At 36.1% G+C, this 57,671-nt stretch carries 43 protein-coding genes (1 of these 43 running past the window's edge); 29 read left to right on the top strand and 14 right to left on the bottom strand.

What is annotated here, in order from left to right; genetic code table 11:
• On the bottom strand, nucleotides 1–670 hold the 5' portion of the coding sequence (locus tag DWB61_RS12985; RefSeq protein ID WP_125031340.1) for a radical SAM protein. It extends 107 nt beyond the left edge of the window; only the first 670 of its 777 coding nucleotides appear in the window; the start codon lies at nucleotides 668–670; its stop codon lies beyond the left edge, outside the window.
• 357 nt (nucleotides 671–1,027) lie between these two features.
• On the opposite strand from DWB61_RS12985, the gene DWB61_RS12980 reads away from it, so the two are divergent.
• Both DWB61_RS12980 and gltX read left to right on the top strand, forming a co-directional pair.
• Nucleotides 1,028–1,984 carry an HU domain-containing protein gene (locus DWB61_RS12980; protein WP_125031339.1) on the top strand — a complete coding sequence of 319 codons (957 nt, stop codon included), beginning with the start codon at nucleotides 1,028–1,030 and terminating at the stop codon, nucleotides 1,982–1,984.
• Nucleotides 1,985–2,192: 208 nt separating this feature from the next.
• Nucleotides 2,193–3,719: a glutamate--tRNA ligase gene (gltX, locus tag DWB61_RS12975; RefSeq protein WP_125031338.1), complete on the top strand. Its 1,527-nt coding sequence runs from the start codon at nucleotides 2,193–2,195 to the stop codon at nucleotides 3,717–3,719.
• 75 nt (nucleotides 3,720–3,794) lie between these two features.
• Here the strand turns inward: gltX and DWB61_RS12970 are convergent, their stop codons facing one another.
• The 3 genes from DWB61_RS12970 to ileS form a co-directional block, all read right to left on the bottom strand.
• Nucleotides 3,795–4,412, bottom strand: a complete 618-nt coding sequence (locus tag DWB61_RS12970; RefSeq protein ID WP_125031337.1) for a lipoprotein signal peptidase — start codon at nucleotides 4,410–4,412, stop codon at nucleotides 3,795–3,797.
• Nucleotides 4,413–4,603: 191 nt separating this feature from the next.
• Nucleotides 4,604–4,984: a TraR/DksA family transcriptional regulator gene (locus tag DWB61_RS12965; protein WP_125031336.1), complete on the bottom strand. Its 381-nt coding sequence runs from the start codon at nucleotides 4,982–4,984 to the stop codon at nucleotides 4,604–4,606.
• A 38-nt stretch (nucleotides 4,985–5,022) separates the two neighbouring features.
• Nucleotides 5,023–8,463, bottom strand: a complete 3,441-nt coding sequence (ileS, locus tag DWB61_RS12960) for an isoleucine--tRNA ligase (protein WP_125031335.1) — start codon at nucleotides 8,461–8,463, stop codon at nucleotides 5,023–5,025.
• A gap of 411 nt (nucleotides 8,464–8,874) precedes the next feature.
• Here ileS and DWB61_RS12955 point away from each other — a divergent pair, with 411 nt between their 5' ends.
• The gene (locus DWB61_RS12955; RefSeq protein WP_125031334.1) at nucleotides 8,875–9,285 is read left to right on the top strand and encodes an OsmC family protein; all 411 of its coding nucleotides are present in this window, start codon (nucleotides 8,875–8,877) and stop codon (nucleotides 9,283–9,285) included.
• Between the two features lie 100 nt (nucleotides 9,286–9,385).
• Complete coding sequence (locus DWB61_RS12950) at nucleotides 9,386–10,390, top strand: NAD-dependent epimerase/dehydratase family protein (RefSeq protein ID WP_125031333.1); 1,005 nt, start codon at nucleotides 9,386–9,388, stop codon at nucleotides 10,388–10,390.
• A gap of 33 nt (nucleotides 10,391–10,423) precedes the next feature.
• On the opposite strand, the gene DWB61_RS12945 is transcribed toward DWB61_RS12950, so the two are convergent.
• On the bottom strand, nucleotides 10,424–10,738 hold the full coding sequence (locus DWB61_RS12945; protein ID WP_125031332.1) for a hypothetical protein: 315 nt from the start codon (nucleotides 10,736–10,738) through the stop codon (nucleotides 10,424–10,426).
• A gap of 610 nt (nucleotides 10,739–11,348) precedes the next feature.
• Between DWB61_RS12945 and DWB61_RS12940 the strand changes: the two genes are divergently transcribed.
• The 11 genes from DWB61_RS12940 (at nucleotide 11,349) to DWB61_RS12890 (ending at nucleotide 23,356) form a co-directional block, all read left to right on the top strand.
• Complete coding sequence (locus DWB61_RS12940) at nucleotides 11,349–12,251, top strand: 4Fe-4S dicluster domain-containing protein (RefSeq protein WP_125031331.1); 903 nt, start codon at nucleotides 11,349–11,351, stop codon at nucleotides 12,249–12,251.
• Nucleotides 12,252–12,308: 57 nt separating this feature from the next.
• Entirely contained in the window at nucleotides 12,309–13,634 is a 1,326-nt protein-coding gene (gene nrfD, locus DWB61_RS12935) for an NrfD/PsrC family molybdoenzyme membrane anchor subunit (protein ID WP_125031330.1), read from the top strand.
• Between the two features lie 4 nt (nucleotides 13,635–13,638).
• Nucleotides 13,639–14,541 carry a c-type cytochrome gene (locus DWB61_RS12930; RefSeq protein ID WP_158614420.1) on the top strand — a complete coding sequence of 301 codons (903 nt, stop codon included), beginning with the start codon at nucleotides 13,639–13,641 and terminating at the stop codon, nucleotides 14,539–14,541.
• Nucleotides 14,542–14,706: 165 nt separating this feature from the next.
• Nucleotides 14,707–17,496 (top strand): nitrate reductase catalytic subunit NapA, encoded by a 2,790-nt coding sequence (gene napA / locus DWB61_RS12925; RefSeq protein ID WP_125031328.1) that lies wholly within the window; start codon nucleotides 14,707–14,709, stop codon nucleotides 17,494–17,496.
• A 93-nt stretch (nucleotides 17,497–17,589) separates the two neighbouring features.
• Nucleotides 17,590–18,366 carry a ferredoxin-type protein NapG gene (gene napG / locus DWB61_RS12920; protein WP_197091195.1) on the top strand — a complete coding sequence of 259 codons (777 nt, stop codon included), beginning with the start codon at nucleotides 17,590–17,592 and terminating at the stop codon, nucleotides 18,364–18,366.
• 89 nt (nucleotides 18,367–18,455) lie between these two features.
• On the top strand, nucleotides 18,456–19,319 hold the full coding sequence (gene napH, locus DWB61_RS12915) for a quinol dehydrogenase ferredoxin subunit NapH (RefSeq protein WP_225423392.1): 864 nt from the start codon (nucleotides 18,456–18,458) through the stop codon (nucleotides 19,317–19,319).
• A 35-nt stretch (nucleotides 19,320–19,354) separates the two neighbouring features.
• On the top strand, nucleotides 19,355–19,921 hold the full coding sequence (locus DWB61_RS12910) for a nitrate reductase cytochrome c-type subunit (RefSeq protein WP_158614419.1): 567 nt from the start codon (nucleotides 19,355–19,357) through the stop codon (nucleotides 19,919–19,921).
• Between the two features lie 40 nt (nucleotides 19,922–19,961).
• Nucleotides 19,962–20,306 carry a chaperone NapD gene (locus DWB61_RS12905; RefSeq protein WP_125031324.1) on the top strand — a complete coding sequence of 115 codons (345 nt, stop codon included), beginning with the start codon at nucleotides 19,962–19,964 and terminating at the stop codon, nucleotides 20,304–20,306.
• A 191-nt stretch (nucleotides 20,307–20,497) separates the two neighbouring features.
• Nucleotides 20,498–22,039, top strand: coding sequence for a YjjI family glycine radical enzyme (locus DWB61_RS12900; protein ID WP_125031323.1), 1,542 nt, complete (start codon nucleotides 20,498–20,500; stop codon nucleotides 22,037–22,039).
• Entirely contained in the window at nucleotides 22,014–22,871 is an 858-nt protein-coding gene (locus DWB61_RS12895; protein WP_125031322.1) for a YjjW family glycine radical enzyme activase, read from the top strand. Before DWB61_RS12900 ends, DWB61_RS12895 begins: the two co-directional genes overlap by 26 nt.
• 59 nt (nucleotides 22,872–22,930) lie before the next feature.
• Nucleotides 22,931–23,356, top strand: a complete 426-nt coding sequence (locus DWB61_RS12890) for a hypothetical protein (RefSeq protein WP_125031321.1) — start codon at nucleotides 22,931–22,933, stop codon at nucleotides 23,354–23,356.
• Between the two features lie 15 nt (nucleotides 23,357–23,371).
• On the opposite strand, the gene rnhA is transcribed toward DWB61_RS12890, so the two are convergent.
• The 6 genes from rnhA to DWB61_RS12860 all read right to left on the bottom strand — a co-directional run bounded on the left by rnhA (nucleotide 23,372) and on the right by DWB61_RS12860 (nucleotide 30,141).
• Nucleotides 23,372–23,827 carry a ribonuclease HI gene (gene rnhA / locus DWB61_RS12885; RefSeq protein ID WP_125031320.1) on the bottom strand — a complete coding sequence of 152 codons (456 nt, stop codon included), beginning with the start codon at nucleotides 23,825–23,827 and terminating at the stop codon, nucleotides 23,372–23,374.
• Between the two features lie 144 nt (nucleotides 23,828–23,971).
• Complete coding sequence (locus tag DWB61_RS12880) at nucleotides 23,972–26,152, bottom strand: S46 family peptidase (RefSeq protein WP_125031319.1); 2,181 nt, start codon at nucleotides 26,150–26,152, stop codon at nucleotides 23,972–23,974.
• 351 nt (nucleotides 26,153–26,503) lie between these two features.
• Nucleotides 26,504–27,106 (bottom strand): ribonuclease HII, encoded by a 603-nt coding sequence (locus DWB61_RS12875; RefSeq protein ID WP_125031318.1) that lies wholly within the window; start codon nucleotides 27,104–27,106, stop codon nucleotides 26,504–26,506.
• Nucleotides 27,107–27,198: 92 nt separating this feature from the next.
• Nucleotides 27,199–28,266, bottom strand: a complete 1,068-nt coding sequence (locus DWB61_RS12870; RefSeq protein WP_125031317.1) for a hypothetical protein — start codon at nucleotides 28,264–28,266, stop codon at nucleotides 27,199–27,201.
• Nucleotides 28,267–28,310: 44 nt separating this feature from the next.
• Nucleotides 28,311–28,985: a DUF4956 domain-containing protein gene (locus DWB61_RS12865; RefSeq protein ID WP_125031316.1), complete on the bottom strand. Its 675-nt coding sequence runs from the start codon at nucleotides 28,983–28,985 to the stop codon at nucleotides 28,311–28,313.
• 7 nt (nucleotides 28,986–28,992) lie between these two features.
• The gene (locus tag DWB61_RS12860) at nucleotides 28,993–30,141 is read right to left on the bottom strand and encodes a metallophosphoesterase (protein WP_125031315.1); all 1,149 of its coding nucleotides are present in this window, start codon (nucleotides 30,139–30,141) and stop codon (nucleotides 28,993–28,995) included.
• A 140-nt stretch (nucleotides 30,142–30,281) separates the two neighbouring features.
• Here DWB61_RS12860 and DWB61_RS12855 point away from each other — a divergent pair, with 140 nt between their 5' ends.
• The gene (locus DWB61_RS12855) at nucleotides 30,282–30,734 is read left to right on the top strand and encodes a DUF4268 domain-containing protein (RefSeq protein WP_125031314.1); all 453 of its coding nucleotides are present in this window, start codon (nucleotides 30,282–30,284) and stop codon (nucleotides 30,732–30,734) included.
• Nucleotide 30,735: 1 nt separating this feature from the next.
• On the opposite strand, the gene DWB61_RS12850 is transcribed toward DWB61_RS12855, so the two are convergent.
• Nucleotides 30,736–32,511: a chloride channel protein gene (locus DWB61_RS12850; RefSeq protein WP_125031313.1), complete on the bottom strand. Its 1,776-nt coding sequence runs from the start codon at nucleotides 32,509–32,511 to the stop codon at nucleotides 30,736–30,738.
• Nucleotides 32,512–32,619: 108 nt separating this feature from the next.
• Between DWB61_RS12850 and DWB61_RS12845 the strand changes: the two genes are divergently transcribed.
• The 5 genes from DWB61_RS12845 to DWB61_RS12825 all read left to right on the top strand — a co-directional run bounded on the left by DWB61_RS12845 (nucleotide 32,620) and on the right by DWB61_RS12825 (nucleotide 40,086).
• Nucleotides 32,620–33,201 carry a HutD/Ves family protein gene (locus DWB61_RS12845; protein ID WP_125031312.1) on the top strand — a complete coding sequence of 194 codons (582 nt, stop codon included), beginning with the start codon at nucleotides 32,620–32,622 and terminating at the stop codon, nucleotides 33,199–33,201.
• Between the two features lie 216 nt (nucleotides 33,202–33,417).
• Nucleotides 33,418–34,545 (top strand): DUF4249 domain-containing protein, encoded by a 1,128-nt coding sequence (locus DWB61_RS12840; RefSeq protein ID WP_125031311.1) that lies wholly within the window; start codon nucleotides 33,418–33,420, stop codon nucleotides 34,543–34,545.
• A gap of 11 nt (nucleotides 34,546–34,556) precedes the next feature.
• The gene (locus DWB61_RS12835; protein WP_125031310.1) at nucleotides 34,557–35,243 is read left to right on the top strand and encodes a hypothetical protein; all 687 of its coding nucleotides are present in this window, start codon (nucleotides 34,557–34,559) and stop codon (nucleotides 35,241–35,243) included.
• 5 nt (nucleotides 35,244–35,248) lie between these two features.
• Nucleotides 35,249–37,969, top strand: a complete 2,721-nt coding sequence (locus DWB61_RS12830; RefSeq protein ID WP_125031309.1) for a TonB-dependent receptor — start codon at nucleotides 35,249–35,251, stop codon at nucleotides 37,967–37,969.
• Nucleotides 37,970–37,974: 5 nt separating this feature from the next.
• Nucleotides 37,975–40,086, top strand: coding sequence for a hypothetical protein (locus DWB61_RS12825; protein ID WP_125031308.1), 2,112 nt, complete (start codon nucleotides 37,975–37,977; stop codon nucleotides 40,084–40,086).
• Between the two features lie 74 nt (nucleotides 40,087–40,160).
• On the opposite strand, the gene DWB61_RS17685 is transcribed toward DWB61_RS12825, so the two are convergent.
• Nucleotides 40,161–40,418, bottom strand: a complete 258-nt coding sequence (locus DWB61_RS17685) for a hypothetical protein (protein ID WP_156190252.1) — start codon at nucleotides 40,416–40,418, stop codon at nucleotides 40,161–40,163.
• 408 nt (nucleotides 40,419–40,826) lie between these two features.
• On the opposite strand from DWB61_RS17685, the gene DWB61_RS17900 reads away from it, so the two are divergent.
• From DWB61_RS17900 to DWB61_RS12790, 8 genes are all read left to right on the top strand, one after another.
• Nucleotides 40,827–40,949, top strand: a complete 123-nt coding sequence (locus DWB61_RS17900; RefSeq protein ID WP_262702099.1) for a hypothetical protein — start codon at nucleotides 40,827–40,829, stop codon at nucleotides 40,947–40,949.
• 101 nt (nucleotides 40,950–41,050) lie between these two features.
• The gene (locus DWB61_RS12820) at nucleotides 41,051–41,935 is read left to right on the top strand and encodes an ABC transporter ATP-binding protein (RefSeq protein WP_125031307.1); all 885 of its coding nucleotides are present in this window, start codon (nucleotides 41,051–41,053) and stop codon (nucleotides 41,933–41,935) included.
• 11 nt (nucleotides 41,936–41,946) lie between these two features.
• Nucleotides 41,947–45,294 carry a golvesin C-terminal-like domain-containing protein gene (locus DWB61_RS12815; RefSeq protein ID WP_125031306.1) on the top strand — a complete coding sequence of 1,116 codons (3,348 nt, stop codon included), beginning with the start codon at nucleotides 41,947–41,949 and terminating at the stop codon, nucleotides 45,292–45,294.
• 52 nt (nucleotides 45,295–45,346) lie between these two features.
• On the top strand, nucleotides 45,347–46,819 hold the full coding sequence (locus tag DWB61_RS12810) for a TolC family protein (protein ID WP_125031383.1): 1,473 nt from the start codon (nucleotides 45,347–45,349) through the stop codon (nucleotides 46,817–46,819).
• A 41-nt stretch (nucleotides 46,820–46,860) separates the two neighbouring features.
• Nucleotides 46,861–47,910 (top strand): efflux RND transporter periplasmic adaptor subunit, encoded by a 1,050-nt coding sequence (locus DWB61_RS12805; protein WP_158614418.1) that lies wholly within the window; start codon nucleotides 46,861–46,863, stop codon nucleotides 47,908–47,910.
• 70 nt (nucleotides 47,911–47,980) lie between these two features.
• Nucleotides 47,981–51,085, top strand: coding sequence for an efflux RND transporter permease subunit (locus DWB61_RS12800; protein WP_125031304.1), 3,105 nt, complete (start codon nucleotides 47,981–47,983; stop codon nucleotides 51,083–51,085).
• Nucleotides 51,086–51,132: 47 nt separating this feature from the next.
• Nucleotides 51,133–55,857, top strand: a complete 4,725-nt coding sequence (locus DWB61_RS12795) for an efflux RND transporter permease subunit (protein ID WP_125031303.1) — start codon at nucleotides 51,133–51,135, stop codon at nucleotides 55,855–55,857.
• A 148-nt stretch (nucleotides 55,858–56,005) separates the two neighbouring features.
• Complete coding sequence (locus tag DWB61_RS12790; RefSeq protein ID WP_125031302.1) at nucleotides 56,006–56,713, top strand: hypothetical protein; 708 nt, start codon at nucleotides 56,006–56,008, stop codon at nucleotides 56,711–56,713.
• Nucleotides 56,714–56,839: 126 nt separating this feature from the next.
• On the opposite strand, the gene DWB61_RS12785 is transcribed toward DWB61_RS12790, so the two are convergent.
• Nucleotides 56,840–57,352: a hypothetical protein gene (locus DWB61_RS12785; RefSeq protein ID WP_125031301.1), complete on the bottom strand. Its 513-nt coding sequence runs from the start codon at nucleotides 57,350–57,352 to the stop codon at nucleotides 56,840–56,842.
• Nucleotides 57,353–57,671 lie beyond the last annotated feature (319 nt).

Here is a 57,671-nt window from a genome sequence, read left to right as displayed (position 1 = left end):
ATATCGTATAAATCATCACTTCACGAGGTTGTATTTTTTTCAAATGCTCCAACCACAAATCAATCTCTTCCTGAGAAGTATTATCAATGCTTTCACCCTTATATTCACCTTTAATGAATAAAGTCTGAATAGTAAGATTTCCATTGAATTTTGACAACAGGTCGACCGTTTTTTCTAAGTTGAAAGTACCAACCGGTTGATCTAAAGCAATAATAGTTTCTTCTTTTCCGCCATCTAGTTTTAAGATATTATCCTCAACCTTATTCAAGGCATCAAAAACATCAGGCTTATGAATCATCGTGGCATTTGAAAGAACCGCAATTCTAGCCTCAGGAAAAATCAGGTTTCTAATTTCAATGGTATCATCAATAATACCCGCAAATTCAGGATGCATACATGGCTCGCCGTTTCCAGCAAAAGTAATCACATCAGGTGCTTCACCTTGGTTTTTCATCTCATTCAACTTTTGCTCTAGTTTTTCTTTAACCACTGCCCTAGGATGAAAATTAACCTTATAAGTTTCCTCAGGATTCCAACCACATTCACAATAGATACAATTGAAACTACATAACTTACTATCGTTAGGCAATAAGTTAATTCCCAAAGAAACACCCAAACGTCTGCTCTTTACTGGGCCAAATATGATTTTATCAAAAAGAAAAGTTGCCATATACTTTGAATTTTAGAGGGCAAAGCTATAGAAATATTGCCATTCGGCAAGACTCATGAGCTGATTTAAACTTAAATTACTCAAATAATCCCAATCACTCTTTAAACGAATTATTAATGATTTAACCATTCTTGAATGGATATAGATTTTCATTAGAAAGATTTAAAAACCAAACACCTCGACAGATATTTTATCTGTGAAAACATAAAGAGATAATCATCAAGAATTTCAAAATAGCTTATGTTTCCAATTATCTAAAAAAAAATCACTTTTTTTTACTTTTGATTACTAAGCTTTTAGTATATTTCTGCTGCTATTCAATTTTAATTAGAGTTTAGAATTTTTATCTTTGCTTTCATGCTAGAAATATCAAGATATATTAAGGATTTATTATTCATTCATGATTGTGTGATTCTTCCTGGATTAGGTGGCTTTGTGGCTAACTATTCTCCAGCTATAGAGAATCCATTGACTAATGAAATGCTTCCTCCATCAAAGGCTGTTAGTTTCAATCGAAATCTAAAACAGAATGATGGCTTACTTATAAATTGTTTAGCAGAATCTGAAAAATTAACTTATCCAGAAGCAGAACGAGCGGTTGAGCTTTATATAGAAGACATTAGTGTTCGTTTACGCAGAAGCGAAAGAGTTATTTTTAATGAACTTGGTGATTTGTTTTTCAACAAACGTCATAAATTACAATTCGAGCCAGCTAAAAACATTAATTTTCTAGCTGATCTCTTTGGAATGGAAAGTTTTGAACTACCAGATCTAATTATTGAGGAAAATCCTCAGATTCGATCACTAATTATCAAAGAGAACATCTGGAACCGTTTTAGCCTTAAACGTAAAGTTTATGCCGCCGTTACAATTCCATTCTTCATAGGACTAGCCCTAATCCCAGTAAATCTGAGCAATAATCAACATCAGTCAACGGCTTCGTTTAGCATAATGGAGAGTTTGCCAGATGTTCAGAAAACGAAGTCTGTTAAAGTAAACGAGAAGATCTCACCTAATAACGAATTGGTTAGTTTTGAGCCTAGAATTATTTATGCCAAGCCAAAGAATGCTATTAAGAACAAATCCGTCAAGGGAAAGTATTACTTGATTGCTGGAAGTTTCTCGAATATCGAAAATGCTAAAATTCTTAAAACAGTCATTGAAGCCAATTCATATCCCGCAACTATCATAAAGAACAAAAATTTGTTTGCTGTTGCCTTGAATAAATTCAGCTCAAAAAAAGAAGCTGATCGCTTCCGAAGAAAAGTATTACAAAAAAATCCCAATGCATCTTGTTGGGTTTTACAAAAATAAAAATCACCTCGGTTAAAAATATTTCAAGGAGTTTCCATAAATGGAGGCTCCTTTTTCATTTCTATCAAGATCTATGTCAAATATTTCTTTAATAGAAGCCTCATGTATAAAAGAAGCGAACACAGATGATGCAATAATTATTATCTTTGTCGAAATTTGAATGATCATCCCTGAGAGTCAGGAATTAAAATATTATAAGGATAAAATCATGAGCGATAATAAAGTCAGAGTTCGATTTGCCCCTAGTCCAACAGGACCTTTACATATGGGAGGTGTTAGAACAGCCCTTTTCAACTATTTGTTTGCCCGTAAGCACGGAGGAGATTTCCTATTGCGTATTGAAGATACCGATCAGACACGTTATGTACCGGGTGCTGAAGATTATATTGCTGAAGCCCTAAAGTGGTGTGGCATTACAATAGATGAAGGTGCTACAGTAGGTGGAGAGTATGGTCCTTACCGTCAATCTGAAAGAAAGCCTTTATATCGCGAGTATGCTGAGAAATTAATTGCCTCAGGTGATGCTTACTATGCTTTTGATACAGCGGAAGAACTGGATGCTATCCGTAACCAATACGAGGCTGAGAAAAAGACCTTTACTTACAATCCTGAAACACGCGGGAATTTAAATAACTCTTTAGCCTTATCTGCTGAAGAAGTTCAAGCAAAAATTGAAGCTGGAGAAGCTTATGTCGTTCGTTTTAAAATGCCAGTTAACGAAGAGCTTCATCTTAATGATGAAATTAGAAAGCATGTTGTGTTCAACTCTTCGGCTCTTGACGATAAAGTTCTTTTCAAGTCAGATGGGATGCCAACCTATCATTTAGCTAATGTGGTTGACGATTATTTGATGAAGATTTCTCACGTCATTCGTGGCGAAGAATGGTTACCATCTATGCCTCTTCATGTTTTATTATACCGCAAATTGGGCTGGGAAGCTGACATGCCAAAGTTTGCTCACTTACCACTTATTCTTAAACCAGTTGGAAAAGGAAAACTAAGCAAACGCGATGGTGACAAGCTTGGATTCCCAGTATTCCCACTTCTTTGGACAGATCCAAAAACACAGGATATCTCATCGGGTTACCGTGAAGATGGTTATTTCCCTGAAGCATTTGTGAACATGCTGGCTTTCTTAGGTTGGAACCCAGGAACTGAGCAGGAAATCTTCTCAATGGAAGAACTATCACAGGCTTTTTCTTTGGAAAGAGTTGGGAAATCGGGTTCTAAGTTCGATCCCGATAAAACTAAATGGTTCAATCGCCAATATCTGATGTCTAAATCAGACGATGAAATTGGTCAGCTATTCAACCGAGAAGTTTTAGCTAAAAAAGGAATTGAAGCAGATCAAAATAAAGCGAGTCGTGTATGTGGCATGGTTAAAGATCGTGTAGACTTTATCTCTGAGCTTTGGGAGCATGTGAATTTCTTTTTCGAAGCACCCAAAGAATTCGATGCCAAAACAGCTAAGAAAGCTTGGAAAGAAGATGCTCCAGAACTAATGCAAGAGCTTAAAACAATTTTAAGTGATATATCCGACTTCTCTTCAGCCAATACAGAAGCTATCGTAAAAGAATGGATTACGGCTAAAGAGATTGGCTTTGGGAAGGTAATGAACCCATTCAGATTGGCTATGGTTGGAGCTGGTAAAGGTCCACATATGTTCGATATTATAGAGCTATTGGGTAAAGAAGAAACTTTATCTCGTATCGATTATGCTTGCGAAAACCTATAAGCAGAATTAATAACATACAAAAATAGCCTTGGAATTTCCAAGGCTATTTCTATATCCACTTATTTGAATTTTTTTCTAATTTTTAGTTTTTTCTTCTACAAAATACTTCTTGTGAAACAGAAGAATAAAGATCACTCCAATTGTAATGTATGAATCTGCAACATTAAATACAGGACGGAAAAATACAAAGTGCTCACCTCCCCAAACTGGAACCCAAGATGGGAAATTACCATCAACCAAAGGGAAATAAAGCATATCAACGACTTTACCATGAAGAAATGACGAATAGCCTCCTGCCTCGGGCATAAAGCTTGCTACTTGATAATAACTATCGTTGAAAATCATCCCATAAAAGGCCGAATCGATAATATTACCCATTGCTCCAGCAAAGATTAAACCGATAGATAAAATCAAGCCCTTAGGGGCTTTCTTCTTACAGATATCATTTAGATACCACCCAATTCCACAAATAGCAACAATACGGAACAAGCTTAATAGAATCTTTCCCCACTTACCCTCTAACTCCATACCAAAAGCCATCCCATTGTTCTCGATAAAGTGAATGATAAACCAATCACCAAATATTGAAAACTCTTCTCCGAGCATCATATGGGTTTTAATCCAAATTTTAAAAATCTGGTCGAGTATTAAAAGCACAACAATAAAGAGTGCTGACTTTTTTATTAATGACATGCTATTGTTTTAATGTTAAAATCTTAATTGCAATTACTCCTGAGTTTTATACACACTCACGCAATTGAAAAACAAAATCACTGTTAACAAAACTGAATCCTATTTTTACTTACAGCACTAACAGCCTCCGAATATAAACAAAAATGATTGGAAGACTTCTCTTCCAATCATTTTCTGTATGTTATAATTTGTTATAAATCTTGCTTGTTCTTTGCTTCAATACTAAGTGTAGCATGAGGAACTGCACGCAATCTTTCTTTAGAAATCAAATTACCTGTATCACGACAAACTCCATAGTTCTTATTCTCTATTCTAATTAGAGCAGCTTCTAAATGAGTTATAAACTTAGCCTGACGCTGTGCCAATCTTCCCGCTTCTTCTTTCGACAAAACGGAAGCTCCTTCTTCAAGAACTTTAAAAGTTGGAGAAGTATCTTCGATGTCGTTTCCCGAGCTATTTGAAATAACAGCTTTCAACGTTTCATAATCCTTTTTAGCTTTTGCAAGTTTTTGAGAAATCAATTCTTTGAACTCCTGCAATTCTTCGTCTGTATAGCGTTTTTTTTCAGTCATAGATTTTGGATTTGATCCTAAAGATAACAAAAAAAGTATTACTTACTAAGCTTTTTAATTCGAATAAAAGTTTCAATTCCAGCCTCGATTTCAACGTCTTTAGCACCTTCCCCATCGATTTTTTCAACCAAACTTACTGATTCAGCGAGAGTTTGACTTCCAATATAATCTTTATGAGTTACAACTGCTTCGTTTATCGCATCGTGCATCACAATTTCCAATGCAATTTTATCTGTTACATCAAAATCACTATCCTTACGCAAATTTTGAATTCTATTGATAAATTCACGGGCAATACCTTCTTGACGTAATTCATCAGAAATGTTAACATCAAGCGCAACAGTTAATTTACCTTCGTTAGCAACTAACCAGCCTGGAATATCTTCCGAAATAATCTCAACATCCTGAAGTGTAAGAACAATATTTTCTTCATTTACAACAATTGTAAATTCTGCTGCTTTCTCAAAATTCATGATATCGTCCTGATTCATTTTGGCAATTTCACTAGCAATTTGCTTCATGATCTTACCATGCTTAGGTCCAAGAGTTTTGAAATTTGGCTTGATATTCTTAATCAATACACCTGATGTGTCGGTAATGAATTCCATTTCCTTCACATTAATCTCAGAAAGGATAATGCCTTTTACAGCTTCCAACTGAGGAATCATGCTTTCGTCAAGAATTGGCACCATAATCTTGCTCAATGGCTGACGTACACGAATCTTTACCTTACGACGTAGACCTAAAACCATAGAAGAAATCTTCTGAGCCATATCTTGTCTTTCCTCAAGAGATTTGTCAATTATAGACTCATCAGCTACAGGAAAATCAACTAGATGTACAGAATTCTCACTATAACGATTCGTTACTGAATTTAAATCTAAGAACAAACGATCCATAAAGAATGGAGCAATTGGTGATCCCAAAATAGAAATCGTTTCAAGACACTTATAAAGTGTTTGGTAAGCCGAAATCTTATCAGTCGAATAATCGCCACCCCAATATCTCTTACGACATAAACGTACGTACCAATTTGATAAGTTTTCGTTTACGAAATCCTGAATAGCACGACCAGCACGAGTTGGCTCGTAAGCATCGTAACATTCCTCAACTTCTTTCACTAAAGAGTTTAGAAGAGAAAGAATCCAACGATCAATTTCAGGACGTTTTTCCATTGGAACATCCGCTTCTGAATAAGTAAATCCATCAACATTAGCATACAATTGGAAGAAACTGTAGGTATTATATAGTGTTCCGAAGAATTTACGACGAACCTCTTCAACCCCTCCTAAATCAAATTTCAAGTTATCCCATGGCTGAGCATTGGTAATCATATACCAACGTAATGGGTCAGATCCATATTTCTCAATAGTAGAGAAAGGATCAACTGCATTACCCAAACGCTTCGACATCTTATTTCCAGATGCATCAAGAACCAATCCATTTGAGATAATATTTTCGAAAGCCACACCATCGAATACCATAGTAGCAATGGCATGTAGGGTAAAGAACCAACCTCGAGTTTGATCTACACCTTCCGCAATAAACTGTGCAGGGAACATCTCATCGAAATTTTCTTTGTTTTCGAATGGATAATGTTGCTGTGCATAAGGCATAGCTCCAGAATCGAACCAAACATCAATAAGGTCAAGCTCACGGAAAAGTTTTTGTCCCGACTCACTTACCAATACAATATCGTCAACATATGGACGGTGAAGATCAAACTTCTCGTAGTTTTCCTTTGTATTATCGCCTTCAACATATTTCTCGAGCATGTTTTCGCCCATGAAACCTGTCGCAATAGATTTCTCTATTTCACTCTTTAATTCTGCAACAGAACCAATACATTTCATTTCGTTACGGTCTTCACTCACCCAAATAGGTAGCGGTGTTCCCCAGTAGCGAGAACGAGAAAGATTCCAGTCCTGTAAATTCTCTAACCATTTTCCAAAACGACCTTCACCTGTTGATTTAGGTTTCCAGTTAATGGTTTTATTTAATTCGATCATACGATCGCGAACCTTTGTCGTCTTGATAAACCACGAATCCAATGGATAATATAAAATTGGCTTATCAGTTCTCCAACAATGTGGGTAGTTGTGAATATGCTTCTCAACCTTAAATGCCTGACTCCCCTTCTTCAATTCCACAGAAATATCAACATCCAAAGTAGGATCCTTCTCTGTTAAACTAGAATCGAATGCATTCTTCACGTAACGACCTGCATAAGGAGCATACAGCTCAACATTCACATAGTTCTTTACGAATTCCTCATCAAGTTCTTCAATTTTGAAGAATTTACCAGTGCGGTCAACCATTGGTTGCATCTTACCTTCCTTATCGCGGAAGATAAGTGGAGAAATACCAGCAGCCTTTGCTACTCTATCATCATCAGCACCAAAAGTAGGAGCAATATGAACGATACCTGTACCATCCTCAATGGTAACAAAATCAGCAAGAATTACACGGAAAGCATCACCTTCTGGCTTCACCCATGGCAACAATTGCTCATATTTGATTCCTTCAAGATCAGTTCCAGCACACTCAGAAAGTGGCTTATATGGAATTTTCTTATCTCCAATTTTATATTCGCTTAACTCTACGTCTTTAAGATTAGTATCGAAGAAATTATTAAATAACTCCTTAGCCAAAACCACAACACAATCCTTACCTGTGTATGGATTGAAAGTACGTACACGTACATAGTTGATTTTGGGCCCAACAGCTAAAGCGGTATTCGATGGCAAAGTCCAAGGTGTAGTTGTCCAAGCCATGAAATAGGCATCACAGTCGATCCCTTCGAAAAGGAAATTACTTTTCTCGTCTTTTTCAATCTTAAATAGACCAACTGCTGTTGTATCTTTTACATCCTTATAGCAACCAGGCTGATTCAACTCATGAGTTGATAATCCAGTACCTGCAGCCGGTGAAAATGGCTGAATAGTATAACCTTTATACAAGAATCCTTTCTCGAATAACTGTTTTAGCAACCACCATAGTGATTCAATATATCGGTTATCGTAGGTAATATATGGCTCATCCATATTCACCCAGTATCCCATTTTCGAAGTCAAATCTTCCCACTCACGTGTGTATTTCATCACGTTTGTTCTACAAGCCTCGTTATATTCGTCAACAGTAATTTTCTTACCAATATCTTCTTTAGTAATACCCAATTCTTTCTCAACACCCAACTCAACTGGAAGTCCGTGGGTATCCCAACCTGCTTTACGGTCAACTTTAAAACCCTTAAGCGTTTTATAACGACATACGATATCTTTTAACGCACGGGCCATCACATGGTGTATACCAGGCATTCCGTTTGCTGATGGGGGTCCTTCATAGAAAACAAACGATGGATTTCCGTCTCGAGTTTCTAAACTCTTGTCGAAAGTCTTGTTTTCTTCCCATTCTTTTAAGATATCTTTATTGATCTGCGAAAGATCTAAGGTCTTGTAATCTGGAAATTTTGTGCTCATATTTTTGTTTTGATACTTGACAATTTATCCCGTAAACCAACGGGTTGAAAAGAATGTAAATAACTGAAACAATTCAGCTTACACCAATCATAAATTATGGAGTGAACTAGATAGTTATCAATTAGGATACGATACTTCTTCTCAAAAGTTCACAAATATAGAAAAAATACAAGACATGATAACGATACTAAGCACTTAATCAAAGGAATATGAGTGTGCAGATTAGCATCGTAATGAACAAATATTAAGCTCAATTGGGAAAAAGCTTATAATCCGAAATTAATAAATATATTTAGCTTTGGATTCATTAAGAATTCAGTTAAAAACACTAACCACAGATTTTCTCAAATGATACTTAAACTTGAGTAAGTTGTGGATAATAATAAATGACAACTATTAATTTTTAATATCATGACAACAGTAAAAACAACTTACTTAGGCGACCTAAGAACTGAAAATATTCATTTACAATCAGGAAACAAGATCTACACTGATGCTCCTGTTGATAATCAGGGGAAAGGGGAAGCTTTTTCGCCTACCGATTTGATGGCAACTTCATTCGGATCATGTATTATGACCATAATGGGCATTGTAGCTCGCGATAACAATATTGATATTGTTGGTACAGAGTTAAACATTACTAAAATAATGGCTGCCGATCCTCGTCGTGTTTCTGAAGTGGTTGCCGAGTTTGTATTTCCTAACAAAGCCTATACGGATGATGAGAAAAAAATCATCGAGTCAGTAGCAGGAACAAGTCCAGTGCCTTTAAGTGTTAGTCCAAATATGACGCAAAGCATTAAATTGGTTTGGAAGAAATAGTGAATGAGATTTGAGTTAATGAGTTAAGTCCGACTCATTAACTCTTTCATTAATGCATTAACTCTTTCACACATTTACTCATTTACACATTCATTAAATCATGATTCTAGTTACTGGAGGTACCGGTCTGGTCGGTTCACATTTGCTTTTCGATTTGACTAAAAAAGGCGAAACCATTCGTGCTCTGAAAAGAGAGAACAGCTCTTTACAAGATGTGCGTGATTGCTTTGCGTATTATTCTGATAAGGCTGATGAACTCTTTGATAAAATTGAATGGGTAAATGGCGATATGCTTGATACCGATTCTCTGGATGATGCACTTAAGGGAATCACTAAGGTGTATCATTGTGCAGCTTTAGTTTCTTTCAAAAAAGCAGATAAGAAACAAATGAAGCAGATTAATGTTGAGGGCACAAGAAATATTGTTGACGCTTGCATTGAACACAAAATCCAGAAGCTATGCTTTGTTAGTTCGGTTGCTGCTTTAGGAACCCCCGAAGAGAAAGACGATATTGTATCAGAAACAACCCCATGGAGTCCTGAAGATAAAAGATCGGGATATTCAATAAGCAAATTTAATTCTGAACTTGAGGTTTGGCGAGGTATAGAAGAAGGCCTTGATGCGGTTATTGTTAACCCTTCAATTATTCTTGGTCCAGGATATTGGCATAAGGGTTCATCAATGCTTTTTACTACAGTGGCAAAAGGCATGAAATATTTCACCCTAGGCATTACGGGTTATGTAGATGTAAGAGATGTCAGCAAAGCGATGATTCAACTTATGGATTCTGATATCAAAAATGAACGCTTCCTTTTAAATGCTGATAATTACAGCTACGAATTTATCTTCAAAAGTATTGCAAAAGCGTTGAATTTACCTGAACCAAGCAAATATGCATCTCCATTATTAACCGGAATTGGATGGCGACTGGCTTATTTGAAGAAAATATTCTTATTCCAGGAACCTAGCTTCACACGTGCCACTGCTCGATCATCACACAATCGCACCTATTATTCTAATCAGAAAATTAAGGATAGATTGAACTTCGATTTCATTAAAATTGAAAATAGCATTAAGGATACAGCTAAGCATTATCCTCAGTAGTTAGCTTCAGTAAACCAAGCTTCATTCCATCCACTAACTCCCACTACCCAACAATTTTATCACCTCTTTCAAGGTTTTGTTTTCGGCTTTTAGGGCTTCTTTCTCTTCATCGATAAAGAGCTGTTCTGAATTGTCAATTTGCAACTGATTGGATAAAATATGAAAGAAGTTAATTTGCAGAACTTCACATATTTCCCAAAGCCTATCGATTTGAATGGTCGGTCGGCTTAAAAGATAATAGGTCGAAGAATTACTCAAATGTAATCTTCGGGCTAAATCAGGGCATCTAAACCCCTGCTTCTTCATTTCAAGATGAATCAACTCATTTATAGGTCTATGTTTTTTCATAATAGATCGATATTAAAAGATATTTGAACTAATCTTATCTAAAAATAGAAAATTAAACTTCAATTATTCAGCACTTTATCGGTTTTTTTAGTAATCCTTATGGTATCTTTCGGTAACTTACTGGTAAAATTCGGCTTTTAATAGAAAAATACCACTTACTAAGCGAAAAGTGCCGCTTAAAAATAGAATAATACTACTGACATGGCGTATTCTCCTGTAATATTTCCGAATTATTAGTAACAATATAGCATTGATCAAATTAAAACACCCTTTCAATTCGTTTATCGTATCATACAAATCTATTAATCTGGTAGATAAATAGGTTCTTTTAAGAGCCAAGGACGACTAACTAGCTTCCCTTAACCTTGGGGCAATAATTCATCACGCGAAACGGCTAAGTATATTTATTCTAAATACAAACAGCATATTCCGATGAAATTATCTTTATATCTTTTATTGTTCGCAAACGATTGAATTTCAACACATAGAAACACGTTCTTGAATTTAACATCCTTTAACACACCTCATGCACGAAACATAATCCATCGTGTAGAAGCCTAGTTTTTATATATTTAGTAATCAGTTGATAATAACGATTAAGCATAAATATATGAGCAAGGCTAATAAAAACGACAAGTCCAGAAGGAAATTCCTGCAAAATTTAGGTTTAGCAGGTGTAAGTGCTGTAGGCGGAACAGCATTGCTACTTCAAAGCTGTTCTGATTCAAAGGATTCAGCATCTGGTAAAAAAGTAAAAGTCCTCACACAAGACAATCAATTGGTCGAGGTTGATGTGGCGAATTTAAAGCCCAGCGACAAGATAAAAGACTTGGATTATCTACAAGACAGAGGTCGTGAGGGTATCCCTGGAAAGAAATTTGTGATGGTGGTAGACTTGGCCAAATGTAAGAATGCTCGCAAATGTATGAGCGCTTGTCAAAATGCCCATCAGCTAAAGCCAGAGATGCATCATATTAATGTACTCGAAATGAACGATCCTGTTCGTAAAACGAGTTACTATATGCCTAAAACTTGTCAGCATTGCGATAACCCGCCTTGTGTTTCGGTTTGTCCTGTTGATGCAACTTTCAAACGTCAGGATGGTATTGTTTTAATTGACAACGAGCGTTGCATTGGTTGTCGTTTCTGTGTGGCTGCCTGCCCATATTCAGCACGTACCTTCAACTGGACTGAACCTAAAGATGCCAAAGAGTTTGCCGAAGTAACCTACGATATGGAACTGAATGTTCCTCAGAAAAAAGGTACCGTAACAAAATGTGCTTTTTCTGCAGATCGCTTACGAGAAGGTAAACTGCCCTATTGTGTATCAGCTTGTCCCAATGGCGTCTACTATTTTGGTGATTCCAATGAAGATTTGGTGACGAATGGTACAACAAAGAAAACGGTTCGTTTAAGTGAATTACTTGAAGAAAATGCGGCTTATACTTTAATGCCTGAACTAGGAACTAAACCCAGCGTTTACTACTTGCCTCCACGTCAAAACAAAGGCTAATCTAAAAAGGAACACTTTCAAAAAAACTATTGACTATTTACTAGCACTTATTGACTTATGAACGATACCCTATCAAAAGAGATTCTGACTGATGACCAAATCGAGCAGGATCTTTTAAAGAATATAAACTGGGGAAATAAATTTAAGCTATGGTTAGCTTTCCTAGCTGTCTCCCTAATAATATGCTTGTACTTTTACTATCAACAAATTGAACATGGACTTGGAGTAACGGGTCTTCACGACTACGTTTCCTGGGGTATCTACATTTCCAACTTCGTCTTTTTTGTAGCGACCAGTTTAATTGGGATGCTCATTTCATCAGTTCTTGGCTTGATGAATGTGAGCTGGGTAAAACCACTTGCTCGAATTGCCGAACTTGTGGCTGTTGCCTTTGCCATGGTAGCTGGCCTTATTATTATTACCGATATGGGACGCCCCGATCGCCTTCTAAATGTATTTATGCATGGTAGAGTTCAGTCACCAATAGTCTGGGATATTGCAGTGGTTGTTACCTATGTTGCCATCAGTATTCTGTTACTATATATCCCTTTACTTCCGGATATTGCACTTTGTAGAGATAAACTGAAAAATGTGCCCAAATGGCAACAAAAAATGTATAAAATTTTAGCCTTGGGATGGAAAGGAAAAGCGAAACAATTTAAATTGATGAATAATTATACGCGCATTCTGCTGATCTTAATTATCCCTATTGCCCTTTCAATACATACAGTAACATCCTGGTTGTTTGCCATGACCCTCCGTTCTGGATGGGATTCTCCTATTTTCGGTCCTTATTTCGTATCCGGAGCTTTTGTTGCTGGTTGTGCTGCCGTAATTATTACCATGTATTTCTTCCAAAAGAATTATAAACTAGATAAATACATTACCATCGACCATTTCGATAGAATGGGAAGACTACTCGTTCTAGTTGCATTAGTTTACGTTTATTTCAATATCAACGAGATTATTGTACCTGCATATAAAACGAATACAGCAGATGCCAAGCACGTTCAAGAAATGTTATCAGGACACGAATCTATCATGTTTTGGATGGTTCAACTAGGTGGATTAATTATTCCATTCTTATTGATTCTTTTCAGACCTATGAGAAGACCCTTGCCACTAATGCTCATCTCTATTGTGATTTTGACAGGTGCATGGTTTAAGCGTGTTTTAATTGTAGTTCCTACTCAATTGGCACCTTACTATCCTATTCAAAACGTACCTGAAAAATGGACACATTATATGCCAACTGTACCTGAAATAGCAATTACTACGGGCTCATTTATATTGGTGCTGATTATTATGTCTGTATTAGCCAAGCTTTTCCCTGTTATTCCAATTTGGGAGATAAAAGAAGAAATTAACCACAACAAGAACTAGCATGATGAACTACTTTAAATACTACAAGTCGATTATTCTGATATGCCTTTGTTCGCTAGTTATGGCAAACGTTCAGGCGCAAAACGAGTGGGAAGTTACCACTGAGCAGGATAAAAACCTAAGTCCTTTCATGTTCGACGATGAAATGGTTTTGGAAGGCAAGATTTCTTACGAAAACTCATGTACCTCATGCCATGGTATGCCAGGACAAGCAGATTATACACCTATGGCCCCTCCACCAGGCGATCCAGGATCTAATCAGTTTCAATTGCAAAATGATGGCGCCTTATTCCATAAAATAAAATTGGGACGTGGAGCCATGCCTAAGTTTGAGGATGTATTTGCGGATGACGAAACTTGGAATATCATTGCCTACATCAGAAGTTTTAATGAAAACTACAAGCAACCTATTCCCGATTTAGGGGGCGTAGAAATACCTAAATATGATTTAAAGCTAGCCTTCGACGAAAATGTGGATAAATTGGTTGTAAAAGTATTCTCAAAAGAGATTCCTCAGCCTGAGGTTGAAGTTTCAGCTTTTGTAAAGGGCACATTTGGTAAACTGCTTCTAGGTAAAATACAAACCAATGAACTGGGAATTGCCTACTTAGATGTTGACCCCAAATTACCCGGTGATGCCGAAGGGAAACTGCATATAATGGTAAAAGCAACCAAAGGTTATGCTTTGGCTAAGTTGAATCAGAAGATGAAAATAGTGCAACCAACTATTAGAAAATCAGCGATTGAAGGTCGTCACATTTGGAGTACCGACAAAATGGCTCCCATCTGGCTAAAGGTGAGTTTCTTTATCACCATTTTTGGTGTTTGGGCCGTCCTATTTTTCATCGTGTTTGGCTTCCGAAATATTAAAAAAGCAGGTCGCGAAGACGATGTGATGATTGAGTGATATGTTGATGTGGAAATGAGATGAATACTGTGTGAAATAGAAATACAAGCACTCTAAGCTCTATCCTTTTTCACTTTATCCTTTATCCCTCCAGCTTTGCTGCCCCCCGAGAATCGGGATTACCCTTATAATAACCTTATCCTTGAATATTTTAACCTTACACATATGAAACTAGCTAGGCGTGATTTTTTGAAGAGTTCGGCAGCCATTGCTGCTGCTACAGCCGTTGGCGTTGCGATTCCCGAAACTTTAAAAGCAGAAGCTCGTGAAGCCGAAAAGGGATGGAAATGGGACAAAGCTGTTTGTCGTTTTTGTGGAACAGGTTGTGGTATCATGATTGCCACAAAAGATGATAAAATACTTGCCGTTAAAGGCGATCCTTTGGCACCCGTAAACCGTGGTTTGAATTGTATAAAAGGCTATTTCAATGCTAAAATCATGTACGGTGCTGACCGTTTGAAAAAACCATTGCTAAGAGTGGATGAGAATGGTAACTTCTCTAAGCAAGGAAAATTCAAAACGGTGAGCTGGAAACGAGCATTCGACGAGATGGAAACTCGAATGAAGGCTACCATGAAAGAATTGGGACCAACAGGAATTGGTATTTTCAGTTCCGGACAATACACCATTATGGAAGGTTATGCTGCTGCCAAGCTAATGAAAGCCGGTTTCCGCTCAAATAATATAGACCCCAATGCCCGTCATTGCATGGCTTCGGCTGTAGCCGGATTTATACAGACTTTTGGTATTGATGAGCCTGCAGGAAACTACGACGATATGGAAATTACCGATACGGTAGTTACCTGGGGAGCCAATATGGCCGAAATGCACCCCATTTTATGGTCGCGTATCACCGCAAATAAATTAAGTCATCCCAAAAGAACACAGATTGTTAACCTTACAACTTATACCAATAGAACATCCGACCTGGCTGATATCGAAATTGTTTTTAAACCCAATACGGACTTGGCAATCTGGAACTATATAGCCCATGAAATTGTTTATAATCAACCTCAATCTATCGATTGGGAGTTTGTTAAAAAATATACAGTATTTGCAACAGGTTTTGTCGATATCGGTTACGGTATGCGCAAGCCTGATCACCCTAAATTTACCGATAAGGAAAAAGAAATCGTACGTAACGAGGTCGCTAAAAAATTAAGCGGTGATGAAGGAGAGTCGTTGGCCTACCTAGGTTATAAAGAAGGTGATACCCTTGAGATGACGCATCGCGATAAAGCAGCAAATCATTGGATTATCGGTTACGAAGATTTCAAGAAAGCTCTAAAACCTTATAATCTGGATTTTGTTGCCAATATTGCAAAAGGAGATTCTGATGAGTCTATTGAAGATTTCAAGAAGAAGCTAAAATCTCTAGCTGATTTATATATTGAAAAAGGCAGAAAGATTTGTTCTTATTGGACCATGGGATTTAATCAGCATACTCGTGGAACTTGGGTCAACGAGCAGGCCTATATGGTTCATTTATTATTGGGTAAACAATCGAAGCCTGGTGATGGTGCCTTTAGTTTAACCGGACAGCCATCAGCTTGTGGGACTGCTCGTGAGGTGGGTACATTTGCTCATCGTTTACCTGCTGACCTATTGGTAGCTAATCCTAAGCATCGTGATTTTTCAGAGAAAATATGGAAGATTCCTCCAGGAACATTAAATCCTAAAGTAGGATCTCATGTCATGAAAATTCATCGTGATCTGGAGGATGGTAAGATCAAGTTTGCCTGGATTAATGTTTGTAACCCTTATCAGAATTCAGCCAATGCCAACCATTGGATAAAGGCGGCACGAACCATGGATAATTTCATTGTTTGCTCCGATGCTTACCCTGGTATTTCGGCTAAGGTTTCCGATTTGATTCTTCCATCATCAATGATTTACGAGAAGTGGGGTGCTTATGGAAATGCAGAGCGTCGTACGCAACATTGGATACAACAGGTAACACCTGTTGGTGATTCTATGCCTGATATTTGGCAATTTACGGAGCTTGCCAAACGATTTAAGTTAAGTGAGGTTTGGGGAGCACAAAAAATACCTGGCTTAGAAGGTGGTTTACCTGATGTACTGGAAGGTGCAAAGGCCATGGGATATTCTCCTGATGATACCCTTTTCGATGTGTTATTTGCGAACGAGCATGCTAAGAAATTTGCTTGGCCTGATCCTATTGGGGAAGGCAGATTAAATACTGAAGCAGCTGGAGATAAGCGAAAAGTCATAGATGGACAAGGCAAACCATTCAAAGGTTATGGCTTTTTCCTTCAGAAATATTTCTGGGAAGAATACCGCGAGTTCGGCTTAGGTCACGCTCATGACTTGGCTCCATTTGATGTCTATCACAAGTGCCGTGGCTTAAAATGGCCCGTAGTTGATGGCAAAGAAACCCTCTGGCGTTTCAATTCCGAATACGATATCTATGCTAAGAAAGCCAATATTGGCCCTTTTGCATTCTATGGCAAAGCACTAAAAAATATGCCTCAGGGTTCCTTATCTAAACCAGATATGTCGAAACCTAAGATTGACCTTAAAAATAAAGCAAAGATTTTCTTCCGCCCCTATATGGAAGCTCCAGAAATTCCTAATAAGGAATATCCATTCTGGCTTTGCACAGGTCGGGTTCTCGAGCATTGGCATTCTGGTACTATGACGATGAGAGTTCCTGAACTTTACCGAGCTGTTCCAGAAGCTTTATGCTATATGCATCCTAAAGATGCCTCGAAACAAGGTCTTGTTGAAGGCGATTTAGTTTGGATAGAATCACGTCGAGGCAAAGTGAAAGCTCATATCGAAACTCGTGGTAGAAACCGAGTACCACAAGGTCTGGTTTATGTGCCATGGTTCGACGAGAAGGTATTCATCAATAAACTTTGCTTGGATGCAACCTGTCCTATTTCGAAAGAAACAGATTTTAAAAAATGTGCAATTAAGATAACGAAAGCCTAAACGAATTATGAATGCAGAGTTATGAATTATTATAAATATTCTAAACCTTAATTCATAACTCATAATTCTTAACTTATAATTCATATGAAACCTATGGCGACAAGAAGAAAGGTTATTCAGAGAATGCTTGAAGGAGCTGTTTTTTTGGGCGGAGGTGGTTTAATATGGGGAAGTGCTATTAAGGCTAACTCCAAATCTGACTATGTACTTCGTCCTCCTGGTGCACTCAAAGAAAAGGATTTTCTTAAAGCTTGTATCAAATGTGGACAGTGCATAGAAGCTTGTCCTTACGATACACTTAAATTAGCCCAACCCGGTGATGGTATTACTAATGGTACACCTTATTTCGAACCCCGTACAATTCCTTGTTATTTGTGTACAGATATGCCGTGTACAGATTCGTGCCCATCCGGGGCATTGGATTTAAAACGATTATCTAAAGAGCTGGAGGTGCCCAATATTAACAATTCTAAAATGGGCTTAGCCGTGATTCACCAAGAATCATGCGTTGCTTATTGGGGGATTCAATGTGAGGCTTGTTACAGAGCTTGTCCACTCATCGATAAAGCAATTAGTTTAAAATATGAAGAAAATTCAGTTACTGGAAAACATGCCAAACTTTTACCTGTTGTGCATAGTGATGTGTGTACAGGCTGTGGCGTATGTGAACATGTCTGTATCGTTGAGAAAGCCGCTATTTTTGTCTTACCTATCGATAAATCAACTGGCAAAGTAGGCGATCATTATATCAAGAGCTGGGAAAAATCTGATGAAAAAAGAATTAAAGAAAATATCAAAAGTGCTGATGATGATAAGGATATTGAATCGGCCATTGATTATTTAAATGATGATGATCTGATAGATAATTAGATCATCTGAAGATGTGTTGATGTGAAAATATCAGCCTTTACCAGAGCTTTCGTCAGAGAAAATAATGACGTAATGGGCATTGAAAAAAAATTGTAAAATCTGTAGTTAAACATTTTAAGAGTGCGTTTAATAAGCCAGTCAGAATGAGAAAATATCAATTTATAATACCAAGGCGTGTTGTCCAACTAAGTATCCTTCTTCTCTTTACGGGAGGGAACTACTTCGGCTGGGAATTTCTGAGAGGAAATTACAGTTCCGCCATTATAGCTGACGTAATGAATTTGAGTGATCCTTATGCTCTTATGCAAATAATTGCGGCTGGTTTTCTGGCTTCAAGCTCAGTTCTAATTGGAGCCTTGGTTGTCTTTCTAATCTATGTGATTATTGGAGGGCGAATGTTTTGTTCCTGGATATGTCCATTAAATATCATTACTGATCTAGCCTTCCGGCTTCGAAAGACTTTTAAGATAGAGGCTGAAAATAAAATTAATATTTCTCGAAGTATTAGATTCTATATTCTTGGACTGAGTCTACTCGTTTCCTTTGTATTCGGTATGGCTGCTTTTGAAATTATAAGTCCCATATCAATGTTACATAGAGCAATAGTCTTTGGTTCCGGATCAGGATTGGCTATTGTTGCTTTGGTATTCTTAGTTGATCTGCTTGTTCTAAAAGCAGGTTGGTGTGGTCACATTTGTCCTCTCGGTGCTTTTTATTCCATCTTCGGTAGACAGGCAATCATTAAGGTGAAGCACAATCATGAGAATTGCACTAATTGTATGGCTTGTTTCGATGTTTGTGTTGAAGAACAAGTTTTATCTATCGTTGGAAAAAAAAGTGACTTTATACGTTCTGGAGCCTGCACAAACTGTGGTCGTTGCATCGAAGCTTGCGATGATAATGCCCTGAAATATGTTTTAAAATTTGACATGAAGAAGGAAACCATTATATAACCGAAAATCTGAAAATGATATCTAAAATAAAACCTATGAAATACTTAGCCCTGATTACTCTATTTTTTGTTGTGGCTTGCCAACAGCCCAAGGAGACTAAAATTGATGAAGATAAATTAGGATTTATCGATGCCGATTTAGATTCAGATGAAACCAACTTTAAGATGAAAGCTGATTTTAATGTGAATAAACCAGCGGCTGGAAACACGATAGAACGTGCTTTTGAAAATGCTCCACCAATGATTCCTCACACCACAACGGGATTCTTTCCTATTAAAATGGATAATAACATCTGTTTAAGCTGTCATATGCCCGATAAAGTTAAGGAATCTGGAGCTCGTGAGATATCAAAAACGCATTTCCAATCCTGGCGTCCTGATTTGAAAGAAGAAGGTGGCAAGTATTCAAATCCGGATAATTCAAAAGTTTTTGTGAAGAAGATGGATGAATTGAATAATGCTTATTTTCACTGTTCTCAATGTCATGTTCCACAAGCGAATGTAACCATCAATATTGAGAATTTATTTACACGTGAATTCCGCGAAACCTTTGGCATTAAGGAATCAGACCTGAAAGAAAAGGTGAACGAAGGAATCAATTAAGGAATTAAGATTGATGATTTTAAACTAAAAGTAGACGTAAATGAATATTTCAAGTATAGTAATTCGTCTCTTGCCTGAGCATTGCGAGTCAACTTTAGAGCTAATAAAAGCTTCTGATGTATGTGACTATTTCATGCATGATGATACAAAGATTATTGTGACGATCGAGGGTGAAGATATCAGTGAAGAAATAGCCAAGCTCAAACAAATACAAAAGATGGATCATGTCATATCAGCCGATATGATGTACTCTTATTCAGAAGATGAGTTGGATAAAGAAAAAGATCAAATTGAGAAATCAGGAGACATAAACGAATGGTTGAATGATGCAAGTGAGAGTGCTGGTTTAATAAACTACGCAGGAGACTTGAAAAAGAAATTTTAATAAAATAGAGACTTATCATTTCTTAAAATAGGTTTACACCACGAGTTCTCGAATTAGAAATTGATTCGTGAATTCGTGTTTTTATTTAATTATCATGAGCCATTTAACAACATTTCATATAAACTAGGATTTAGCTATTTTTGAGGGCAAATAATGAGTTACTGAAAGTCTAGTTATCAAATTGAGAGAAAATGGAAGATATTAAAAATAGAGTTCTGGAAGTTTTAACAGATGGCAACTTAGATTACAAGCAGAAGAAACATCATTTAGCTTATATCGCTGAAAGTACACAAGCCTATCCTAAAGTATCCGCAGAAGCGATGGAGGCTTTGAGCGAAAAAGTCATTTGCGACTTGTTTGAAGGATCTGCTCCCTACCGTCCACGTTACATTCTTCCAGATTATAAACTCGCCTTAATTAGGGGTATTAAATACCTTGAACTTGATCCACCGACAGACTTCGACGAGGCTATCAATTTTTTATCAATTCTTTATAGCCATGTTCCTTCAATAACGGGTTATTCTGTTTATTTGGGCAGTATAGATCAACTACTACTTCCTTATGTTGGAGACTTAACAGAGGAAGCCATCTATAAAAAACTAAAACTATTTTGGCGATATATAGACAGATGTTTGCCAGATGCTTTTGTGCATGCCAATATCGGCCCTGAAGACAATATTATTGCTCGATCAATATTAAAAATTGAGCGAGAATTCAAACAAGTCGTACCAAACTTAACGTTGAAGTACGATACAGAGAAAACATCGGATGATCTTCTCGAAGAAGCTGTAAAGACTGTTTTTGAGGTAGCAAAACCTCATATCGCAAATCATAAAATGACAGCAGCTGATTTTAAAGGAAATTATGGTGTCGTAAGCTGTTATAATTCTCTACCGGAAGGTGGAGGTTCTCATACCTTAATCCGTTTGAATCTAAAGAAGATTTCAGATGCTCATAAAGGAAATTTAGAAACGTTTTTTTCGAATACCTTACCCAAATATTGCCTAATGACACTGGATGTTATTGAAGCAAGGATGAAGTATTTGGTCGAAACTGTGAAATATTTCGAAACAGACTTCTTAGCCCAGGAAGGTATCATTAAGTTGGAGAACTTTTCAGCTATGTTCGGTTTTTATGGTCTGGCAGAGTGCGTGAATCTATTGATGAAAAATAATGGTCAAGATTATCCCTACGGACAGAACGATGAAGCCAATCAATTGGGACATCGTATTCTTGAAGAGATGAAAAAATTGGTTGACTCAAGACAATTACCATATTGTGAAGCCAACAATGGTAAAGCTTTTTTCCACTCTCAATCGGGAATCGATATCGATATTGAAGAAACAGCTGGAGCTAGAATCCCTATTGGCGAAGAGCCTGACATTTACTCACATATTAACACAGTCGCCCCACATCACCACTTGTTTAATGGTGGTATAAGCGATATTTTTCATTTCGATGAAACCATAAAAAGAAACCCACTTGCTGTTCTTGATATCATCAAAGGTGCTTTTAAAAAGGGAATGAGAATGTTCACTTTCAATCTATCGGATAGCGAGTTTATTCGAATCACTGGCTATTTGGTTCGCCGAAGCGATTTGAAAGAATTCAGAGAAGAAGGTTCGAGATATGGGAGTACACTATTTGCAGCTAACTCGATGGACAATGCTGATGTGGATAAAAGAATAGCTAAAAGAGTCAACTCACATGAGAGAACTGCGAGCCAATATTAGTGGCATCATCAAATCAAGTGTGATTGATGGTCCTGGTAACAGAATGGTCATCTTTTTCCAAGCTTGTAACCTTAATTGCATGTATTGCCATAATTCACATACCATAGGCTTGTGCAATTATTGTGAAATTTGTGCTACTGCATGCCCAACACAAAGTTTAGCTATTGATAAGGAGAAAAAGCAAATTTTTCATAATGATGTGACTTGTACACATTGTGATACTTGCTTAAAAGTTTGTCCTGAGAACAGTAGTCCTTTCTATAAAAGCATGTCGGTAAATGATTTGATTTCTGAGATTTTGGAAATCAAGGATTTTATATCTGGAATAACCGTTTCTGGTGGTGAGGTCATGCTTCAAGCTAAATTTCTAGAACAATTATTTATCTCAATAAGAAACCATACAGAACTTAAGGCCCTTTCAATTTTGATTGATTCAAATGGCAATGTAGACCAGAACAGATGGGAAACAGTACTAGATTGGGTTGATGGTTTCATGATTGATATAAAAGCCTATTCGCCTGATATTCATAAACAGATAACTGGTTTCTCAAACGAGAAAATATTGAAGTCGATTCATTACCTTAATCTCAAAGGCAAACTCAAAGAATTGCGTTTAGTATTCGTTCCAACTTATAATGACAGCGACGAAGAAATTAAAAAGATTACAGATTTGATGAAAAGATTATCTCCTGAAGTTAAAAAGGTGCTGATTAAGATGAGAAAACATGGAATTAGAGAAAAATACAACTTCCTAAACGAACCTAGTCTAGATGAAATGAAAGCTGTTTTAAATAGATTTGAAACAGCTGGTCTTAATCTCCTTATCATCTAATATTATAGCTTTTCCCTCAAATTTTCGTAACTTATAGAGTGTATTTTAAAGCTTTAGTTATGAATGATACAGCCAATTTTAAAAATCTTTGTATTGATGAGGCATCTAAGACTTATCTAAAAGAGATTGCCATGTGGGGAAATTTTTTAGCCATTCTGGGTTTTATAAAAACTGGCATCCTTCTGCTTTCCTCAATTGTATTTCCTTTAATTGCTCATAAGATTGAATCCCATTTCAATCATGATCTGCCAATCTGGGGGATGACTCTATTTTTCTTGATGATGGCTGCTTTAGCCTACTTCCCCTCAAACTACCTGTATTGCTTTGCAAGATATGCAAAAAGAGCCTTAAATCAGGACGATCAGGATGTGATGCGTCACGCACTTCAAAATTTGAAATCCTATTGTCGATTCATAGGTATTCTTTTTATAATCATACTTTGCATATATCCTATCGCAATTGTCAGTGCAATAATTCTCTGCTAATTATGACAGAATAAACTATACCTGGTAACCCACATCATCCAGCAGGTTGGGCTTTTGAGAAGCCATTACAGCAAGCTTATCTGCAAGTTCGTTGCCTGGAATATTTGCGTGTCCTTTTATCCAAATGAATTTCACTTGATGCTTTCTATAGATCTTAAGGAATCGTATCCAAAGGTCAGGATTCTTTTTGTCCTTGAATCGTTTTTTCTCCCAACCAAAAACCCATTTCTTCTCAACTGCATCAACCACATACTTCGAATCAGAATAAATTGTTACCTCACACGCGTCTTCTTTTAGAGCTTCCAAACCAATTATCACGGCCAGCAACTCCATACGGTTATTGGTCGTTAATTTGTATCCCTCAGCCAAATCTTTTCGATGCTTGCCTGATATAAGAACAGTTCCATAGCCTCCAGGTCCTGGATTGCCACTACAAGCGCCATCGGTATACATGGTAATTTTTCTTGCCATTTTATTAAAGATTCGTTCGGGATACAGAAATGATATTCTGTTCAAATTTAGTGGATATTAAGATAACAAAAAAGGATGTTCGATCAATCGAACATCCTTTTGTTTTGTAATACCAGTTTAGAACAGATAATATCTTAAGAGAGATTATTTTACGATAGTCATCTCATCAATTAGATTTTTAGCACCTGCATACTTCTCAATGATGAAAAGAGTGTAACGAATATCAAGGTTGATACATCTTTGAAGGTTATCTTCAAAATCAATATCACCAGACATCGCCTCAGAGTTACCATCAAAAGCAGTACCAATCAATTCACCGTTTCCATTAATCACAGGAGAACCTGAATTACCACCAGTAATATCACTATTAGTAAGGAAACAAGCATGAAGGTTACCTTCTTTATCAGCATATTGACCGAAATCTCTGTTCTTATACAATTCTTTCAATTTAGCTGGAACTTTAAACTCATGACTTGTAGAGTCTTCTTTCTCCATCACACCTTTAAGAGTTGTGTAGTGCTTGAAGATAACCGCATCTTTAGGAGAATAACCACCTACAGTACCGTAAGTTAAACGCAGAGTAGAGTTTGCATCAGGAGCAAGGTTTTTCTTCTTATTAATTTGCATCAATCCGTCAACGAATAAACGCTTACCTTTTCTAAGTTGTTCAGCACCTTTGTCCATTTCACCAGAAATCGTTCTATACAAAGCAATAATAGAATTACCTACTTTGTAAGCCATATCATTCTCGATAACTTCTGCTGTTGGGTTTTCGATAAACTTATTGAAAGATTCTTCACTTGCAAAAACTGATTTAGAATAAACTTCAGCAGCAAATTTTTCGAAATCGTTATTATACTCTTCTGCAATTACTTTAAAGATATCAGGGCGTTTCTCTGCAGGAATATTTTCAGCATATTTTGCAAAAAGAGCTGCCATTAACTTCTGATCAGTTGAAAGGTTATAATCTTTGTAGAATCCTTTAGCAGAACCTTTAAGACCTTCAACCGTTTTAGCAATAGCATCTTGATCTAGCGTATCAGCCGATAATTTTTTCATTAAACCAGTTGATCTATATGCAAACATATACATCTCAGCACCTTGGAGAAGAGCTTCACTTAAGAATGACATATCGTAACGAACTTCTTTACGATCAGCATAAGACTTCTCAATCATATTCAGGGCATCGCCATATTTAGCTGTTCTTTTCGATTTCTTGTTAGCCCAAGTGTTGTATTCAGACTCAATCTCTTTCTTAGCAGCCATTGTGTTAAGGCTGGTTAAAGCTTTATTCTGCTCATTAGAATATTTCCAGTAGTTAGCAGATCCCGCATGCTTTGAAGCGTACTGAATACGAACCTTAGGGTCTTTCAACATATCCTTCATCATAATATCCAACTTCACAGTACGAATATCGTAACGATTCTGATTTGTGATATTCATTGTCTCTTCAAGACCAAAAGAAGTCAGATAACGATTTGTAGTTCCAGGGAAGCCCATGATCATAGCAAAATCTTTCTCCTGAACACCTTTGATAGAAACAGGTAAATGATGCTTTGGCTTCAATGGAATATTGGTCGCAGCATACTTAGCTGGTTTTCCGTTGGCATCTGTATAGATACGGAACATAGAGAAGTCAGCCGTATGACGTGGCCACATCCAGTTATCAGTATCACCACCAAATTTACCCATTGATTGAGGAGGAGCACCTACCAAACGAACATCTTCATAAATTTCATAAACAAAAAGGAAGTACTGATTACCTTCGAACATACTCTTAACACTAGCTCTGTATTCAGAAGCTTCTTCAGTTGCTTTTTCAATCTCGGTAGCTACTTTTTCAATCGCTGCATAGCGTTCATCTTCTGTCATTTCATCATTAACAGTTGATAAAACTTTCTTAGTTACGTCTTCCATACGTACCAGAATAGAAGCCGTTATGCCTTCGTTTGTTAACTCCTCACTTTTGTCATAAGCCCAAAAACCATCCTCAAGGTAATCGTGCTCAGTGGTTGAGTGTGACTGAATAGATGGAAAACCACAATGGTGGTTAGTTAAGAATAAACCTTGATTTGAGATGATCTCACCCGTACAGAAATGACGGAAAGGTCTACCTGCTCTTCCTAAACCAACAATAGCATCTTTCATGCAGTTATTGTTGATGTCGTAAATATCTTCAGCGCTTAATTTAAAGCCCATTTTCTGCATTTCTGCAGCATTTTGTTTTTTCAGTAATGATAAAAGCCACATTCCTTCGTCAGCTTTAGCAGTGCTAAAAGTTAACAAAAGGCTTAAACCCAAAACCAATGATGCTAATTTTCTCATCTTGTTTTAATTTAGAATCTATTGTGAAGGTCTTACTTTCAATCAGTAAGCAACTTCACTATTTGTGAATGTTGATTATAAGTATATCTATGAACACAAAGTTAATATTATTCCTGAATCTGGGAAGAAAACATCGTAAATCCAAATCACAAGAAAAGACGCAAAACGATGTTAATCAACATACTAACACTTAAGTTTGTACGGTTAATTTAGATTAAACCGTGAATTTTCTCGTTGTACTTATCTTTTTGACAGAAGAAAAAACACCCATTCAAAGCATAATACCCTTATAGTCTTGATTATATGAAAATATTAAGAAGAATATTAATCCCTAAAATAACGTGTAATCGGTTAAAATTCTAAACTCAATTGATCAGGCTGCATTCCAAAAGTTTTCCGGTGATGTGGTGTATTACCATGCTCACGAATAGCTAACCTGTGTTTTTTAGTAGGATAACCTTTATTGCTATTCCAATCGTAGATAGGATATTTCTCGTGCAGCTCCAGCATGAGGTCATCTCGATAGGTTTTTGCCAATATGGAAGCTGCGGCAATGGCTAAATATTTCCCATCTCCTTTTATAATACAATGGTGAGGGGTATTGTTATAGGGGTTAAAACGATTCCCATCGATTAAGAGTTGTTCTGGTTTTAACTTTAATTGATCGATAGCACGATGCATCGCTAAGAAAGAGGCATTTAGAATATTGATTTTGTCAATTTCTTCAGGACCAACGATACCTATAGCCCAAGCCAAAGCTTCCTTCTCAATAATCTCCCTTAAAGCATAACGGTTTTTTTCACTTAGCTTTTTAGAATCATCAAGAATCGCATTTTTGAACTTTGAAGGTAAAATAACTGCTGCGGCAACAACTGGTCCTGCTAAACAACCTCGACCTGCTTCGTCGCAACCTGCTTCAACTTTATTTTTATCAAATGCTAAAAGTAATCCCATAATTATCTTATCTGATGATCTATATTTTATCAAATACAAAGAAAAGCTTTTTAGGCTTTGCTGGAAAGGTAATGGGACCTATAGTTTTAAAATTACTTGTACTTCAATTGGCGAGCACCATCAATAAAGTAAACTTCTACAAGCTTAGGATCATTAATTATCTCATAAAATTCATCGAAATAGTCAATAACTCGATTTATCTCTTTTTCTGTAAGCAAATCTGTGTTTTGATAAAGAGCATAAAAAGCATCTTTCTTCATTCTAAACTCTTTAAAGACAAATTCCAATTCTTCAGGAGTTCGCTTGTAACCACGATAAAGTCTTTCGTGAATACTCTCAATATCTAATATCTCATTGGGAACTGCATATGGGGCATTTACCAAACTAGACCAATCAAAATCATAAGGGACAGGCACTGGTCGAGAAGTTGGTGTTTTAGCAATTATTTTAATATTATGAAGAGTGGGAACACCCCAATCGGTATTGCCAACCATAAATTGAAAAACAGCCAGTCGAGTCACCTTATTGATCATCGTATTATCTTGGTGGATACGATCCTTATAAATTGGAATTTTACCATTACGTTTCGCCATTTTCTCAAAGTCTTCAATAAAGAAAACATACTCTTCCAAATTCTTCACGTCTTTAGCACTATCCTTATAGGTTACCCTTGCCAAACGAACATTAAAACTCTCAGGAGTAAGTATTTGATAGGCTTTATAAATGAGATATTCTTGAAAAACCATCTGTTGGAATCGAGAACTATTATTTCTACAGTGTCCAACCATTTTTAACTTATCCTGACCGTGGAAAAGAGTATAACTAGAACTAGCCTGATTGAATTTAATCCTTAGAGGAGGGAATTTACAGATACTCCTATCTTTTCTAAAACGTCCTCTTGTTTTTAATTGTACAAGCATACTTACAACTGAATCTCCCAATTGATAAGACAAACGTGCTTGATGATACTTACTTTTCTCGCCAGTATCTTTAATTAATTCTTTAATATTAGTTGTAATCGAAAGCTCAATCAAAGTGTCAGACCCAAATAAATAAGGAGCTTCGAATAGCTTTTCATTTCCTGACTCTTGAGAATAAAGTCGACTAGAAATCAAAATTAAGATCAAAAAAAGAACTTGTATTTTAAAAAATGATCTCATAAGAAACTTTTATTTGAGAGTTAAAAACTCTAATGAACTATAATTTAATCTTGATCGAAACTTTTATCACTCATTTCCGGATCAGATAAAACATTAGGAGTAGTCTCTTCTTTATAGAAAATGGTTAGGCGAACATTCATCTTAGATAAATCAATTTGGCCAACTTTAAACTTGACAACCTCTATACCTGTCCTTTCCATGATATCATCAATTAATTCCTGTTTTTTGGAAGGATGAATAAGATCCATACGATCAAAAATAAGACTTCTTCTAGCCAAATGACGTTTCATCCATACGGTCTCCATGACCCAAGTAGTAGCCATTAAGCAGGAGTTTGTAAATAGAATAGCGCTTATACTAACTTCTCGACTAGCCAGTGCATTAATTACGGATAGAGTAATCACCAAAAAGAGATAGGTCATTTCTCTAATAGGAATGGTATCAGTACGGTAGCGAATAATACCAAATATAGCGAATAGACCAAGAGCAAAACCTAATTGCAAATCGATGCTTCCCAAAAGAAAACAAAGAAAAAAGATTGTCGTAGAAATTAGAATATAGGTAAACACATAGGAGCGTTTCCCCGTAGCTCTAAAATAAACAAATATGATAACAAATATTGTCGCTAAAAGATTTAGCCCAAATCGTAACATCAAATCAAGAAAGTTGCCTCCTAGCATTTCTGTTGATATTTCGGGTGAATTTAAAAGAAGATCCATTATTTATCTATTTTATACGTTCTTTTTCTTTGTGTGCAAAGATACGGTAATACATCTGATTATCTATCAATAAGCCTTGGTCTATATATTTTGGATCTCCAATTGGAACATCCATTGCAATCAGTTTAAATGAATAGAAAGGATAAACTTTTGCGACTGGTGTATGACCAAAAATAATAACGATAGCTTCATAGAAATCTAAAGTTTCTATAACTTCTCTCAAGCTTATTCTTGAATATTTTTCTGTTCTCGAAAGATAACCACGATACCATAAAGGACTCTCTGAATATAAAAATAAGTCCACCAAACTAGTATCTTCAAGTTGAGTATAATTATTGATGTGATAGCGCATCCCCTCATTAATTTTTTTAATACTCATTCTCTTATCCATTAATTTTGGAGAAATACCAGCATGAACAAAAAGTAGTTTATTAATACGTATGACCGTATTACGAGCACGCAACCATTTACCTAAAACAGTATGTCTTCCAAAGAAATGGGAATAATGATACTGGTTAGCATGTGCCGCATGAAGATACTTTTTATCAACATATCGATTGTCAAACAATAGAGCCATCATCTCATGATTTCCCAATAGTAAATGGACATTACCACCCGCTTTTTGAGCTTGCAATTCGAGATTAAAAAGTAACCACAAGCATTCTGTCACCTTATCACCTCGATCAAAAATATCCCCTGTAAATACGATTTGTCCATCACCCCATATCCAATTGTTATTATCATCAATAATTTTGTTGAAACGCAACATGGCTTTCATCGAATCGAATTCGCCATGTATATCACCAAAAACAGCAATCTTACCCTTAGACTGTATCAATCCTGAATTGGGTTTAATCGTCCGTGGTATAATGTATTCTGCCCGATCAGTTCCAGAAAATCCATTGAAGCGAATTGTATCATTCTTATACCTAAAATATTTACGAATAATTTTTGTCCTATTTTTCAGACTATCGTGTTTGATATAAAAGGCTTCAACTCGATTGGATGAAAGGTACTTGATATGTGGTCCCTCAACATAACTAGACACGCGAAGCGAATCGATATTAGTCGAATCAGAATCGAAATAAGCCATACTCTTTAAAGAATAAAGAAGTAATAAAGGCAATATATATTTTAGGATACTATTTCTAGTCATTAATTTCTAATCGTTTGAATTTTAAAGATAGCATTATTTTTTATCCTTCCAGAAAGCTTAATAATCTTAAGATATCCTTAATTTTGTGTTTTAAGTAAAAATATTACACAAGTATAGAATTTCAATTGAACTAATAAAATATGTACACTAAGGACGAAGTTAAAGCATTTAAGATAGGTTTTTGGGATGGATTCAAGCGCTACTCAAAAAAGAAAGGTCGTAAAATGACTTCTTGGGTTCTTAAGGGAACTCAGATAAAAGAAGTTCAGTTGAAGTTCGATTTAAATGAGGAAGGTGCTTTTGTAATGCTCCAAGTTGATAGTAAACTGGATGCAAACAGATTGGCTGTATTCGAAAGTTTTGAAAAATATAAACCTGTGATTGATGAAACTTGTGGAGAAGATCTAATCTGGGACAAAAACTACTTTATAAAGGGTTTTAAAGAAGTAAGTGTCATTTATTATCAACTTCCTGATGTCTCAATTTACAACAAAGAAGATTGGGAAAAATGTTATGATTTTTTCTTTAAACAGATGAGTCTACTTGAAGAGGCATTTCTCGATGTAAAAGAAGTTGTCATGTATAGGGTTTAAGCTAATCAGCAGTAATCCTAACTAAAAGTTGACGATAGGCTGAGAATAATTTGGACTTGGAAACAAAACCAATGTATTTGCCATTATCTATTACAGGTAAATTCCAAGCTCCAGTTTCTTTGAATTTTTTTAGAACAGTTTCCATAGAATCCTGATAAGAGATAGAAGCTGGAGGCATAATCATTAAATGACTTATAGGTGTTTTATACATCTCTTCGTTAAACATGATTTCTCTAACTTCATCCAATAAAACAACACCAATTAAAAATCCTTCTTCAGTAATAACCGGGAAAATATTCCTTTTCGATTTAGATATCACCTTAACCAGATCAGCTAGTGTTGCATCTTCATCAATACTCTTAAAATCAGTTTCAATAACTTTTGACAGTTGCATAAATCGTAAAACGGCTTGATCTTTATTGTGGGTAATTAGCTCTCCTTTTTTTGCCAACTGAGAAGTTATAATAGATTCTTTTTGAATACTTTTCACAGTGATAAATGAAATTGTCGTTGATAGCATTAGAGGTACAATCAACTCATAACCACTGGTTATTTCAGCAATTAGAAAAATCCCCGTTAGTGGCGCATGTAGAACACCTCCTAAAACACTTGCCATCCCGACTAAAGTAAAATTACTAGCCGACAAAGGTTCGCCAAACTGAAAATGATTGTAAATAAACACAAATAAAAAACCTAACATGGCACCTGTAAAAACTGAGGGTGCGAAAATTCCTCCTATCCCTCCAGCACCAATAGTTATTGAGGTTGCAATAACTTTAAGGATAACCATAGCTCCAATAAAAATAACAACCATATACCAGACATCGGTATAACTCTCAAACAAGCTCGATTGAAAAACTTCATCTAAACGACCGCCAATCAAAGCCTTAACCACATTATAACCTTCTCCATAAAGTGCTGGGAAATAAAAAATAAGAATACCGAGTCCAAGTCCACCAATTAGCATCCGTTTCCGCAATAAACGAATAGACTCAAATTGATTTTCAATCCAAAGGAACATCCTGGTAAAATACACCGAAGTCAAACCTGATAAAATACCTAGAAGAATGAAGAAGGGAATGTCTTTAATCTCGAAGGCATGTGTAATCGCGAATTCAATCAAGATATCTTCATCTAGGAATAACTTGGTTGTTATAGCTCCACTGACTGACGCAACTAAAAGAGGGATAAGTGAAAAACGAGATAGATCAATTAACAAAACCTCCAAAGCAAAAACAATAGCTGCAATTGGGGTATTAAAAATAGCTGCAATTGCTCCTGAAGCACCACATGCCATTAGTATCGTAATTTCCTTATAATTTAGATGAAAATTACGAGCCATATTTGAACCAATAGCTGCACCTGAAGATATAATTGGTGACTCTAAACCAATACTGCCACCAAATCCTGCTGTAATGATAGAACCAATTACCGAAGAATATGTTTTATGTAATTTGACAATACTATTCCGTTTCGAAATGGCATGTAGAAGAGAAGTAATATTGTGCTTAACAAAATCCTTAATGATATACTTTTTGAATACTAATGTTAAACCGACACCAATCATGGGATAAAGGAAAAACAAATAATTTTGATAACTCCAATTAATGCCCTCAAGAAGGAATTCACGACCTCGGTAAACGGCTGTTTTTAAAATTAGAGCCGTCATTCCTGAAGTGATCCCTATGAAGACACTTAAGATTAAAATAAAAGTCTGATTATTGATATGGCGAAGCCTCCAAATCAAAAAGCGACGCCACCTAGTTGTTTTCGCCATGAAACTTATTTGGAGTTGTTACCATCTAATTTACCAAATAGAATGTGAATGGAAAAACAAATTATTAAGTTTGAATCTAATTTTTATAAATCAAAATCCATCTAATTCATGTCATTCTCGATCATAAGTGCAGATAAGTTCAATACCATAAACTGGTCAGGCGGAACCAGCACACAACTGTACATCTATCCAGAAACAGCCGATTATGGGCTAAGAAATTTCAATTTCAGGTTAAGTACTGCTAAGGTTGAAGTAGAAAAATCGGAATTCACCTCCTTACCTGGCGTATCAAGAAAAATTATGATTCTTGATGGACAAATTGAAATTTCTCACAAAAACCATTACAAAAAAGAATTGAAAGCGTTTGATGTAGATGAATTTGAAGGGGATTGGCAAACCTCATCTATTGGTACTTGTACCGATTTTAATTTAATGACAAGAGGAGAAACAAAAGGTGAACTAAGCTCATTAGCTCTTTCAAAAAATCAAACAAAGGACTTCTCTATTACAGATAGACAGTCCAAAATAATTTTATATCTCCACTTTGGAAAAATCGCTTTCAATGACGAAAGGGATAATTATATATTAAACCAAGGTGAATTATTAATTATGGATAATCTTAATCCCAATAATCTAAAATTCATAGCTCGTATGGACAGTCGATTAATTATTTCAAAAATAAGATCATAGTTAATCTTTAACCATTTAAAAATAATAAGTAAGAACGACTTTACTTAAGGTTACTTTAAAACTCCCATTTATCAAAAGCGTCAAGAACTATTTCATGTTAGAGATAACTTTTTTTTATTGTGAAAATTTGAGTTTAATATGATTATTCCAACTCATGTCATATTTATCTATAAAATATTTTATTACATTTAAGCAATCCCTAACCCCCTACTTGTGATGAGATTAAAGGTAAAACTACTTTCTTTATCAGTATTAATACTGTTGCTAAATTCTTGCACGGAGAAATTCTATCCAAAAGTTGACGACGACTTATCGATACTAGTTGTTGATGGAAAAATAACAGATGGAATCGGAACTTGTGAAGTCCGCTTATTTCGGACTGTAAAATTCACAGATAAATTTGATCTGAAACCCGAAATAAATGCCACAGTAATTCTACATGACGATCAAGATAATACAGAAATTCTTAACGAACATGAACCGGGGATATATCGCAACTCATCACTTATTATTGAAGGGAAAGTAGAATCAAGCTACTGGATAGAGATTCAAACACTTAGTGGTGAGAAGTATGAATCTACCCCTGAAACGATGCTTTCGCCATTTGAAATTAGCCCTCTTTATGGAGAAGAAATAGAAGCCATAAATGATAATAATATAAAACAAGATGCTATTAGGTTGTATTTTAATGCTAAGAATAATGACAATACCAGTACACATCTTAGGTGGGAATATCGTGAGAGTTATGAATGGCATTCACCCTTTAAAAATTCAAACCCTCGTTCTGAAGGTTCGACCAGAACCTGTTTCCCTGCCAATAATTTCGATCAGATTAATGTCTTTGATGCATCTAAACTAACAATTAAAGAAGTTAACCAACTACCCATGACTACTGTCTTTGATAATGAAGTAAAATTCTTATACAATTATCTAATTGACATGAAAGTATATTCAATATCAAAAGAGAATTATTTGTTTTGGAAGACTTTGAAAACCTTACATCAAAGTAATGGTAGTTTATATGACGTCATTCAAGCTAACATAAAAGGAAATATTGAGACATGTAGCGATGCATGTCAGGTTCTTGGTTATTTTGAAGTCTCTTCTGTTAGAAAAAGTCAAAGAATGTTTAACACAACAGACTTCAGCATGAGATTCCCCACCTTTCCTGAAGAGTGTGAAACATTTATCGTTAGAATGAGTAAGGCTTCACCAGATCCAGAGATTTTATACATCATATCAGCTACAGCAGTAGGAGGTTTAACTGAATATACTGTTCGCCTGCTAGAATGCTATGAGTGCAACATAAAGTATCCTGTTACGAAACCTTCATTTTGGCCCTAATCTATTAAAACATGAAACATAAACTTCTATTCACGAGCGTATTAATTCTGTTTTTTTTGGGATTTAATGTTTATAGTTCAGGACAACCTTTATCAAAAGGTAATCTTAAAACAATTATTAACGGTAAAATTTGGGTTCCTAAAACCTCTTTGACTCAAGGTAAACAATTTTTTCTTGAGAGAATGGATTTAAAAGGAAGTATTCAATTTAAAGGTGTCCAATTTGATCATATTGAATTTGCTTACGATATCTCAACTGAGGAGGTCATTACAGCAATTGAAACTAATGATAAAACAAAAAGAAACATTGTTATAAATCCATATCTCCTTGAAGGTTTCAGTGTTATGGATTCTTCAGTAAAATACAACTTTGTTCGGGGTGATTTTTTACATTTTAAGCTAGATTCATCTGGTTATTATCAAGTCGTTCGATTTCCTAATATTCAATACATTATAAAAAGGAGAAAACATAAAAAATTAAAATTAGATCATTCTCAAAAGTTCGAATATATAACTCATAATGAATTATTTATATTAAAAAACAATGAACTAATTACTGTGAAAAGTAAAAGTGATATTCTCAATCTTTTCCCTAATAAAAAGAAAGAGATGAAACGCTTCATTAGAAATAATAGGCTAAAAATTGGAACTAAAAAACCAATGGATGCTATTGCTCTTCTTACAATATTTGACCTATAGAAGCTATGAAAAGAATACTCTCCATCCTCATCAGCCTTTTTATTATTTTTAATAGTTCTGCTCAAGAGAAACAAAAATTAAGTATTGGGCATAAAGGAATGACTTTTGTTGAATTAGCCAATAATCTTGAAAATAAATATCAAATCCGATCTTTATATTACGACAGCTGGGTGAGTCATATTACTCTAAAAAAAAGGTACGAAAATGTTAACCTTCAAAACCTAATAATGGATGTATTATCAGGATCTAAAATCCAATTCATTATTCGAGATAATTACTTAATTCTTACTCAATTTGAAAATTTAAATCGAGAATTCAGTTTAAAAAAAACTAACGATGATGATAAAAATCAAATTCAAGAAATTAAAAAGACAGATCTTGATATCTCAAGTTTACAACAGCAAGAATTTATTATTCATGAAATTGGAATTGCCTTGGGACGTAAAAAAGCTAAACTATTCGGTAAAATAAGCCTTTGGGGTGCTGGTTTACCTCTCAAGGGGGTCGAAGTTTTTCTACCTAATATGGAAAAAGGTGTAACTTCTGATAAGAATGGTTACTTCGAAATAGAGCTTGCACAAGGCGCCTATGTTATAAATTTTAGATATTTGGGTTTAAAACAAACCGTTCGTAAAATTAACTTACGAGGAGATGGTCGATTAGATATACAGTTGAGAAAAGAAATGCAGGCAATTAAAGAGATCAAAGTGTTTGCAAAAGATAATAAGCTTAAGCGAACAGCTATGGGCTTAGAGTACTTTGCTTCAAAAGATATTGAAAGCCTACCATCTGCACTGGGGGAACCTGATATTATAAAAAGTACAACAATGCTTCCTGGTGTTGAAAGTGCTGGTGAAGGTGCCATTGGTTTCAATGTAAGAGGAGGTTCTGCAGATCAGAACTTAATACTAATTGACAATGCTCCTATCTACTATCCTGCTCACTTTTTTGGTTTCTTCTCTGCTTTCAATAATGATATGATTCAGGATGCGAGCCTTTATAAATCGAGTATACCCATTCAATTCGGAGGTCGTATTTCCTCAACCTACGACATTCATTCATCAGAAACCATAGCTGATGAAACTAATGGTAAAGTTGGAATTAGTCCTATTACATCTAAGGCCTATCTTAATCTGCCATTGTTAAAGAAAAAACTTTCAATAATGAATTCTTTTCGATTCACATATTCAGATTGGATAATCAAGAAGATTGATTCAAAAGAGTTGGTTGATTCAAAATCTGATTTCTATGACTTACATGGAAAAATTCTATACAAACCAAATTCAAACAATCTAATAGAACTCAGTTATTATAAAAGCGAAGATGAATTTCAATTACATTCTGACACGGTTTATAATTTCAATAATTTTGTGAGTTCCCTCAACTGGAGATATCGCTTCGATGAGAAATTGAAAATGAAGAACAGTGCCCATTTCACAAGTTTTTCATATGATATGTCGTCAGATAATAATATAAGTAATGCATTTAAACTCACACACAGAGTTAAAGATATTGGGTTTAAATCTCATATGACATACGAGAAAGATATTTTCACAAAGTTTGATTTTGGAGCAGAAGCAAAATATTATGAAATTAGTCCTGGAGATTTAAAAGCTTATTCAGGATCCTTATTCGAACCATCTAAAATTGATATTGAAAAAGGAATAGAAACTGGCCTATTTGCAGGTGCAAAATTTGATCTATTGGGGTTTTTAAATGCTGAAGCAGGTATACGTTATTCATTATATGGAAACATAGGAAAAAAAGAAGAAGCTGTCTACACAGATAATAAGCCGAGTAGTTTAAATAGAATAGAAACACAGAGGACAACAGGAGGATTAAACAACATATACCACGGACCTGAAATGCGATTTTCAATCAACTATGCTATAAACAATAACAATTCATTCAAAGCCAGTTATAACAAAACGCGCCAATACATTCATTTACTATCAAACACGACGTCTATTTCACCAACAGATACATGGAAATTAACCGATCGTTATCTTAAACCTCAAGTCGGGGATCAATTTTCCTTAGGATTCTATCGTAACTTTTTTAATTCAGTCGCAGAATTTTCAATCGAAGCATACACAAAAAGAGTAAAAAATGCTAAGGATTATAAGGATGGTGCAGAACTCTATTTAAGCAGATTTCCAGAATCAGAGGTTCTTAATGCAGATGGTAAAAACTATGGGCTCGAATTTCTCATACGCAAAAAATCAGGCCGTTTTAATGGCATGATCAGCTATTCATACTCTAGAAGTTATTTAAAGTCTAAAGATCGAAAAGGTGAGTTTTCTGTGAGTAATGGGGAATGGTACAGAGCTCCATATGACAAACCACATAACCTAAAAGCCTTCCTAAGTTTTAAACTTTCCAGACGATTTATATTCTCAACAAATGTAGTTTATCATACAGGTCGTCCCGCAACGTATCCTATTGCTAAATATGAATTACAAGGTGTCCCTATTGTATACTATTCTAAACGAAATCAATACAGATTACCCAATTATTTCAGGACAGATATAACATTATTAATTGATGGAAATTTAAAAAAAGAAAAGACTTTCCATACATCATGGTCTTTTGGCATCTATAATCTTACAGGACAAAAAAATGCGTATTCAACGTATTTCCGTATTGAAGATACGAGTATGGTTGGATATAAATTGTCTGTTTTTGGACAAGCAATACCAACCGTTACATTTAATGTTGAATTCTAAATACAATGAAAAATAAAATATTCAAGTACATAAGCCTTGTTCTAATATTAGGTATGACTTCAATTCTAAATGGTTTTTCTCAAGAACTACCTGCTGAACAAATCCATGTTCATTTACAAAAAAACATCTGCCTAGCCGGAGAAGCTATTCATTTTAAACTTTACTGCTTAAATTCAAATGATCTAAAACTATCGAAGATTAGCAAGGTTGCTTATGTTGAGTTGATTGGGGAGAATGGATTTCCGGTAGCCCAAACAGATATTATCCTAGAACATGGTATGGGAAAAGGAGGGTTTGTTATTTCATCACAACTCCCTACAGGAAATTACGCCATTAATGCTTACACACATTGGATGAAAACAAGCTCGCCTGATTTCATTAACGTCAGTCCTCTCTTTATTTTCAATAATCAGAATATAAGTGATAGTGATTATTCAAATACTACGAACCTAAAAAGTACATTTCGAGATCTAAAAAATAACAACTTAACTCTTGTAAAATCTGAAATTAAACAAGATGATATTTCAATTCATACAAAAATTGAAGATCTTAATCGAATCCTAAAAATATCTATAACAAACAATAACATCGGAATTGACAGCTCTTATATTTTCCAACTTTTATCTAGAAAAGGCAAAACCCTAGAACAAAAAATTCAGTTCAATCAAAATAACTGGGAAACTCTTCTGGAAATAAAAGATTTGAAATCACCTAATTACAACATTGCTATAAGAAATAATAAAGGACAGCTTATTAAAACTGCTGTTATACATCTAGCAAATTCACATCGCGGTCGTTTTATCGAAAAGCCAAGAATAACAACGAAGCAGAGAAAAAAAATAAAGATTAATCTTCGTTTAGAAGAACTATCTCATCAAGACGATAGCTTATTCTTATTAGCGAGTATAAAACTCAAGGAGCCCCAGATCTCATCGATAAATATTATCGATTATATGAATTTATATTCAGATTTTGGAGCAAATATGCTTCCCTATTTTAATCACATAAAAAAATTCGGGAAACAAAGTTGGATAGCTGAAAAGGGGATTGAAACAGTTTGGTTGAAAAATTCAAATATCTACTCAGTAAACGCTAATCGATATCCAGAAGAAGAAGCATATGTTATTGAAGGTACGGTGAAAATGAGAAAAACAAAGCAAGCATTTACTAATGAAAATGTCTTTCTCTCAAAAATTGGAGGTTATGCTGACATCAGTCCATTTTGCACAAATGATCAAGGTAAATTTTACTTCAATCTTCCATTAAAAAAAGGCCTTCATGATATATCAATTCAGGTTAAAGGTAGAAATGATCTAGATCTTGCTATCAAATTAAAAGACAAATTCAATTCCGAAGGTTTTGCCCCAATACCATGGAAAAAGCAAGAATTAAAAGAAAAACAATTAGACTTTATTAAGGATCAATTTGAAAATTTCAGAATTCGCAACATTTACAGACAAGAAACATATAGGGAAACAAAAGATACCTGCCTATATAGAGGACAAGCGAATTTTTATGGAAAATCTGAGCACTTTATTAAAATCGATGACTACATCCAGTTGGATTCATTAGAAGAATATTTCCATGAATTCATAACTACAGTTAAGATTAATTACAAAAAAAAGAAACCTCATATATATGTTTATAGTCCAGATATCATGCGTGTATTTGAACAAAATCCTCTACTCATGTTCGATGGACTCATCTTGTCTGATGCATCCAAAATTCTGAATAAAAACTCAAAAGAGATTGACAAAATAGAAGTCGTTCCTTATGAATATTATTATGGATCATCACACTTATATGGAATCATAAATGTGATCTCAAAAAAACAGGATTGTCAATTGTCAGAATTACCAAAAAATACTGAACGCTACTATTTACCATTGTTTACACACGGAGTTGAATATATAAATACAAGTGAGTATCAACAAAAAAATCATGCTGATTTCCGAACAGATCTGCTCTGGGAACCCAATATCAATCTAACAAAAAACAAGCATTTTGATTTAGAGTTTACCACTAGTGATGTAAAAGGAGAGTATGAATTAACGGTGGAGGGAATTTCTGAAAAAGGAGAACCAATCGTTATTATGCAAAGTATACTGGTTGAGTAAAGGTAAAGGTCAAGCCCAATCAAGAAAAAGCTCAATAATATAGACTTGAAAATAGATGTTTTCACTAAGTAAATTCAATATACAGACAAATCAATGGCCAATTTTCGAATTTGGAAAGCCAAACAACATTGCGCTTCAACATCAGCATAATGAAAAATAGGCTCAAGCACAACTACTTTTATTCGATATTTTAAATTATTGAAGAACCAGGCACGGTGATGACCGTCATGAATCACTGGTTTTATTCGACTTGATTGATAAAAATTCCAAACTACTATCGGAGGAAAATCGGCTCCTTGATCATGGATAAATCGATACGCAGCATCAACCATTGGACGATTTTCAGCCTACAGTCAGTTTTGACTGCCCCAAAGAATAGATGTTGAATATACCTTAGTAGGATTTACAAATATATGCCCCGGATTCATTTGCAATTGAGTGCATGTCATGCGACAAAGATCTTCAGGAGAATTTCCCTTTAACCAATGAGCCCGCCCAAGAAAAGATTGGTGTCCCAACTCCCTTTCATGGCCATCAGAAGAATTTAATAATTTCGTTATTTCGACAGGTGATTTAATCCGTGTTACATTGCAAAGTTCTTTCTTGATTTACGAAGATTGCAGGAGAATAGCACCAAATTTATCGGGTAGAATAGTGAGCTTGAGTCTGAAAGTTCTGTACTCACATAAAATTGGGAATCACAATCCCCATTGACATCCTCTTTAAAGTTCATTTTATAAATGAAAAAACACATAAAAGATGTAACCTATTCTTCCTATTTCTTGTCTCATGTCATGTATAGAACGGGTAAACAAGCTACTTCGTCTAAAATTGAATTATCGAACATAGATAATTTAGCATAAATTGTATATTTGATAGGAATTCAATATAAAATTATGATACCAAGATTTCTTTGTATCATCGAATCCGGATATCATTAACTTGAATTAAAACAAGCCCCTAGATGCAGATTAATATCAATGACCTCAGCAAAATTTATCCTAACGGAAAGAAAGCTCTCAATAATATAAATCTGGAAATTGGTAATGGGATGTTTGGTTTATTAGGTCCCAATGGCGCAGGAAAATCAAGCCTTATGAGGATATTGGTTACCCTAATGGAACCCTCGACAGGAACTGCAAGCTTCAATTCATTCGATCTTCACAGAGACCGCAAAGAAATAAGAAGTATTCTAGGCTATTTACCTCAGGATTTTCGTTTCTTTTCAAAATTAAAAACATGGGAATTCCTTGATTATGCAGCCTCTTTAGCAGGTATCAGAAGTAAACAAATGAGAAAAAATAAGGTTGATGAATGGCTAGAGAAAGTCGGTCTATTCGATGTTCGCGAACGAGATGCAAACAAGCTATCCGGAGGTATGAAACGTCGATTAGGAATTGCTCAAACATTGATAGGCGATCCTAAAATAATTATCGTCGACGAACCAACAACGGGGCTTGATCCTGAGGAAAGAATTCGATTTCGAAACATTTTATCAGAAATCAGCCAGCAAGATGTTTCCATCATTTTATCAACTCATATTGTAGGTGATATATCCAGTGTTTGTAATAACCTAGCCCTATTAAATAATGGAGAATTGGCTTTTAAAGGGACACCCGAAGCTTTAATAGAAAAGGCGAAAGGTCACGTTTGGCAAGTCAGCACATCTGGCTACGAATATGATTTAATCAAAGATAAATACGCTGTTGTTTCAACTATTCCAACTCAGGAAGGATGGGATGTTCAGCTCATAGGTGATGGCAGCCAATTAAGCAATGCCATCGAAATTGAGCCAAACCTTGAACATGCCTATGTTTATTTCATGGAAAAAGCTTCAGAAACCATTTAGTAACGTAATATATGATATCGATTCACTCAATACGAACAGTCGCCAAATTTGAAACACGAACTTTACTAAGATCCTGGTTTTTCAGAATCTTTGCGGGTTTATCCATCTTATCGATAGGTATTTTTAATATTGCTGCTTTTGTAGAAGGAAGTGATGCACCATGGATTTTCAGAGCCTTACCAGCTGCCATCCCTTATGCCAACCTAATTATCCTCAATTTAGGACAAGCAATTGTAGCTATATTTTTAGCCTCCGAGTTTTTAAAACAGGATAGTAAAAACGACTCAGTTGAGGTTATCTATGCAAGATCGATGACCAATAGTGAGTATATTCTTGGAAAATCTTTTGGAATAATCACCGTCTTTATCATTCTCAATATTTTTATTTTATTGATGGGGATTGGCTTTTCATTTTTAAGTAATGAGTCTTCTCAAGGTGTGCTGCAACTTTTATATTATCCCCTTTTGATTTCAATACCAACCTTGGTTTTTATACTTGGTTTGGCTTTCTTTTTTATGACAATATTAAAAAATCAAGCCATCACATTTATTATCCTTCTAGGTTATATTGCACTCACTATTTTTTATTTAAATACAAAGTTCTATCACATATTCGATTATATCGCCTATCAAGTGCCAATGATGAATTCTACAATTGGTGGCTTTGGAAATCTTACTGAAGTCATCATACACCGAGGAATTTATTTCTTTTTAGGAATAGGCTTCATCTTCTTTACCATTTCAAAATTGAATCGCTTACCCCAATCCAAACGCTTGGTTTCGTTACCAATTTATTTGGCTTTACTGGCATTTCTTTGCGGTGGTGGATTAATTTGGAAATACATCGATATCAAAGTTGATAATAACGCATTTAGGCATAAAATGATAAGCTTAAATAACAAATACCTCTCATATCCAAAAGCCGAAATTAGAGATTGTCATATCGATTTAAATCACTTAGGAGAAAAAATATCAGCAGTTAGTAAACTCAAACTTTATAATTCATCAAATTCAGAATTAGATACGCTACTCTTTAGCCTAAATCCTTCTTTGAAAATTACTGCTATTACCGAAAACAATAAAAAGCTAGAATTTAAAAGAGAGACACACTTGCTCAAAATCGCGCTTTCCAATAAATTGAATAAAGCAAAATATACCGAATTGGTTATTGGTTACGAAGGTTCAATTGATGAAAGAACCCATTTTCTCGATCTTAATCCTAAGCTTGTAGAAGATAATTTCAGTGCAGTCATGTTCAAAGTAAGGAAGAGATTTTCGTATCTACAGAAAAACTTTGTTTGTTTAACGAATGAAGCACTGTGGTACCCCATTTCAGGAGTAGGCTTTGCCTCTCTCAATCCGGTTTTACATTCTCCTGATTTCACAAACTTCAAACTAAAAGTTCATACAAAAAACAATCTAATCCCTATTTCACAAGGAAAGCTAACAACGCTTTCAGATAGCGTTTTTGAATTCCAACCTGAATCAGCACTTCCAAAAATCAGTTTGTTGATTGGAGATTATCAACAATATAGTACAAGTGTTGATTCTATAGAATATTCCATTTATTCGATTAAAGGGAATCAGTTTTTCCTGCAACATTTTGATTCAATACAAGATAGTTTACCCTCATTAATACGGGAGTTGAAAAACGAATATGAAACGAAGTTGGATTTAGAATATCCATTTAAGCGATTCGCTTTAGCCGAAGTCCCCATTCAATTTGCACTCGATAAACACATTTGGTCGATCAGTAGTGATGCAGTCCAACCTGAGATTATTTTTTATCCTGAGAAAGGTGTTTTAATGGAGGAAACAGATTTTAAAAAGAGAAAAAAACGATTTGAAACACGAATGAAGCGTGATAATGAAGAAGTCTCCGATGAAGAACTCCAATCACGAATATTCAAACGATTTGTTCGTGGGAATTTAATGCCTCCTGCAACAGAATGGTATGAGTTCGATAATATAGATAGAAACACCTACTCACCATTTCCAAACTATTATGGCTATTCAACACAATTAAGCTCGACGGATTATCCAGCATTAAATATGGCTTTGGGAGTTTATTTAAAAGAAAAGAATGTCACATCTCAATCCTATTCTCGCTGGCGATTCGATGGCATCAGCAAAGAAGAACGTATTAATCTGGAGTTGAAGAAAGCTTCTCTTCAGGATATTACTAAAACCGGTTTGAAGGCTTCAACTAAAAATGAAGAACAAATCTATCTGAATGATATCCTCCAAGCCAAAGGCATTCATCTTTTTTCATTACTCAAAGCTCGCTATGGAGAGGAGAAATTTAACACCTTAATCGAATCTTATATCGAAAAGAATAAACATCAAAAATTTAGTTTTACGGACTTTGATAGCTTGATAAAACTCAACTATGGTCAATCGATTGAAGCGGATGTGAAAAACTGGTATACAACCAATAAACTACCTGGTTTTCTGATCAAAGATCTACAAACCTACAAAGTAAAAGATGGAGATCACATCAAATATCAAATTCGATACAAAATTTCGAACCCAGAATCGTCTGATGGAATAGTCACAGTTAGTGTTGAATTGAATGATCAAAATGAAAGACGAAATCGCCGGAATCAAGAAGGTTCAAAACCAGCCTTTTCTAAATCAATTTTCATACCTGCAAATTCAGCTCTTGAAGTCGGTTTTGTTTTTCCTTCTCAACCAAGTAGAATGAATATTTCGACTCATATATCTGAAAATCTACCTAATAGCCTGGTTTACGAGTTCAGTACATTTTCGGAAACAAAAAAAACAAAATTTTTCAATGATGTAAAGGATTGTGAGGCATTTGAAGGCATTCTTGCCGATAACGAATTTGTTGTTGACAATGAAGATAAAGGTTTCGAATATGTTCAGGTATCAAATAAAAGTTATTTGAAACAATGGATAGATGAAAACCGTATTTCAACTCACGAGTATTCTCGTATGCGTACATGGAATCCGCCAAATGAATGGAAAAATGTTCTTCGTTCGGGCTTCTTCGGAAAATATGTTCGTTCGGCCTTCTTTACAAAATCAGGACAAGGTGATCGTTCAGCAACTTGGACAGCTGAACTAAAAAAAGGAGCCTATTACGATGTATTCTGTCATATAGAGAAAGTAAATGGATATAGCCGAAGAAGACAACGAAAAAAGACGGATTATAATTTTAAAATCTATCATGAATCAGGATTCGAAGAGATTAATAAAAGTGATCAGGAATTGGAAAATGGCTGGAACTACCTGGGAACTTATTTCATTACACCAGAAACTTCAAAAGTTGAATTAAACAACAAGTCCAAAGGTGCATATCTCTTTGCAGATGCAATTAAATGGATTGAAAACAAGTAAATAACCAGAAATAATATAAGGCATGATCAGAACGAAACTACAGCTTGTATTAATGAAGATTTTAATATGTGCAGGAGCAATCCTATTTAGCTCCCTAAGCTCTCAAGCTCAAAAAGAAATTACACTTGATGAAGCTCTTTTAATAGCCTTTTCGAACAGTCCCGATATTAAAAAGTCGAAAATAAATATGGAGCAAAATAAGGAGCGATTAAATGCTCAACTCGCTTCATTACGATCACGTTTCACTCTTGACATTACTCCTATAACCTATGACAAGACAGAATCTTACAACGAATATTTTTCGAATTGGAATACCTCCGAGAATAAGGGTTCTAAAGGAACATTTACGGTTTCACAACCCATCAAATTATCCGATGGTCGTTTATCCTTAAGAAATGAATTTGGCTATCAGGATAATTTTTCTGAAGCAAGTAGTTCGAATTATGCCGGATACAACAACTCACTTTACATTCAATACGATCAACCTTTATTCACATTCAATAAAACCAAGATGGATTTGACTCGCAATGAGTTGAATTTGGAGAATGCAACTCTTTCCTACTCCATACAAATGCTGAATATGGAAAGACAAGTGAACCAAGCATTTTACACGATATATCAAAAACAAATGGCTTTGAAAATTGCTGAGGAGGAATTTGAAAATCAAAAAGTAAGTAAGGAGATTATTGTAAGTAAGGTTGAAGGCGGTTTATCGGCTAAGGAAGAACTTTACCAGGCCGAATTGAATTATGCGACTAGTAAATCTAGCTTAGATAACAATCGGGTAGAACTTGAAAATGCAAAAGATGAGTTTAAACTCCTTTTAGGAATCTCTCTATACGAAGATGTTGCGGTGAGTACAGATATTAAATATATGCCTGTAATTGTAGATCTGGAAAAAGCTATTCAAAACGGTTTAAGCCAAAGGTTGGAATTGACTCAGCGACAAATAGATTTAAATAATGCCCGTTTTGATCTGATTGAAACCACAGCACAAAATGCTTTTAAAGGGAACGTCAATCTTTCGGTTGGCCTGATGGGAAATAATGAAGAATGGCGGAAAGTTTATGACAGACCGACCAAAAGTCCTAGAGTTGGAGTGACCTTCTCAATCCCAATTTTCGATTGGGGAGAGAGAAAAGCTCGAATTAGAGCTGCCGAACTTGAGATCGAAAGTCGCGAAATAGATATGAATAGTTTAAAAAACGATATTACGATCAATATTCGAAAGATCTATCGAAATATGAAAAATCTGGTACAGCAAATCGAAATTGCTGAACAAAATCAAAAGAACGCTGAACTGACCTACAACATCAATTTGGAGCGCTATAGAAATGGGGACTTAACGAGTATCGATTTGGAACGCTTCCAAAATCAGCTTTCTGAAAAGAAAATGAACCTCGCAAACTCCCTAATCAACTACAAACTTGAACTGCTTAATTTGAAAATCCAGTCACTCTGGGATTTCGAATACAACAGATCTTTTGTTCCTCAGGAGTTACAGGAAAATTTGATCAAAAACTAATCACAAATTCAATCATGATAACCCATACAAACGCCATAACAATGAAACGAATCGCCTTCTTAATTTTAAGTGTTGCCATCTTTTCAGCCTGTAACGATAGGGCAACTGATCTCAATAAAGACATAGCTGTACAGGTTTCTGTAAAAGAAGTTGCAAGTAAAAGTATCGAAAAATTCATCAGCACAACGGGTACTGTAAATCCTGTAAAAACGGTAGATGTAAAAAGTGAAGTTGCAGGAAAATATCACTTACAAATTAACCCTGTAACAGGACGAAAATTTGCTTTGGGTGATTTTGTAAAAGAAGGAACTGAGATCATTGCATTTGAGGACAAGGAATACGAGAACAATATCAAAATCAAATCTCAGGAATTAAGTTTGCAAATCTCTCAACAAGGGTTCGATAAGCAACAATCTTTATATGAAAAAGGTGGCGTTACATTATCTGATGTAAAAAAAGCTGAAATCGACTTGATAAATGCAAAATACGCGTACGAAGATGCCCTATATCGTTTAGCTAAATTAAAAATCAAAGCGCCTTTTTCAGGCACAATTACGAGTCTAAACCACTACACCGAAAAGACCAGAGTTGAAGCCGCTTCACCTCTATTCGGTATTATGGATTACAGCAAGCTTCTTATGGAAATCAATCTTGCTGAAAAAAATATCGCTTCGGTTAAAACGGGTCAGAAAGTTAAGATCGTGAACTATACCATTCCGGGTGATACCCTAAGTGGGGTATTAGCCCAAATTTCACCTGCAATAAACTCAGAAACCAGATCGTTCAAAGCGGTTATCAACATCAATAATTCCAAGCTTTTATTGCGTCCAGGCATGTTTGCAAAAGGTGAGATTATCGTTGCGAAAGCCGACAGTTCAATTGTTATTCCTAAGGATATCATCTTAAGCAAACAGAATGGCAATATCGTATTTGTGGTAAACAAAGGTTTGGCCGAGGAAAGAGTTGTTCAGTTTGGATTAGAGAATCCTAAAGAGGTTCAGATTGTTTCTGGTTTGGAAGAAAAGGATCGTTTAGTTATTAAAGGTTTTGAAACCTTAAGAAACAGATCGAAGATTAAAATTGTAAAATAGGCTTGTTATTTTGAAATCAAAACCTTCTTAATTCAAAATAGCATAACAAACTATTATAAAGGCTTACAAAATGAAGAAAATAACTCAATTTTCGGTCAACTATCCAGTGACGGTATCCATGATTATAATGGCGATATTGCTCTTGGGATACGTCTCGCTTGGCAAGTTAAACGTTGATCTGTTTCCAGAGATGAATGCGCCACGCATATTTGTGGAAATAAAGGCAGGTGAACGTCCACCCGAAGAGATCGAAAAACAATTCATTGAGGGTATCGAAGCACAGTCTATTCGTCAGAAAGGTGTGAGTCAGGTTTCATCCGTTTGTATGGTCGGATCGGCAAGACTTACAGTAGAGTACACATGGGGAAGTGATATGGACGAAGCTTTCCTGGATTTACAAAAAACACTTTCTTCATATAGCCAGAATAGCGATATTGATGAATTTACGATCACTCAGCACGATCCCAATGCATCTCCAATTCTTATAGTCGGTATGCTGCATCCTGACATACAGGATATGAATGAACTTCGAAAAGTGGGTGAAAATTATATTCGCAACGAACTGATTCGATTAGAAGGAATTGCAGAGGTTGAATTAACAGGTGCGCAAGAGAAGGAAGTTCGCATAGAAACCAATCAATACCTTCTCGATGCTCACAATATAACGATCGATCAGATTGTACAGAAAATACAAAGTCTCAACCAAAATCTTTCGGGTGGAAGCATTGTGGAAATGGGAACCAAGTATATAATAAAAGGGGCTGGTTTAATCCGAAACATCAATGAAATTGAAAACGTAATTGTAGGAACCAAAACAGATTCACCTCCATCAAATACGGAAAAACAAGCGCTGATAAAAGGAAAGGTACCCATCCTTCTAAAAGATGTCGCAAAAGTGAGTTTTGTTGCTAAAAAAGCTCAGAACATTGTTCGAATTAATGGTGTCCGTTGTATTGGTTTATCCATTTATAAAGAAACCGGATCGAATACCGTACAAGCGGTAGAAGATTTTGAAAAGACGATGGTTTCCATCAAAAAAGCCTTACCTGGTTATCAGTTTATCACGGTTCAGAACCAGGGGCAGTTTATTCAAAAAGCAATAGACGAAGTTGAAGAAACCGCTTTGCTTGGTGTACTGATTGCCATTTTGGTTCTCTTCGTTTTCTTACGTCGAATAAAAGTAACGGCTATTGTCAGTTTTGCAATCCCCGTTTCCATCATTGCCACTTTCAACCTCATGTACTTCAACGGACTCAGTCTAAACATTATGACTTTGGGAGGGCTGGCACTTGGGGCAGGAATGTTGGTTGACAATGCTATTGTCGTTATTGAAAATATCTTCCGGAAAATGGAATTGGGTCTATCCGTAAAGGATGCTGCCATTGAAGGAACCTCAGAAGTTGGCGGGGCAATTGTGGCTTCAACACTAACCACCATAGTCGTTTTTCTTCCGATTGTATATATGCACGGAGCTTCTGGAGCCTTGTTTAAAGATCAAGCATGGACGGTCGCATTTTCCCTAATAGCCTCTCTTTTTGTAGCTATTCTGATGATTCCAATGCTATTCAATTACGCTTACAAAGGAAAAGGGAAAAACATCAAATTCAAATCAGTAAAAATCGGCTGGTATGGCGTCCTTCTTAGAAAATTACTGAGTAAACGAGTTTTAGTTATTGGTGGCGCAACCATCCTTTTAGTTATTACCGGCCTCATCCTACCTTATGTAGGCAATGAATACCTGCCTAAAGCTGGTATTGGCGAGTTCAGCCTTAATATCGAATTAAAGGAAGGTACACAACTTGAAAGAACCAGCCAAACCGTGATCGCTATAGAATCCATGCTTAACCAATCTATGGGAGAGCAATTCGAAACAATTTATAGCCAAATAGGCCCGGGAAGCAGCTCGTCAACAGACAAAACTGTATTTCAGAATGAGAATACAGCCAATATTAAAATTCGACTTAAAAGTGAATATCTCGCTCAATCCGAAAGTATCCTGAATCATGTCAGCACATTAATCGCTGGCATTCCGAATGCTGAAATTACGATTGTTCGAGACGAAACAGCCTTGCAATCGACCATTGGAACAGAGAATGCCCCAATTGAAGTTGAGGTAAAAGGAAAAGATATGGAAGTCCTGGAACGACTTTCAAATGAGGTTAAGGATCGTTTAAGTCAGGTACCCGATTTAACAAATATCAAAACCAATATCGAAGAAGGAGCTCCTGAAGTTGATGTTGTGATAGATCGTTATAAAGCTGGAATTTTTAATTTAAGTACCCAGGCCATTACCAATCAGCTTCAAGATATCCTAATGGGTAAAAACGCTGGAAAATTCGAAAAAGGGGGTGAAATGAGTGATATTAATATTCAACTACCAGAACAGAGCCTATCCGAATTAAATACCATTGGTATTAAAAGTGGCGATGCCGAGATTCCTCTTTACGAGCTGGCTCATATCGAGAAATCCTCATCGCCTAAGCAAATGTTAAGACGCAACCAGACTCGAATAGGAAAGATTAGTGCCGATATTCAAGGAGCCGAAGCATTTGATCAGGTTATTAATAAAATAAACAGCAAACTCAAAGGAATTGAATTACCACAAGGCTATCAGGTGAACCTGATTGGCGAAGAACAAAAACGACAAGAAGCACTCTCAAATTTAAGTTTTGCACTGATGCTTTCTATCATTCTGGTCTATATGGTTATGGCGTCACAGTTCGAATCATTAATACACCCTTTCACCATTCTCTTAACTATTCCATTGGCTGGAGTTGGTGCCGTTTGGGCCTTCTTCCTTTTGGGTATTCCTATGAATATTATGGCTTATATTGGTATTATTATGCTGGGAGGGATAGCGGTCAACGACTCCATTATTTTGGTAGATGCTATCAACCAGTTTAAGCAACAAGGAGAAACCTTAATCAATTCAATTGTCATGGCGGGTGAAAACAGGATTCGACCTATAATCATGACAAGTATCACAACTATTCTGGCCCTACTACCCCTTACCATTGGTTTTGGAGAGAGTGCAGCCTTACGAGCTCCAATGGCCATAGCCGTTATTGCAGGTTTGATTACCTCAACATTACTGACTTTGGTGGTTATTCCTTGTGTTTACTACGTATTCGATAGAATGCAAAGCTATTTTTCACGATCAGTAAACGCAGAATAAAAACCCAAAGAAGCTAATCAAAACCTGATACTAAAATCTGAACAAAAATGAATTTCATTATAAAACGAAAGGTTTTAATCGCAATGCTCTTCACCGGACTTAGCATGTTGGGGTTCTTCTCCTACAAGCAACTTCCGGTTGAATTAATTCCTAATGCCCAGCTTCCTATGCTCTTTATACAGGTTAGCGCGCGTCAGGAAGTCGATCCTCGCTATATGGAAAATCAAGCCATAATACCGCTTGAAGGGATCGTTGGAAGTCTAGAGGGGGTAGAAAAAATCACATCTACTGCCGGGCAGCAAAGCGGTAACATTCAGATTTCTTTCGAACAAGGAACCAACACGAAATATGCTTATCTGAAACTAGCAGAAAAGGTCGAACAGGCAAAGAAAGATCTTCCTAAAGAATTTATGGTTCAGGTTGTGAAATTCGATTTAGAACAACTCACCAATATGTTCATGAATATTCAGGTTCGTGGTAGCGGAGGGGTCGATCGTGTTCGACAAATTACTCAGAATGAAATACTGGATCAGATTAAAAATATAGATGGTATAGCGAATGTTGCCATTTTTGGTGGACGCGAAAAATCGATTGAAATCTTACTACGCGATGATGTCTGCAAAAGTTACGGCATCAGTCCATCTCAAGTGCGCTCCGCCCTTAGTCAAAATGACAATAAAAGAAGCTTTGCAGGTAAGGTTATCGAGAGTAATAGAATGCACTTTGTAAATGTGGTTTCAGAATTTACTGATATTACAGATATTCATGAATTGGTTGTAAAGGAACAAGGCAAAATCAAACTTAAAGATATTGCCGATATTCATTTTGGTGTAAAAGAACAAAGCTCATATAGTCGCGTCAATGGCAAAGAAGCCGTTACGCTGCAATTGACCAGAGATGCCCAGGCGAATATTATTGATTTGTCTGATACGGTTATTGAAAAGATTGCGGAACTTAATCAAGAATTAGAAAACAAAGATGTGAGCATTGTTGTACAATCCAATAGTGCTGAAACCATGAAAACCAATATCGATTTAATTATCGAATTGGCACTGGTGGGTGGCTTACTAGCCATCTTTGTTCTATGGATTTTCTTGAAAAACATTCGCTTGGTTGTCGCCATTGCTTTGGCTATTCCCATCTCAGTTTATACGGCATTTAACTTTTTCTATGCCTATGGCATCAGTATTAACACCTTAACCCTTTTAGGGATGGCACTTGCCATTGGTATGTTGCTCGATAATAGTATCGTCGTCCTCGAAAATATATATCGACTAGCAGCTAAAAAAATTGATGCCGATACGGCCGTTATTCAAGGAACTAAAGAAGTTTGGCGTTCGATATTTGCAGCCACACTAACGACCATAACCGTGTTTCTGCCCTTTTTGTTTTCGTCAAACTTCATGATTGGACTGATGGGAAAACATATTGGCGTTTCTATTATCTCAACGCTTTTGGTTTCATTAGTCGTCGCTCTGCTTTTGATTCCTATGATTACGCATACTTTTCTAAAACGTAAAGGTAACAGCCGTCCCGTTAGTTTCGAAAGCATCTCGCTTCATAACCGATTGGTTCAAATCTATCTGGTTCTATTAAAATCTTGCATGCGATTCCCTGGAAAAACAATTCTGGGGGCACTTGGGCTCTTTTTCATCACACTCTTAATCAGTTTAGGCCTGAGTTTTATGTCAAAAAATGAAGCTGAAATAAAGGACATCAACCTTTATGTAACACTTCCCGGGGGAACCACTCTCAACAATACGGATCTAGTAATTAGAGAAGTCGAAAAAAATCTTGAATCACTTGAAGAGAAAAAGGATATAACAAGTCAGGTTTACGAGGAAGAAGCCATTCTAAGCATCTCCTTAGTCGATGACTATCGTGATATACTAAACCGATCCGTTCCAGACATCAAGAAAAATATATTAGAACGCCTCAATAATATTCCCAGAGCTTCATTCAGTTGGGAAGCACCTGCAAAAGGGCGCAGATTTGGTGGCGGCGGTGGTGATTTTGGCGGTGATAATCCTTTTATGGGAATGCTAGGCTTGGGTACACAAAAAGAGAAGCTTGTTATCAAAGGACAAGATTTCGACAAGATGTTAGATCTGTCTGAAGATCTTCGATATTATCTGGAGCAGCTCTCATCTATGGAAAGAGTTTCAGTAAAAATACCCAGTAAGCGACCAGAAATGCTTCTTGAGATGGATAAGCAAATTATGGCGATTTACGATATTCCTGTCAACTCCGTTTTATCAGAGTTAAACTCATTTCAAAAAGAATTTTCAAGCGGTGTAACGTTCAAACATGGAACCGACGAATACGATATCATCATAAAAACACAAGGAGAATCAAGTCAGGAAACACGAGATGCAAAAGATCTGAGAAGACTCACTGTTAAAGGAAACCAGGGTGCCGAATTTGAATTGCAAAACATTAGTCAACTCAATTTCACTGATGGTTTATCGAGCATTAAACGAACCAATCAGGAGAAACAATTGGAGGTTGAATATCAGTTCATTGCTGAAGTTAATGACGAGAAGGATCTCCTAACAGCTGCACGAGTTGAGGTCGATGAGCTTGTCGAGCGGATGAATCTACCTTCAGGCATTGCCCTTGAGATCATACATGAAGAAAATCCCTTGGGCGAATTTGGCTTTCTCTTTCTGATGGCTTTTATCCTCATCTTTATGATTCTAGCATCGGTATTCGAATCTTTTACCATGCCCATTGTCATGATGTTTTCTATTCCAATGGCTGCAATTGGCTCATTGGTCGCTCTTATTCTAACCGGGACTTCGCTTATAAATGCCAATGTGTTTACAGGCTTTATCATCCTTTTGGGAATCGTGGTCAACAACGGAATTATCATGATCGATTATTCCAATGTTCTACAAAAACGAGGCTATAGAGAATCTCGTGCGCTTATCATGGCTGGTTTGGCACGTATCCGACCTATTCTCATTACCGCTATCACAACCATAATTGCACTAATGCCACTTGCCCTTGGGCGAGCCGAGTACGTTACTGAAATTGGTGTGCCTTTTGCCATCACCGTCATTGGTGGTTTAAGCTTAAGTACGGTTCTAACTTTGGTATTTATACCTACGGTCTATGCCGGATTACAAACCAGTCTCACATGGCTACGGAGTCAGAAACTTTGGGTTAAGAGCATTCAGTTTACCTTCTGGATTTTAGGAACTTATTTCATCTATACCGAAGTCGATAGTAAAATATGGCAAATCATCACTTTTCTTGTTTTACTTCTATCTGTACCTGCCTGCATTTATTTCATCTCGGCTAGCTTACGAAAGGCAAACGAAGAGCTAATTGCTCCTGATGAAGCCTTGCATATTGAGATTAGAAACCTGGTGAAGATTTACGATTGGGACAATCGATTTACACGTGAATGGAAATCAGGACTCAAAATCAGAGAACGTCTGGGATTAAAACAAGCTTACCAGTCAATTCATGATTTTGTCGTCTTAATCTGGCAGATTCCTCTTGTTGCTTTTATGGTCTTTTTCATCTTTTACCACATACAAATTCAGATCTGGGTGCTTCTTCTGTCCATCCTTTTCCAAATCATGTTGTTGGGTTTCATAAAGCCAATCATGGCTTATCGTGATCATCTAAAGACAGAGGCTAAAAGCAAATGGATTCAATTCCTCATTGCTGTGAGTCAGAAAACTATTTTTTGGTTTTTCCCACTATTTGTGCTCTACTATGCCTATCAGAAATACGATCTTATTGGGCTGCTTATTCCTATCGCTGTCATCTGGTATCTAGCTCTGGTTATTAAGCTTTCTTCTGATAAAATTTACCGTGATAAAATCAATATCAATAGACTAAAAGGGCGTTTGAGTGGCCTACGAAAAAACTTCTATCGCTTTGTCCTGCTCATACCCATTATCGGGAAAAAGAAAGTGCCGTTTAAGGCTGTTAAAGGCATATCCTTAAATATAGGAAACGGCATGTTTGGTTTGCTGGGCCCCAATGGAGCAGGTAAATCAACACTCATGCGAATCATTTGTGGTATACTGGAACAAAGCTATGGGCAAATCACCATCAATGGGATTGATGTTCGCGAGAAACGTGAAGAACTGCAAGGATTGATCGGCTACCTTCCTCAGGAATTTGGGATGTACGAAAATATGACGGCATGGGATTTCCTCAATTATATGGGAATCATCAAGAAATTGAAAAACAATAAGGAAAGGCACGAGCGTATTAATTATGTTTTAAGTGCCGTACATATGCTCGATCAAAAAGATGATAAGATTGGTTCATTCTCTGGTGGTATGAAACAAAGAATCGGTATCGCTCAAATTCTACTCCACTTACCACGAATATTAGTGGTTGATGAACCCACTGCAGGTCTCGATCCTCGTGAAAGAATTCGATTCCGAAACCTCCTGGTCGAATTAAGTCAGGATAGAATTGTGATCTTCTCAACCCATATTATCGAAGATGTGGCTAGCTCGTGTAACCGGGTTGGTGTTGTGAAAAAAGGAGAACTTAAGTATCTGGGAGAGCCCGTTCATATGGCTGGTATAGCCAACGAGAAAGTCTGGATATTGACTGTTTCGACGGAGGAATTTGAACAGCTAAAGACTGAACATGTCATTATTCACCATATGAGAGATAAGGATCAAATTCGTGTTCGATGTCTGTCTGATGAAAATCCAGGATACGGCGCCATAAATACGAAAGCCAATTTGGAAGATGCATATCTCTGCCTGTTGAATGAAAAGGAAATGGCGATGACTTAAAGGTCTGAAAAGTCAAAAGGTCTAACATGTAAAGGAAATAAAGGATGTTAAGGCTGAGTGAAACGAAGTCCGCCTCAGGCGGATTAAAGAAAAAAAATGATAATGGTTAAAGTTAGATGGTTTAACTCACATCTAAAATCTCATATTTATGAAAGGAATAGAACAAGTAAAACTCATTCGCGATTTTATACGCTACAATGTCAAGATTATATTTGCCAATAAGTTCATCTATTTTCTCATTGCAGCCTTTGCCTTTTTCCTTATGGTCACAGGCATTATGCTATTTTCCGACTCAAGCCCCGAAGAGGCAGATATTTTTTCAACTCTGCTATTTCCAGGGATCCTGATTTTGTTCTATCCCGTTATCTACAACATTCAATCTGACAAGGATACCCGTATGCTCGAGATCATATTCGGAATCCCTAACTATCGCTATAAAGTCTATCTGGTGCGTTTTTTACTCAGCATCATGCTCTTGCTGGTTCTCATAAGCTTCATGTCGTGGATTGTGGTGTTTGCCATTATCCGCATACCGGTTTTTCATATGGTCTATGAGCTAATGTATAGCCTGATATTTTTAGCGAGTTTAGCATTTTTACTGGCCTCACTCATCAAAAATGCCAGTGGTGCTTCCGTTATCATGGTTATTATTGGTTTAATATTTCTAATCCTTGCAGAACCCTTGGAATCGAGTAAATGGAATATCTTTTTAAATCCTTTCAATGTTCCCAGTGACATGAGTTACGCCATTTGGCAAAATGTACTCTATCAAAACCGCATGATGCTCATTGTGGGTTCGATCATTTCAATTCTTTGGAGTTTAATCAATTTGCAAAAGCGAGAAAAATTTGTATAATCTTTAAGACGACTAGCATAGAAAAGCTCAACAAATTAATCGTGTTGAGCTTTTTGCTTTCCAAACACTCATGTCTATCAGACTTATTAAAATTTTCTATTGACAAGGAAAAGCCCAAGCAGAGATCTAATATATAGGCAAGTTAATCGCTAATTTACGAAGTTGGAAAGCCAAACGGAATCGGGCCTCAACATCGGCATAATCTGAAATCGGGTCAAGCACTACGACCTTTACATGATGCTTTAAATTGTTGAAGAACCAGGCACGGTGATGTCCGTCATGAATCACCAGTTTTATTCGGCTGGCTTGATAGAAATTCCAGACGACGATAGGAGGAAATTCTACACCATGATTTTGAATAAAACGATAAGCAGACTCAACCATCGAGAGTTTTTCGGCCTCCAATCTGGTTTGGCTGGCCCATAAAATGGAGGTGGAATACATTTTAGGAGGATTCACAAAAACATGTGCCGGATTCAACTGCAATTGAGTACAAGCCATTCGGCACAGATCTTCAGAGGTATACCCTTTTAACCAATGAGTACGCCCCAAAAAGGACTGATAGCCCAACTCCCTCTCAATCGGATCAGAAGAATCCAACAGCTTGGTTATTTCTATAGGCGATTTAATACGTGTCATACGATATAGCTTTTGTATAATTTACGAAGAATACAGGAAAACACCATCAAAAAAATAGTGCTATGAACAGCTCTCACCAGTTTAGGAAACACAAATACAGATGGAAACCTGGCAATCGAGTAGGTAGGGGGATTACTCCCCCGCCCTCTCACACCACCGTGCGTACTCTCGTACACGGCGGTTTCGAATAAAGTTTGAACTGTTTATAGATAACTGACATATTATATAATCCTAAATCTATGAACCATTGTAGATTCATAGCCTGATGAGCTTGAGGACAACCTGATAATCGCCACCATCCTTTTCCTGATAGGGCTAA

The organism is Ancylomarina euxina (assembly GCF_003863355.1).
Lineage (GTDB): Bacteria > Bacteroidota > Bacteroidia > Bacteroidales > Marinifilaceae > Ancylomarina > Ancylomarina euxinus.
Note: the sequence above shows the minus strand (reverse complement) of the source record. Positions and strands in the feature narration are given on the sequence as shown.

Excerpts from the sequence above, each read along its gene's own strand:
- DWB61_RS12930 (WP_158614420.1), top strand. The coding sequence starts at position 13,639 with ATGAACTACTTTAAATACTACAAGTCGATTATTCTGATATGCCTTTGT.
- DWB61_RS12890 (WP_125031321.1), top strand. The coding sequence starts at position 22,931 with ATGAATGATACAGCCAATTTTAAAAATCTTTGTATTGATGAGGCATCT.
- DWB61_RS12940 (WP_125031331.1), top strand. The coding sequence starts at position 11,349 with ATGAGCAAGGCTAATAAAAACGACAAGTCCAGAAGGAAATTCCTGCAA.
- DWB61_RS12845 (WP_125031312.1), top strand. The coding sequence starts at position 32,620 with ATGTCATTCTCGATCATAAGTGCAGATAAGTTCAATACCATAAACTGG.
- DWB61_RS12800 (WP_125031304.1), top strand. The coding sequence starts at position 47,981 with ATGAAGAAAATAACTCAATTTTCGGTCAACTATCCAGTGACGGTATCC.
- DWB61_RS12815 (WP_125031306.1), top strand. The coding sequence starts at position 41,947 with ATGATATCGATTCACTCAATACGAACAGTCGCCAAATTTGAAACACGA.
- DWB61_RS17900 (WP_262702099.1), top strand. The coding sequence starts at position 40,827 with ATGAAAAAACACATAAAAGATGTAACCTATTCTTCCTATTTCTTGTCT.
- DWB61_RS12970 (WP_125031337.1), bottom strand. The coding sequence starts at position 4,412 with ATGTCATTAATAAAAAAGTCAGCACTCTTTATTGTTGTGCTTTTAATA.
- DWB61_RS12880 (WP_125031319.1), bottom strand. The coding sequence starts at position 26,152 with ATGAGAAAATTAGCATCATTGGTTTTGGGTTTAAGCCTTTTGTTAACT.
- DWB61_RS12955 (WP_125031334.1), top strand. The coding sequence starts at position 8,875 with ATGACAACAGTAAAAACAACTTACTTAGGCGACCTAAGAACTGAAAAT.
- DWB61_RS12900 (WP_125031323.1), top strand. The coding sequence starts at position 20,498 with ATGGAAGATATTAAAAATAGAGTTCTGGAAGTTTTAACAGATGGCAAC.
- DWB61_RS12910 (WP_158614419.1), top strand. The coding sequence starts at position 19,355 with ATGAAATACTTAGCCCTGATTACTCTATTTTTTGTTGTGGCTTGCCAA.
- DWB61_RS12810 (WP_125031383.1), top strand. The coding sequence starts at position 45,347 with ATGAAGATTTTAATATGTGCAGGAGCAATCCTATTTAGCTCCCTAAGC.
- ileS (WP_125031335.1), bottom strand. The coding sequence starts at position 8,463 with ATGAGCACAAAATTTCCAGATTACAAGACCTTAGATCTTTCGCAGATC.
- DWB61_RS12840 (WP_125031311.1), top strand. The coding sequence starts at position 33,418 with ATGAGATTAAAGGTAAAACTACTTTCTTTATCAGTATTAATACTGTTG.
- DWB61_RS12785 (WP_125031301.1), bottom strand. The coding sequence starts at position 57,352 with ATGACACGTATTAAATCGCCTATAGAAATAACCAAGCTGTTGGATTCT.
- DWB61_RS12865 (WP_125031316.1), bottom strand. The coding sequence starts at position 28,985 with ATGGATCTTCTTTTAAATTCACCCGAAATATCAACAGAAATGCTAGGA.
- DWB61_RS12825 (WP_125031308.1), top strand. The coding sequence starts at position 37,975 with ATGAAAAATAAAATATTCAAGTACATAAGCCTTGTTCTAATATTAGGT.
- gltX (WP_125031338.1), top strand. The coding sequence starts at position 2,193 with ATGAGCGATAATAAAGTCAGAGTTCGATTTGCCCCTAGTCCAACAGGA.
- DWB61_RS12850 (WP_125031313.1), bottom strand. The coding sequence starts at position 32,511 with ATGGCGAAAACAACTAGGTGGCGTCGCTTTTTGATTTGGAGGCTTCGC.
- DWB61_RS12805 (WP_158614418.1), top strand. The coding sequence starts at position 46,861 with ATGAAACGAATCGCCTTCTTAATTTTAAGTGTTGCCATCTTTTCAGCC.
- DWB61_RS12870 (WP_125031317.1), bottom strand. The coding sequence starts at position 28,266 with ATGAGATCATTTTTTAAAATACAAGTTCTTTTTTTGATCTTAATTTTG.
- DWB61_RS12965 (WP_125031336.1), bottom strand. The coding sequence starts at position 4,984 with ATGACTGAAAAAAAACGCTATACAGACGAAGAATTGCAGGAGTTCAAA.
- DWB61_RS12820 (WP_125031307.1), top strand. The coding sequence starts at position 41,051 with ATGCAGATTAATATCAATGACCTCAGCAAAATTTATCCTAACGGAAAG.
- DWB61_RS12895 (WP_125031322.1), top strand. The coding sequence starts at position 22,014 with ATGAGAGAACTGCGAGCCAATATTAGTGGCATCATCAAATCAAGTGTG.
- DWB61_RS12980 (WP_125031339.1), top strand. The coding sequence starts at position 1,028 with ATGCTAGAAATATCAAGATATATTAAGGATTTATTATTCATTCATGAT.
- DWB61_RS12905 (WP_125031324.1), top strand. The coding sequence starts at position 19,962 with ATGAATATTTCAAGTATAGTAATTCGTCTCTTGCCTGAGCATTGCGAG.
- DWB61_RS12835 (WP_125031310.1), top strand. The coding sequence starts at position 34,557 with ATGAAACATAAACTTCTATTCACGAGCGTATTAATTCTGTTTTTTTTG.
- DWB61_RS12875 (WP_125031318.1), bottom strand. The coding sequence starts at position 27,106 with ATGGGATTACTTTTAGCATTTGATAAAAATAAAGTTGAAGCAGGTTGC.
- DWB61_RS17685 (WP_156190252.1), bottom strand. The coding sequence starts at position 40,418 with ATGGTTGATGCTGCGTATCGATTTATCCATGATCAAGGAGCCGATTTT.
- napG (WP_197091195.1), top strand. The coding sequence starts at position 17,590 with ATGGCGACAAGAAGAAAGGTTATTCAGAGAATGCTTGAAGGAGCTGTT.
- napA (WP_125031328.1), top strand. The coding sequence starts at position 14,707 with ATGAAACTAGCTAGGCGTGATTTTTTGAAGAGTTCGGCAGCCATTGCT.
- DWB61_RS12950 (WP_125031333.1), top strand. The coding sequence starts at position 9,386 with ATGATTCTAGTTACTGGAGGTACCGGTCTGGTCGGTTCACATTTGCTT.
- DWB61_RS12855 (WP_125031314.1), top strand. The coding sequence starts at position 30,282 with ATGTACACTAAGGACGAAGTTAAAGCATTTAAGATAGGTTTTTGGGAT.
- DWB61_RS12945 (WP_125031332.1), bottom strand. The coding sequence starts at position 10,738 with ATGAAAAAACATAGACCTATAAATGAGTTGATTCATCTTGAAATGAAG.
- DWB61_RS12830 (WP_125031309.1), top strand. The coding sequence starts at position 35,249 with ATGAAAAGAATACTCTCCATCCTCATCAGCCTTTTTATTATTTTTAAT.
- nrfD (WP_125031330.1), top strand. The coding sequence starts at position 12,309 with ATGAACGATACCCTATCAAAAGAGATTCTGACTGATGACCAAATCGAG.
- rnhA (WP_125031320.1), bottom strand. The coding sequence starts at position 23,827 with ATGGCAAGAAAAATTACCATGTATACCGATGGCGCTTGTAGTGGCAAT.
- DWB61_RS12795 (WP_125031303.1), top strand. The coding sequence starts at position 51,133 with ATGAATTTCATTATAAAACGAAAGGTTTTAATCGCAATGCTCTTCACC.
- DWB61_RS12860 (WP_125031315.1), bottom strand. The coding sequence starts at position 30,141 with ATGACTAGAAATAGTATCCTAAAATATATATTGCCTTTATTACTTCTT.
- DWB61_RS12790 (WP_125031302.1), top strand. The coding sequence starts at position 56,006 with ATGAAAGGAATAGAACAAGTAAAACTCATTCGCGATTTTATACGCTAC.